Genomic DNA, 57,671 nt, shown 5'->3' on the forward strand with positions numbered 1-57,671 from the left:
AGGGGGATCTTCAACGATTTTGGTTTTATACAAAGATGTGTGTACACCGTAGCCAGCTTGGGAGAGGGACTTTGAATTTGGCTCCCCTTCTCCCAAAATTGGGAGAAGGGGTTGGGGGATGAGGGCGAATTTTGCATTTGTGCAAGAGGGCTATTAGTTAATCGTAAGTGCGCCCCTCATAACTGACAACATTTAAGTTGCATGTTGAAACAGAATTCACTAAGCCAGCATCTAGCAGGTTCCCGTATTCGGGACGTAGTTGCAAAATACAGTTGTTGGCTGTAAATAATATTGGCTGTTTGGTGGTACAATATTTTCGTATTCATGAAACCAAAGGCTGCTTGATTAACTTGCCGGGTTAAGTTGACAAGCGTAACAGCTAGTATCAGCCGCATTTGCCTCTAGTGAAACTAATCACTTAGTGGTTTTTCTTTGCGAGTCGCTAGAGCATCTACCGAGTGAATTTTGTTGTGTTCCCGATTGTCTGCCCGAAATTAACTTTAAATGTAGTTAAATTTCCGAAAAACTATTGCGTCTTCTAACTACTTCTGTAGTTTAGATAGCAATTTATAACTTTGGGTTGCTGATAGCAATATATTCTGAGTATGATGTATTATGCGTCCGCTTTCCCAGGTTTTTAATTAACGCCTCACGTTTACCATCATGAGGGTTTGCGCTGTTATATTTAGTGTGTAACCTAGCTTATTTGCTGTGTACTAGCGATCGCTAGTACGATCCCCGATAGCCTAGTTATCTAACTCTTGTTCGCCAGCGTCATTCCCCAAACTATATCCTAAATATTCCTTAACCAAGACTTATTTTTGGTGTGTTTGGGTATAGGAACATTATATATCGTGTAGTAATTACTGAGTTCTCAGCATATTTACTATACTCGCATATTTTCGCAAAAAAATATTCCGTACCTAATTAAGAAAAGGTGTAGACAATGATACTTAATTTTTGTAAACCTCTGCAAACTTTGAAGATATTATTTCGTCATTAGTTTTAGTTTCTTGTTATACATATAACTACCACCTGCCCCATTGCTGTTGATGTATTGCTTCTTACATAGCAATTGCCCCCTCTAGAGAGTCTACAAATGCTTAAACCCCTTTTGCTGTCAGGATGGTTCCGCACCCAACCATTTCTCAATTATGTTGTCGTTGCGATCCTAATTGCACCATTATTAGGAGCATCGGCTCACTCGATCCCAGTAAGATCCGAAGTACATAAACTAACTTCGATGCCTGGAGAATCTGACTCTGTATCAAAGGAAATAGCTGTAGTTGGGGAACCTGAGATAGCTGAAACATTAAAAACAGATCAAATCGAATCGATAACAGAAGAATTTGACTCTGCGCCAACACAAAGTACTGCTGTTCAGGAACCGCAAGTATTACCAGAAAATAAAATTGAGTCTTCAATTGAAGTAGATAATTATCTCTCAAGCAGCGATTTAGATTTAAGTGATGTAACTGTTCCCGATTCTTTGGCAGCAGTTGAACTCGCACCATCAACAGATGTTCCTGTTAGTCAACTTAATTTAGTACGCAAACTTAAAGCTGCTAATGTCAAGTCTTTGAGAGGACAAGAAAATTATCTCTCTAGAGAAAAGTCTTTTACTGAATCATTGACAGCAACTCAAGTAGCACCAGCTATTAGAGAATCTCAATCAACCACAACGACGGAAATACCTGTTGTGGAAACAGCTAATGAGTCCCAAGCAGAACAAATAGATCCCATCGGTAGTCCTCATCCGATTCCTTGGAAATGGATTACAGCAACTCAAGAAGCTGTTGCTGCTAATGGTGGTTCTGGAGTGCGTCACTATCGCAGCGTACCGGTGATTTCTCCAGATGGTAAATATGCTGTTTATAGCCGAGTGCAACTGGAGGTAAAACCCCAAATGTACAACAGCCGTGTCACCAGTGTGATGTTTGTCCAGGATATGCACACTAAGAAATTGTGGGTGATGGCTTCAACGACTCCAGTTAGCGATCCTTTATTAAAGGTAAAGGCTGTAAAGGGAGAGTCTTCAGAAGAAAATGATCCGAGTGGAAAGATTGGGGTATTAGTTCCAGTTAGCTGGTCAGAAAAAGGCGATCGCTTCTTAGCACGCAAGTTTGATGGTATATTTAACACGGGTGATTCTACAGATAGTGCAGTGATTTGGGATCGGCAAAAAAATCACGCTAACACAGTTGCTCCTGTGAGTGAGGAAGAACATGAGAAAATTGCCGTATTGTTAGGCTGGAGTAAAAGCCAACCAGATCGCGTGTTATTCCGTGCAGGGGAATTGGGCGAGGAAAACTGGCCATTAATGCAAGTTGCTAATGATGGCAAGACTATCACTACAACAGACAACGACCGACCGATTACTTTTGGTAAAAAGGTAACAGAAATTTGGGCAGGCCCACAAGTTGCCTACCGATAGATTATAAAAAACCCTAAATACTCCCGTTGTCAGCAGTGACGACAACGGGATTTTTTTATCCCTGTTTTCGGAGAGTAACAGAGGTTGGATATCTTGAATTTTTACTGTTTTGGTGAGACAAATTCATATTTTATAGAACTAGCCCTTTCAAGGTGAGTGAAAATTTTGCTCAAAAAATTCCTCTTTAATCTCTTAACTCTGTGTTCTCTGCGTCTCTGTGGTTAAATAAATTACTTTTAAACCGCAGAGACACAGAGAGCGCAGAGAGAAAAACAGAGATTTTACGAGTCACCTTGAAAGGGCTAGTCCTATTTTCAATCAGCAATATAATATCTGCCAAACCATCTATAAAAAGTAGTTTGTAGTGGGGACTTAAGTCCTGACTACGAACGAACAATTTAACTACATCATAAATAGAAATACTTAAAATTAAAGCTAGAGAGGCTTATCACCTCTTTCCCACTCAGGTATAGCACCCTTCACCCGGCGGATGGGCAAGTTGGCGATTAAAGCTGTGGTACGTTGGTTGCTTTCTAAGGAGAACTCCAAGCCCTCTGTCTCAATTTCTACATAGCGACAGACTACATCTAGGATTTCCTTCCGCATTTTTTCCAACGTTTGAGGATCTAAGTCAGCGCGATCGTGAGCAATCACCAATTGCAGGCGACGTTTAACTTGAGTTCGACTGCTATCAGGGCCGCGAAAAAAAAGTTTTTCTAGAAGTTCAATCATTACGAATAGGTCTGGGGCGGAGACTGGAAAGGTAAGTTAAACAATCTTTGTCCACAACAACCTTCGTAGGCGGGCGAAGATGCTGTCTTGGGACGAGTCGATCTCCAGAAATTCGACACTTTCCCCTTCTAATCTACGAGCAATGTTCTCAAAGGCTGTGGCAGCTAAAGAGGGATTTTCTGCTAACACTAAGGGTTCGCCGCGATTGGTAGATACAATAACACGCTCGTCGTCAGGGATTACCCCGATCAGGGGAATGGCGAGAAGTTCCTGAACATCTTGCACTGACATCATATCATTTGCCTGCACCATTGCGGGTCTGATGCGGTTAATTATTAAATGAACACGCTTGATACCTTGTGCTTCTAGTAACCCTACTACCCGATCGGCATCGCGAACTGAGGAAATTTCTGGTGTGCTGACAACTAGCGCTTCTTTGGCCGGGCCGATCGCATTTTTAAACCCATTTTCAATCCCGGCAGGGCTATCAATAATCACATACTGATATTTTTGTGCTAGTGCATTCACCAATAACTTCATCTGTTCGGGTGTGACTGCATCTTTAGAGCGATTTTGGGCTGCCGGCAGGAGTACGAGATTGGGTTGGCGTTTATCTTTCACCAAGGCTTGTTCTAATCGACACTCTCTGGCTAAAACTTCTACCGCAGTATAAACGATGCGGTTTTCCAGCCCTAAGAGCAAATCCAAATTTCTCAGACCAAAATCCGCATCAACCAAAGCAACTTGACGCCCCATTTTGGCTAAAGCCATACCCAAATTTGCTGAAACTGTGGTTTTACCCACTCCTCCTTTACCGGAGGTAATCACAATAATGCGAGTCATGATAGAAATGCGGTCAATGAGGGTTCAGGAAATATAAAACAGTAAATTGCAGTATAAAGTATGAAGTATCGTATCAAGTATGAAGAAATATCTGTTCTCCCTGATGAGGGTGAGGCATGAATATTTGTTTTATTTCATCTTTACTTATATACTTCATTCTTTAAGTAAATATTTATGGTTCTTGATTGCTCTTGGTGAATTGGTTTCTGGAAAAATCAGTCGCCCTAGCGATACGAATTCCTTGGGGCGTAATATGTGCCACCTCTGGAGAAAACTGCATTGGCGGTTTTTCTGGTGCTCTAGCTACAGCATCTGCAATCCGCAGTTGGGTTGGTTCCATTTGCAAGGCCATAATCAGACACTCACTATTGCCTCCAGCCCCAGCATGAGCGATTCCACGCAGACGACCCCAGATAATAATATCTCCATCTGCAATTACAATACCACCTGGATTTAAATCTCCCAAGAGAATTACTGTCCCAGGATGACGAATTTCTACTCCAGAGCGGACTGTCATTTCTAAATAGAGGGCATCTTCTTGGGGGATCGCTGTAGCTGTCGGCTCGGTACTCAGGGAAGTTACGGGCTGTAATTGTTCTACAGAATACCCTGAAGTTACAGCAGCGATCGCAGTTTGCCGCCGACTCGTCGAAACAGATATCAGTCGCAGTTGCACTTCACTCAAAGCCTCGGCGAGTTCTTGGAGTTGTCTGGTATCTACCAAACGGTCTTGTGCCATTAAATGCACAGGTGTATTAGATACCCGGAAGCGATCGCCTGCACTCAGGCGTTGCCTAATTTGTTGCCAAATATCAGACCAAGTAAGTTCTGAGGCAGATACTTGAGATTCTGAGGGCAAAATTAATAACAGTCGTCCCTCCTTACTTTTTAACTGGACTTGACTATTGTCATTTACACGATGCCCTGGTAATGCTAACTCATCAGGATTTAAGTCAGTCAGGATAAAATCCGATCCGGCATCAGGATTTGCCTCTACATCTGGGTCAGCAGGATTTGACTCTACATCTCCAAGAACAGTATTTGATTTTAGATAAAGGAGAACAGATTTTAACTCAGCATCCGGGAGGATAGAATCTGACTCTACATCAGAAACAGTAGGATTTACCTCTACCTCAGAAAGGATAGAGTTTGATTCTGCATTAGGAAGTGCAGAATTTGACTTTAGATTGGGAATCGCAGAATCAGAAGTCATGCAGTACTAGCCAAAAGACAACAGATTTTCAATTTTGGGTCGCACCTTTGGTGCGCTGACAGCGCAACTGGGATTTTGGATTTGTGTCACTCACAAGGGGTGTTGGCGTAGCGGGATATTAGTCCGACATTAACCAAAAGACTCTTTAATCTAAAATCGTTCGACTGAGCGTAGCCGTACCCCGCAGGAGTTGCAAGCTACGCGTAGCGTTCCGCAGGAAAGTCTAAAATCTCAAATTGGCATCGTCAACCTCTGATAAACTGTCCCCAAGGCATCAGCATCGCCGACATTACCTGGAAACAGCACCACAGGCAAATCAGGAAATTGGGGATGATCGGATGACGTTAACACCATTGAACAACCAGCTAAAATTTGACCGAGTAAACGGGCTGAAGTTAAAGCTAGTCCAGTACTCAAGACATCGTTTGAAGTAATGCCACCCTTGCTGATTAAGAATCCTATATCAGATGGTAAACCGCGCACAATATCCATTAATAAACTTGAAACTTTTTCCCCAAACTCCAATCGTGTCTTGACATCTTGAAAATTTAGTTCCTGACGGCTAGTATAAACCACTGGTGTTTTGCCAGCTTTGTGTGCCGCCCGTGTACTTTCTTGGATTTCAGTTAGTAATGTCGCAGATTGATTTGCATCATCAAGTAATCGCGCCACATTCACTTCGATGCCCACAGTTCCTTCTACTTGCAACAGCGCCTCTAATTGCTGGGTAGTCTTTTTCACATGAGAACCAACAATCACCGCACCTGGTTTGCCTTGGCGCACGTACTGCGCCATGTTTTCAGCAGCAATGGGTTGGGGTGGTAAAGCAGCTAAAGCCGTTAAAATACTTGCTGCACTGCGAAACAGAAAGCGTTTGCCTTGACTTGCAGCTGCTAATATATCTACTGCAAAGCGGTTGAGATCGGCTTGAGTTTCACCATCTACAACAGCGCACTGATTACCATTAAATTGTAACAATCGTTCCAAACTACCAGCGCGAATATCGGCCAGGAGAAACCTTTCTACAACTTCGGCACTAATTCGTCCTTGAGTCTTTTCTTCGACGTACTTGGGTAAGTAACTGTGATGGTAGCTGAAGACGGAATCACGGGCAAATTCGGTTTCATGTACTGGGGTGGTTACACCGTCAATAATTAAGTAATGCACGCTGTCGAGGGTGATGCGTCCCCCCTCAAAAAATGCTGGTACGAGAAAATGAGCATCAAAGGGGCCAAGTTCTTGTGTGATCGCATCTGTTTCAATGGGATAATGTCCCCGCAAAGTAGAATCAGAACGGCTGACAATTAGAAAATCGTCGATTCCTTCAGCCTTCAAAGCGATTTTGAGGTTATGGCAAACTTCTTTGATGACAAATGCAGCTGACTCTGGCGTTAGCGCTCTAGTATTAGTCAGCACAAAGAAAATCGGTGAATCATCCTGCAACCCACGGCGTAAAGTTTCCACATCCCAGTGCATTAGCAGCAAGCAGCTGTGGACTGTTTGAGAACCTGTAGGGTCATCATCCAGGACAATTATTTTGGGTTTGTTGCTCATTTAAGTCAACGGGGCGATTGTTTTCTGGGAAAGTGTTGGGCGACTAGAAGTCACTACTACATGAGTAAAGTCCACCTCCGTGAACTAATTCAAAATCAAGGGTTTTCTAACCTGTCGAGGCAGGTAAATTCTCGTGTAACCACTTTTACAAACATTCTCTTAGCCTTTCTGCAATTTTCTGATTTCTGCTTGCACATCGATCGCAATTTGCAATGATTGATTTAGCAATTGAGCATATTCGCCTGCTTGACTACTAACTTGTAAAGCTCGCAGGCTGGGTAAATTATTAACAAATAGCTCTTGATTATTTGCAAGCAATTTTTTATTATCTCGCAAAATTCGTTCCGTTTTCAGAGCGCGGACTAAATCTTCTCGAATCAGTTGCAAGGCGGAGGTTACTTTATCTCGGTCATGGATACTGCTTTCTACGTTTCCTGATGCTGCTAATTGGTCATTAATATCTATAGCAGCAACCAGATCGTGATATTTATCAACTTCGTCTAAAAGTATTGTCAGTCCTTCAGGACAGGTTAATTGTCGCCATAGCCATCGTCCCACTAATATCGGCATTGGCACTAAAATTAGTAAAAGAATTCCTAGTCGAACTGAAGAACCAATTGTTGGCAGAATAATAAACGCATAAACAAAGCCCACAATTATTGGCGTTAGCGCCAGCGTCACCAGCATTTCACCGATCAAAAACCCTAATCGCTTTTTGCCATCTCGCAAAACCGAGGGCCGAAAAACGTCTTCTGGATCGAACCCAGTCAAACGTCTCAGTTCCCCCTTACTAATTTCCAAGCCTATTAAGTCCGGCTGCACGTCTGCATACTCCTATGGAAACCCAAGTTGCGTATTCATTTTAATCGGGTTTACCGTGATGATTGTGGTTATATTCAGGAAACCAGTTTTCATCTAAGATTTGTTCTAAAGAGCCAATGGGTATAGCAGGAAATATGTCAATGGCAAGTTGAGAGCGATCGCTTGCTTCTTTCCTTGCGTTTTGATAACATTCATCAAATATTTCTAAGATGTAAGGCTTAAGACTAGGACTATCTTTAAGTTCATCCTTAATCTCTCTACGGAATGTCCTGATTTCACCTTTCCAATGCCCTTCATTTCGCTCCCGTTCCACATTCCAGTATGTGAGCTTAAGCAGATGTTCAAAAAGTCGAATTAACAAACTTTTCACCGTTCGCTTCTGGCCCCTGCCCATATCTTCCAACTCTTCAATTAAGTTATCTAAATCCACAGATGAAAACTGACTAGTGCGAAGTTGGTTGATGGTTGTCCTGAGCCAAAGGTAATAATCTTGGTCGTATAAAGTCTGAGTTATTGGTTGTATTTCGATCGCCATACACTTGTTAGACTCCGATAATTTGTATTAAATACAGTGTATTTTCTACACCAATTATGCTTCAGATTGTAAATATTCAGAATTGCCTCCAATTTCTCACAAAAATAAAAATACTCCCTGTTACACCATCATAATAAAGAGAGTTGAGTTGTTGGCTGATTGACTACATAAGTGACTGGTCTATTAATTTTTCTCACTGTACCTTCATTCACAGCCTTATTTAACCAATCCTGCATTTGAGATAGTCTAACATTCAAACATTCCGCCAAAGATTTTGCATCTTTTGGTTGCTGTAAATGATTCAAGATGATAGGTAAAACAGCTTGATAAATATCTTGTGGGTAAATATCCAAAACAGTCTCTTGAGGTCTTTTTTCTACAGTTTGTACTGGTTCAACCCAAGAAACCGCGGTTTTGCTGGAGTAACTCTTCAATAGCTTCCCACTGTCCAGGGCGAAAATCGGCTGTGGAGTTATCAAGCGCTTGACGCAGAAGCAATAATCCCTGTTCCTGAAGGTTAGTTGTCATAAATACTAAGTAAATAAGTGTCATTTCTGTTGTAACATCAAATACAAGCAGAACTTAGTTGTGTTCAAGACCTATATAACTAAAGGTTTCAGAGCTAATTTGTAACTTAAGTAAAGTACTTGTCTTGTAAGGGTTTTAGGAATTTAAGTTAATAAAGCACTTATTTGCTGAAACTCAGACTTAGTAACGAGTTGAGTATCCTTAAGATTTTCTTTACGAATCATCTCTCAGCGTCAGCTTTGGTGTTTCAACAAAAATCGAGAAAGTCTAGCTAAGGTGCAAGAGCAATTTAGTAGTCTACAGTGTGGGAATCTTCAACTGGTGTTCGAGGTTTGGGTTGTAGCCTTGGGCTATTAATGGTAAATACTCGGCATCCATCATGCTGAGGTTATGAATTTCAGTCAAGGTGCAATACCGAAAATATTCCTTAAGTCTAAATTAAAGCTTACTCAAAGAATGAGGTTTTCATTTCCCAAGTCATTGAGAATATACGAGTTCCCATTCATTAACCTCCAAATATCAGTCTGATAAATCGATTATTACTGAGGTAAAAATGGCTAAAACTAAAGCTAAATCAACAGACATTCTTTCATTAATTGAAGCAGAGCATCGCCAAGTTGAGAAACTTTTTGCAGAAGCAGAAAAAGTTAAGGGTGCAAAGTTGGTTGAGCAATTCAATCAAATCTATATAGAATTGATCTTACATGCAAGAACTGAAGAATTAATCTTCTATCCAGCTTTGCGAGAATACGAAGAAACTGAACAATATGTTGAAGAAGCTGAAGAAGAACATGAAGAAATTTCAGTTATTTTAGAAGAAATTAAGGCGCTTAAGCCTACTCAACCTGAGTTTAAAGAAAAAATGAGCGAATTAAAGGAAACACTTGAGCATCATGTAGAACAAGAAGAAAGCGAAATTTTTAATGCTGTGCGCGAATGTATGAGCGATCGAGAACTAACTGAATTGGGACAGGAGTTTCAAGAAACTAAATCTAAGTTGGTGTCAAATGTAGAAGCTGCATTAGCAATGTAGTAATGCACTTGGTTGTAAATGTTTGCATAAATAGTTCTCTAGATTTTACACGTAATTATGGCATTAAAATTACCAAAATATTCCTTCATCAAAGAGTAGAAAAATGACTGTTACAAATGGTAAGAACAAAATTCGTTACGCCGTTGTTGGTTTAGGTTGGTTTGCCCAACAAGCTGCCTTACCTTCCTTTGTTCACGCTGAAAACTCGGAATTAGTCGCACTGGTTTCAGATGACCCTACAAAAAGCGAAGAACTAAGCAAAAAGTACGGTATCAACCATACTTATTCTTACGAAGAGTATGAGGACTGTTTGGCAAGTGGCGAGGTTGATGCAGTTTATATTGCGCTACCTAATCACTTGCATTGTGATTACACTGTGCGGGCTGCTAATCAGGCAATTCATGTATTATGTGAAAAGCCAATGGCAGTTACAGAAGAAGAGTGTGAAATAATGATTCAAGCTGCCAATGACAATAATGTGAAGCTGATGATTGCCTATCGCTTACATTTAGAAGAAGCTAATTTACAAGCAGTCGAAATTTTGCGCTCAAAGCAAATTGGTGAACCACGGATTTTCAATTCGGTTTTTACCCAGGAAGTAGAAGAAGGCAATATTCGTTTACGAGATGTTACAGGTGGTGGCACGCTCTACGATATTGGCATCTACTGCATTAATGCTGCACGTTACCTCTTTCAAGATGAACCAATTGAAGTATTTGCTGTAGCTGCCAATAACGGAGAACAACGCTTCAGCGAAGTGGAAGAAATGGCTAGCGTTATATTACGTTTCCCGAATGAGCGATTGGCAACATTTACCTGTAGCTTTGGAGGGGCAAGTGTTTCAACCTATCAGATTGTAGGGACTCAAGGCGATTTACGTGTAGAACCTGCATATCCTTGGCAGGGAGAAATCAAGCATTATTTAACAATTAATGGTGAAACTCAAGAGCGTACCTTTGAGGGTCACGATCAACTAGCGGCTGAATTTACCTACTTCTCTGATTGTATTCTGCAAGATAAAGACCCAGAACCATCTGGGACGGAAGGATTGATTGATGTTAGTATCATTCAAGCGCTTTACCAGTCAATTGAAACTGGTCAACCTGTGCAGATCCAAACTCGCAATCGCCATCAACGTCCCACATCAGATCAAACTATTGAGCATCCTCCTAATGACGAGAAGCCAGACTTGATCCACGCTGCTGCACCTTCTGGCGAGTCGTAAGGTAGCTTTAAATATTTTTGACCAAATAATTCAGCTTGGTAAGACAAGTTGCTCTAAATAACTGGCCAAAGGTGGTGAGACTTGCGCCATCGTGTACTAGTCATGTTATAGCGATCGCTCAATAAAAAAAGGCAAATAGATCGCTGGCGGTTCAAGTAAAATTACTGCCGACAACGATCTATTCTGCCTCATGAACAACAAAACAAATTAAGGATAAAGACCTCTGTCAGTCAACGCTTGAGCCACTCTACCTACCCCCAGCGTGTAAGCTGCTAACCTCAAAGAAATTTGGCGCACCTCCGATTGATGAATCACCTTACGGTACGCTTGTACCATCAAATGCTCCATTTCGCGGTTGACGCGCTCCTCATCCCAAAATACGTAAGAAAGACCCTGCACCCACTCTAAATAACTGACTACTACACCGCCAGCATTCGCCAAGATGTCCGGTAGCACTGTCACACCCCGCGCCTCTAACGCCAAGTTAGCCTCAAGAGTAACCGGGCCGTTAGCTGCCTCTGCAACAATCTGCGCCTGTACCTGATTCACATTTTCTTCAGTGATTTGGTTCTCCAAAGCCGCTGGTATTAAGACATCGCAGGGTAAAGTTAATAAATCTGCATTGCTAATTGGTACAGATTGTGGGAAACCCGCAATACTCTTACGATTTTCAGCGGCGTAGACTTTTAACTTGGGAATATCAAGACCAACTTCAGAGAATATTCCCCCAGCACCAGTTGAAACAGCGATAATTTTCGCACCTGCTTCATATAGTAATTCCGCTGCGGCACAGCCGACGTTACCGAAACCCTGAATCGCTACTCGCACTCCTACCAAGGATTGACCTCGATCTGCTAACGCCTCACGGACAATAATCATCGTGCCACGTCCGGTTGCCATTTCCCGTCCCAGAGAACCACCAATAGAAAGGGGTTTCCCAGTTACAACTCCCGGTACAGCATGACCGACATTCACAGAGTAGGTGTCCATCATCCAAGCCATTTCACGCGCAGAAGTACCCATATCTGGCGCTGGAATATCTACGGAAGGCCCAATATCCTTAATCAACTCGCTGATATAACGGCGGCTGATTCGCTCTAATTCGCCAACACTGTAGCGTTTGGGATCTATAGCAATGCCACCCTTGCCACCACCGTAAGGAATACCTAACAAGGCACATTTCCAGGTCATCAACATTGCTAGAGCGGATACTTCGCGCAATGTCACAGCCGGATGGAAACGAATTCCACCCTTGTAAGGGCCTAAGACATCAGAGTGCTGTACCCGGTGTCCAGCGAGAACTTGTATTTCCCCATCATCTAGTTTCACGGGAATGGAAACCGTGACAACCTTACGCGGGTGGCTGAGAATTTCTAGCAAACCCTGATTTAAATTTAATTCTTTAGCTGCCGCTTCTAAGTAACTACAAGCTTGGTCAAAGGGGCATATATGCGCTGGAGAAGCAGGTTCTGACAGCAACGAGGATTTTGAAATCATAAATTTTCTCCTAATCACGGTATCTTTGCGAACCGGATCTCATCTGTACCTAAGCTTATCCTTTTTTTTTAGGAAAACAAGTTTTTTGTAGTTTTTGTTACAGTTTTATATTTTATATTCTGATATATGAAAATTATTCAAAAATCACCTTTCCTAAAGATGCGCAGCTGGGTGTGCCTTAATAAAAATTAATATATTATGTTGGTCAGATAGTTAAACCCACAAGTTTTTACCTTGCTAAGGCGATCGCAGCATTCTGCCCACCAAAGCCAAAACTTAAACATAATACCTGGCGAATTCTACTGAGACGTGCTGCCGTAACAATATCCAAATCAAACTCGGGTTGCTGCAATCCCACACAAGGCGGTAATATTTGATGCCTTAATGCCATGAGAGAAAAAGCTACACCTAAAGCTCCAGATGCCCCTAGTGTATGACCTGTACTTCCCTTAGTGGAACTAACTGCCACGCCTTGGGGAAACATACGCTGGATTACGATGCTCTCCATTTGGTCATTTAGCTGGGTAGCTGTGCCATGAGCATGAATGTAATCGATATCGGTTGGTAATAAACAACTACGTTCTAGACATTGTTTGATAGCTGCGATCGCACTTTTTCCTTCTGGTTCTGGTGAATTACTATGATATGCGTCGTTGGTTAAGCCAAAACCGAGAATTTCACCATACACTTTTGCTTGACGCTGCTTTGCAAACTCTGCTGATTCTAAGACAAACACAGCCGCGCCTTCACCCAACACTAAGCCTTCCCGATGCAAATCAAAGGGATAAGCCCCAGTTTTTGCCAAAGCACCCATCTGCTGAAACCCAGCTAAAGTCAAGGGTGTAATCGGTGCTTCCACTGCACCTGCGATCGCTTGTTGACATTGCCCAGTTTGGATAAGCATAGCTGCTTGGGCAATAGACCAAATTCCAGTCGCACAAGCTGCCATCGGTGCCAAAACTATCCCTGATGCACCGATTTGTCTTGCAGCTGCGATCGCGTTCATGTGAGGTAATATATCTAGCCAATTTCCAAAAGAGGAAACCGGGAAATTATTCGCGTTATACATTTGCCGCGCCAGCATTTCCCAAGACGCTTGATGAGAGCGACTCGATCCAATGACTACAGCACAATCAGCTAAAGGGGCAACTAACCCAGAATCTTGCAATGCAGAAGCTACAACCATCTGAGTTAACATTGTCAACTCAGATGGTTGTTGAGCAATCAAACCTAGAGGAATTGGTGCAAGTTGTGGAAATGGTTGATGTAACCGAATTCCAGATTTACCTGCGATTAAATTTTGCCAACTATTCTCTAAGCTTCCACCCAAAGCGGAAACTAGACCAATACCAGTAACAACAATTTTGACCAATTTAGGAGTTAGGAGTTAAAAGTGAGGAGTTAAGAGTTTTCCCTCGCCCCCCTGCTCCCCTGCCTTTTCCTACTACTGTCTTGGCGCTTTAAGATTTTCAGCACCTTGAGTGACTTTAGCGGAGTCAATGCGATCGCCTTGCTGAATTTTGTTCACGACATCAAAGCCTTGAGTGACATTGCCAAATACCGCGTAGTTACCATCCAAGAAGGCTAGATCCGCTAAAGCAAAGTAAAACTGGGCAGAAGCGGAGTCTGGTGATTGCGATCGCGCCATCGCTACTGCACCCTGTTTATGGGGCAATACGACAGCTTGAGCAGTAGCATCAAATGGTTTATTGTAAATCGGAGTATCTGAACCTTTAGCCTTAACTTCTAAAGGTATGTAACGAGCATTTCCCGTTTTTGGGTCAATATAGCTACCAGTTCCTAGTTGATCTGCTGGAACTTTTGGGTCTTTGCTTTTGGGATCGCCCCCTTGAACTACAAACGGTTGGGGTTCGCGTACAACTCGATGGAAAGCTAAACCATCGTAAACACCCTTTTGCACTAAATCTACGAAGTTGCCAGCTGTAATGGGGGCATCAGTGCCGTCTACTTCGATAGTAATCGGCGAACCTTTAACCGTCATTACCACAGTAGCCTTACCTTCGAGGCGCGGTAAATCTGTTATTCCAGGAATACTCTCACTAATAGTTTGAGATACAGAAGTTGCTTCAGTAGTTGCCTTGGTGCTTGCCTCGCTTGTAGTCGAGGTAGCAGTCGAGTTTGGAGAAGAGCTATTAGAAGCGACTTGCTGTGTTGAACATCCTCCCAACATCAAGGCACTGATAATCACAAGAGAAAGCAAAAATTGTGAAATTTTTAACCGCATTGCCTGTTACCGATTTAACCAGAGTATCTTATCGTTTTGAGGGGCATTGGGATTAGGGGAGAGGTAACAGGTAACAGGTGATAGGGAATAATCTGTACCCTGTACCCTGTACCCTGTACCCTGTAACCTCTACCCTGTACCCTGTAACCTCTACCCTAATCTCTTAAAGTCCTTCTAACGACACTCCCAAAAAGCGGGCTAACTTTGCGCCTTCTGTTTCCAACTCTGTTAAAGATAACGGTTGTCCAACCCGTGTTAAGGGTATATCTCGCCGTCCCTTAATGCGTAGATAGAGGGCGCGACGGGGGTTAAGACCTTCTTTTACGTCTATTAGTACAGATTGGACATCTTCTATGCGGCTATCAATCTGAATTTGGCGGTTTTTACCAGGAAACCCCCAGCGGAAGATTTTGATTGCGCCAGTTTCCCGATCGAATTCGTTGTAACCGCCTCCAACATCCAATACAATCACTAGCCACAGGTATGTGGCTAATAGCAAGCCAGCAGCACCATATAACCCCATCACTAATCCTTGGGGAACGAATACCAGTTGAGTGGGATCGGAAACTATGAGTAAATTAACTTTTAAATAACTGGATATTCCAGACAATAAAAAGCCGCTTGCTCCCAAGGTAACGATAGTTGCCCACCAGTAGTTACTGAACCGACGAGAACCGAGAACATTTTGGTGCAGGAGGCGATCGCCTTTGTTAATCGTTGTTGATGTCGTCATTGAACTACCATTGCCCGTGAGATACTCGCTGTAACATACTCGCACACTGAATGCTTTTGCATAGAGTGGTGGGTTCCTGTGCCAATCCGGCTATTGCTTAGGAGGCACCCAGAGCTATGTTTGAAGTCCACGGGAACCCTGCCGCAGACTATAAATTTTTCACTTTGCACCCTACAAATTTTACTGTCCCGGATAATGCTGGCTTACTTGTACTACGGGACAAACCACTTAGGCTATTTGTATTTAGTCAAGATGTGCCAACTTTCTTTCTCCTTGTCTAACGTTTCACATAGGTTTTCTAGAGGTGTATCAACGACCGTGGCGGCGAAGTGACTATCCGCATTTTACCAAACATCGTTGACAAAAACTCAACTGCGCCCTTCCATGTTCCTGCTACCGATATAATTTTTTAGGGAATGTTGTACTATTTTTTCACTCAATGGCCGATCAAAATTCTTTCTCCCTGCCCTTCTGACCCCCTTATTCCTTGCTACCCTCTCCCTGCCTCTTTTTGGCCTCTTGAAATTAGTTACCTACCTACGTCTATCTATATTAAATTTTTTCAGATTTCTGAGAAAAGTTGTGTCAAATTGTAAAATTTCTGATATTCATATTATTTATAAGGTTCGTGTTTCATGCCTAATTTGCTTCTGTCTATCAGGCAAAAACCCTGAGTAGTGTGATAAGTTAAGAATCATTAAGTTACCACAAGCTAGATTGCTAGCCGATGGTACGTGTAATGTCATAACCCTGAGAAATAATGACTTAACTAGTCAGTAAGCTCTCAGAATCTCAGTTACTTAAAAGCAGTTGAGATTGTCAAAAAAACGTTAATTCCTCATGGCAGTCGGTTACATTGGCTTTCCGTAATGCCTTAGAAACGTTGCAATTTTAGTAAAAAAAGAGGATTTTAGTCCGATGACCATCGCAGTTGGACGCGCCCCTAGTAGAGGGTGGTTTGACGTTCTAGACGACTGGCTCAAGCGCGATCGCTTCGTATTCGTAGGTTGGTCAGGGATACTACTATTCCCCTGCGCCTTCCTAGCACTAGGCGGTTGGCTGACCGGCACCACCTTCGTCACCTCTTGGTATACCCACGGATTAGCCTCCTCCTACTTAGAAGGTGCTAACTTCCTGACAGTGGCAGTATCCACCCCCGCCGACAGCATGGGACACTCCCTATTGCTGTTGTGGGGCCCAGAAGCCCAAGGCGACCTCACCCGTTGGTTCCAATTGGGTGGTTTGTGGCCATTCGTTGCCCTACACGGAGCCTTCGGTTTGATTGGCTTCATGTTGCGGCAATTTGAAATTGCGCGTCTAGTAGGGATACGTCCTTACAACGCTCTGGCTTTCTCCGCTCCCATTGCAGTGTTCGTCAGCGTATTTCTGATGTACCCTTTGGGACAATCTAGCTGGTTCTTTGCACCCAGCTTTGGGGTGGCTGCAATTTTCCGATTCCTGCTATTCCTGCAAGGGTTCCACAACTGGACACTCAACCCCTTCCACATGATGGGTGTTGCGGGTGTATTGGGTGGTGCTTTATTGTGCGCCATTCATGGTGCGACAGTCGAAAATACCTTGTTTGAAGACGGTGATGGTGCTAACACCTTCCGCGCCTTCAATCCCACCCAGTCGGAAGAAACCTACTCAATGGTGACGGCAAACCGTTTCTGGTCACAGATTTTCGGTATTGCTTTCTCTAACAAGCGCTGGTTGCACTTCTTTATGTTGTTCGTACCAGTCACAGGCTTGTGGATGAGCGCCGTCGGCATCGTCGGTTTAGCACTCAACCTGCGGGCTTATGATTTCGTCTCCCAAGAATTGCGGGCGGCGGAAGACCCTGAGTTTGAAACCTTCTATACCAAAAACATTTTGCTGAACGAGGGTATCCGCGCTTGGATGGCTCCTCAAGATCAACCCCACGAACAATTTGTATTCCCTGAGGAGGTATTACCACGTGGTAACGCTCTCTAATAGACCAAATATCTTAGGCGGTGCTGGACGCGACCAAGAATCCACTGGGTTTGCTTGGTGGTCTGGTAACGCACGTTTAATCAACCTATCTGGTAAACTGCTGGGTGCTCACGTTGCCCACGCTGGTTTGATTGTATTCTGGGCTGGAGCGATGACTTTGTTTGAAGTCGCTCACTTCATTCCTGAAAAGCCCATGTACGAACAAGGCTTGATCCTGTTACCTCACCTCGCCACTCAGGGTTGGGGTGTTGGTGCTGGTGGTGAAGTTATCGATACCTTCCCCTACTTTGTTGTTGGTGTACTCCACCTAATTTCCTCAGCCGTCCTTGGCTTTGGCGGTATCTATCATGCCGTTCGTGGCCCAGAAACCTTAGAAGAATATTCTTCTTTCTTTGGTTACGACTGGAAAGACAAGAACAAGATGACCAACATCATCGGGTTCCACCTGATTATTTTGGGATTCGGTGCATTGCTATTGGTAGCAAAGGCAATGTTCTTTGGTGGGTTGTATGACACCTGGGCACCAGGTGGTGGTGATGTTCGGATTATTACCAATCCGACACTGAACCCAGCAGTTATCTTCGGTTATGTAATCAAGTCTCCCTTTGGTGGCGAAGGCTGGATTATCAGCGTCGATAACTTGGAAGATGTGGTCGGTGGTCACATTTGGATTGCCTTTATCTTAATTTCTGGTGGTATTTTCCACATTCTTACTAAGCCTTTTGCTTGGTCGCGTCGTGCATCCATCTGGTCAGGTGAGGCTTATCTCTCCTACAGCTTGGGCGCTCTTTCTCTGATGGGCTTCATTGCCTCAATCTTTGTTTGGTTTAACAACACCGTTTATCCAAGCGAATTCTTCGGCCCTACTGGCCCAGAAGCTTCTCAAGCTCAGGCTTTGACCTTCTTGATTCGTGACCAACGTTTGGGTGCTAACGTCGGTTCTGCCCAAGGCCCTACTGGTCTAGGTAAATACCTGATGCGCTCTCCAACTGGTGAAATCATCTTTGGTGGTGAAACCATGCGTTTCTGGGATTTCCGCGGCCCTTGGTTGGAGCCTCTACGTGGTCCCAATGGTCTTGATTTGGAAAAAATCAAGAACGATATTCAGCCTTGGCAAGCTCGTCGCGCCGCTGAATATATGACCCATGCTCCTCTGGGTTCTCTGAACTCCGTGGGTGGTGTGGCTACCGAAATTAACTCGTTCAACTACGTATCTCCTCGCGCTTGGTTATCAACTTCTCACTTCGTACTAGGATTCTTTTTCCTAGTTGGTCACTTGTGGCACGCTGGTCGCGCACGGGCTGCGGCTGGTGGTTTTGAGAAAGGAATTAACCGCGATACTGAGCCAGTGATGTTTATGGACGACCTAGATTAGGTTGTAAAGTTTATTTCAATCACGGACTATTAATTTAAAGGCTCTTGCATAAAAGCAAGGGCTTTTTTTATAGGAAAATTAGTAATCTATTAATAAAAGTGAGCGATTTGCCAAGGTAACTAATCTATGAATGATGCCAATTTTATTGATGCTTTGCGATGGACATCCGAAGCTAAGGAAAAGTTACAAAATATTCCCTTTTTTGTCCGCTCTCAAGCTAAAGCCAGAATTGAACAGCTGGCTCGCGAAGCAGGACAAGATGTTGTGACTGCTGATTTAGTAGAAGAGGCTAGGCTTGAGTTTGGACAATAAAACATTCTGGAGGTCGTAACAATGACAGTCGCCAAAAATCGAGCAGACCGAGTAATGCTTTATGACATTAGCTGGGAACAGTTTGAAAATCTTCTAAAAGACTTGGGAGAGCATCGGGTAGCAAGGTTAGCTTACGATCGCACTACTTTGGAGATTATGACACCTTTACCTGAACGCGAACATTACAAAGAGGTAATTAGTGATTTAGTCAAAGAAATCGCTGATGTGCTGGATTTAGACTATGAAAGTTATGGCTCGACTACTTGGAAACGAGAAAGCCGAATGGCAGGGTTAGAGTCAGATAACTGCTTTTATTTCCAGAATGAAGCTACGGTTCGGGGTAGATTGGATCTGGACTTGAGACAAGATCCACCGCCTGATTTGGCACTGGAAATTGATGTTACCAGTAAGTCTTTAAATCGTTTTCCCATTTATGCCCGCCTGGGAGTACCAGAACTCTGGTGTTATGATTCCGGTGAACTAAAGATTTACCACCTGCAAGATGGGGAGTATGTCGAGTCAGAGAAGAGTCTAGTGTTTCCTACTTTAGAAATCCGTGATCTGCCGAAACTAATTGAGCAAAATCGGGCAGATGGCAGACGGGCAATTCGTCGGGCAGTGCGTAAGTGGGTAAAGATTGAACTACCCAATCAACGTAATTCATAATTACGAATTACGTTAGCGTAGCGGGGCGTAGCCCATTACGAATTACGAATTACGAATTACGATCGGCTTCCTCCCACATTCATCGCTGTTAAAAAAGCCTTTTGACTCACATCTCTGTAAACTGTATTTAAATACTTCATTACCACATCACTGGAAGTTGAATTTACTGCGCTTTCCTCTTCCTTTGCAAGGGGGATTGCTCCTAATACATCTAATACCGTCTCAGTCGTGGACGGCGCAATCACTACCAAGGATGACTCTAGTGGCTCATTATATTGCCAGAAAGAATCAATTTTTACCGAGTATTTATTATTAGGAATTGACTGTTGAATATCGGGCGTTTCTGTAGTGTTAGGTTGAATCTTGGCACTACGTAATTTACGCAAATCGCTGATAATTTGCTCTTTGGAACGTCCGCGTAATTGAAATAGTACAAAGGGGTCTTCACTGAAGCGATCGCCTAACTGATAGTATATAGCACCAATATGTTTACAGGGATTTGCTTTATCAGGACAAGAGCATTTACTCTGGACATCACCAAGGGTAAATGGAAATATCGAAAGACCATTCGCCGTGAAGACTTCTTCTATATTTTGTGGCATTTCTCCTGCTAGGAGCTTGGCAGCAAAAATTGCCCTTTGAGACATGGTTTCAATGACATAACCCCACTGTTCATCGGTAAAGGGTTCAAGGGAAAGGGAAACTTTATAAGGTTCTACTTCACTACCTTGCACCCTAGCTAATACTTTTGCACCTTTAAATTCGATGCTTAAAACGTTTCCTTGACGAGCATAGTTTCTCGCACGTTCTAAACGCTTTTTAAAGCGATAGGAATCTAGCAAATCTAGCCATTGTTGTGACCACCATTCTCGACTAGCTTGTAATGTGTCATTAGTCATAATAAATTTAAGACCTTAGTAGGTGCCACACTAATTTGGACGGTTTTGTAGTGAGCGCTTTAGCGCTAAAATCAAGGATTCAAGTCCTTATGACAAACTTATTCTGCATCATCGTCAATTACTGCACTGCGGTCGAGTAATAGTAAGTTGCGAAGTTGGTCTGTATCCATTTCAGTTAACCATTCTTCACCAGCACCTACAACTTGTTCTGCTAGTTGTTTCTTACTTTCAATCATGTCATGAATTTTTTCTTCTAAAGTGCCGGTGCAAACAAATTTATGTACTTGTACGTTGCGGGTTTGACCAATGCGAAATACTCTATCTGTGGCTTGATTTTCTACGGCTGGATTCCACCATCTATCAAAGTGGAATACATGATTTGCTCGTGTTAAATTCAGTCCTACTCCACCTGCTTTTAGAGAAAGAATCATAATTGGCGGCCCTTGAGGATCGTGTTGGAAACGGTCGATCATTTCCTCCCTTTGTTTTTTACTGGTGCTGCCATATAAAAAGAATATTTCTCGCCCTAGCTTTTTTTCTAAATAGGGTTTAAGTAATTTACCCCACTCAGCAAATTGTGTGAAGATTAAAGCGCGATCGCCTTCTGCTAAAACTTCTTCTAACATTTCTTCTAGCCGCAGCAGTTTGGCTGAATTATGTGGCTCTAATGTTGCTTGTTTCAAGTATTGGGCTGGATGATTGCAGATTTGTTTGAGTTTGATTAGTAAAGCCAAAATCATCCCTCGGCGTTGCAATCCTTCCGCAGATTCTATCTCTACTAAAGATTGTTCTACAATTTGTTGATAAAGTGCAGCTTGTTCCCCAGTTAAACCGCAAAATACGGTCATTTCTTGCTTATCTGGTAAATCTTGAATGATGTCGCGATCGCTTTTCAATCGCCGCAGTATAAATGGTTGCACTAATGAACGTAACTGAGTCAAAGAAGCTGTATCACCATACTTTTCAATTGGCATAGCAAACCGCCGCTGGAAAAATTGCTTATTGCCTAAATAGCCAGGATTGAGAAAATCTAAAATAGACCAGAGTTCTTGCAGTCTATTTTCTACTGGTGTCCCCGTCAACGCAATACGAAATGTCGCTTCTAATTCTCGCACTGCTTTTGACTGCTTCGCCTCTGGGTTTTTCACATTTTGAGCTTCGTCTAAAACAATTATCTGCCAAGAGACACTTTGCAATGATTTGATATCTCGATGAAGCAGTGAGTAGCTGGTAACGATTAAATCTTGCTTTTTCACGGCTTCTAAAAAGGCTTTCCCTTTTGGGCGTTTGTCACCGTGATATTGCAAAATTTTCAGACTTGGTGCAAATTTATTGACTTCCCTTTCCCAGTTACCTAAAACAGAAGTTGGGCAAACTAATAGAGTTGGATTTTCTAATGCATCTTGTTCTTTCAAGTGCAGCAGAAAAGCAATGAATTGGACGGTGTTATGGCAAATAATATTGTTAGCGACAAAATTATGATGTTCGCTAACTTCAAAGTCATAAACCCATCCATCATAATCTATGTCCTCTATTGATTCTATCCGGCAATAAAATACCTCTTGGTCGAGAAGACATTGTAAAGACTGTCTTGTTAAGCTTAACTGCTCTACATCTAGGTTGCTATATGCCGTCAGGGTTTGATTTGTCCACTTGGAAGGTTTTAGTAGCTGATATTGTTCTTGGGCTTCTCCACTAATCATACGGTTCATTCCAGCTATTACTCGCTGTAAGCTATCTCTAGAAAATTGCTGTGAACCATTAATGTAAACAGTGTTGTGCATCCCAAAATGCCGCAACGGAAGTCCCGTTGCTATGACTGTTTGGGCAACCATATCAGAAGCAGGAATTCCTTCAATATTTGTGTTGCTGACAAGTTGACAAATTTGTTCTAATTTACTCTGTTTTTCTGAGTTATTAAAACCAATTTCTTGGATAAATCTGCGGGCAGAATTTCCTCCAATTACACCAATATAGTAGGTGCGTAAAGTACGAGTTCCATTAGTGGCACACTTCAGTTTGGGTGATATTCGCAACCAAATGCCGAAACGACGCAGCAGTGCAGAAAGTTGCTGAATCAGTAAAGTTGAAGCTGTAGCAATTTCAATACTCCCCATACTCAAAACAACAGCAGATTCAGCATCAAAATAATTTTGTAAAAATATCCGCACACTATCTAAGTCTGCCTGCATAATGAAGGGCGGAATAGATTTTTCTGCCGATAGTTTACCCCAAACATAACCTTTAGCTTCTAAGAATTCCCGATAGGCTTGGCTATTAACTCGAAGAGAAGCAACTCTGTTAGGGAAGGTAGAGATATTAGGGCTGTTAATTTTGAGGTTATAGCGCTTTTGGATGCGTTGGCAAGTTTGGAGTAAATCCTCTAATACTTTGGTATCTTTTTGGGATATTGTGACTCTTCCCACATCGGGTAGTTCATGTCCTTCGGCAATCTGCCAAGCGAGAAACTTGACTAAATCAGGGTCTTGTGGTTGCCCATTCCAAAGGGTTTTACCTGGTACACAAACGTAATCACCTATCTGTAAGTTATTCGTCCAACCTTTACTTGTCAGCAGCTTGTGACGATGAGTAATAGTGATACTATTACCGTCTTCTAGGGTAATTTTTCGTAATTTTTCGCTAACTTGCTGCCGATACAACCGCCTGACATTAGCTGGGACAATTTTGCCAGTTTTTTCATCTATGGAATTAACTATTAATTCCTCTGTGGGGTTAGTCCAAAATCCTTCGCCGTCAAACTCTGTTTCTCTAGCGTGAGTTGTCCAGATTGTCTCGGCTGTGCGTAACAGTCCATTTACATTTATTAGAGTATCATTCGCTACGCATTTACCCAATCCCATATCGTCGGCGAGACACGCGCCTAAGCCCCAACGTTCCAAGAAGGACAGCCAAGCAGCACCACGTTCTTGATAAGGTCGCAACTGCCCTTTAAAGCCTGTTGGTGTGGGTAAAGGTGCGATCGCCTGATTATTGTTTAGCGCCCCAATCAACTCTTGCAATGCCCCAGAAGCATCAAAGCTAACCACTGGTAATTTTTCAATCGCCTGAGTATCCCCTGTACTCAGACGCAAGGCATCTTCCAGGGAAAGCGCCATTTGGTCTTTGCGAGTGGTAAAAAATGTTTGGGCTGTCTTGATATCTTGGGGCCGCAATTCTACCCACTCACCATTAATTTCCACTAGCGGACTATTTAAAGCCACCAGTTTATCAAACTCAGCTTTGGAAATAGTCTGTCCGCCAATTGCTAATTGCCATTGGAAATTTAGTAGACTCTGCAACCCTAAACGTCCTTGCTTTCCTTTTGGGGTTTCGGCAGTAATTTTTAAACCCAAACGATTTGCCCATCCTTCACGATTCGCTAAACTGGGAGGCAAAATAACTCCCAAACCACTGTCTTCCAACCTCCAAGCTACAGCTTTGATAAACTCATAAGCTTGAATGGGGGTAAGACGAGAAGATTGGGGATATTCGGTTTCTAAGCTGGGTGCGTAGGCGCTTTGCGCCTTGTCGCCAGACATCGCTGGATATAATCGGGAAGCTACCCCCAAACCTCGCAAAAATGTTTCCTGTGGTTGCTCAATTGTCCGATTTTCATAAACCAATCTTTCAACTGGATTGTTCCAAATAGTCGCCGCATCCACTAAAAACTCAGGATCGTCAGCCGCTTGCAGAAAATATGCCAATGTCCAATCTGTTTCGCCAGACTCTGGAGAACGCAGTTGAAAACAGGTACGAAATAGAGTTTTAAGAGTTAATTGGGATTGTAGCGGCATAGTCCAAGCCTTCAATGCCGCTTCCAGTCTTTCCACTTCAATAGCATCTGCATTGACTGTATGAGATGCACTAGTTAAGGCTTGCAACCACTGTCGCACCCCAGCTGGTAAAGATGCAGGTTGAGAATCTACCATTTCTCGCACTTGGGCATCTATTGTACTGTTAAGAAATCCCAAAAGTAATTCTTGAGGTTCGGTGGGGAAGTTTACATAGATTGGGCATGGGGCATTAGTTATTAATTCTTCTCCACCCAATCCCTCTTGATAAGTGCGACAAACCAACGGCATGGTTGCAGAAAATTTTTCTAGGCGGGTTCCATCTATTGCACTATCTACGAGTACTTGCCATTTGGCAACAAATGCACCATCTGATTCTCGGTCAATTGTTGGTAAAAACTTACAACGTGAGATTAAATCTAAACTCCATCGGGCAACTTGCGACCAAAAACGTAAATCTCCACCTAAAAAGGCATCTTCTCCTTTAGCAGCATTTAAGGGAACAGCAGCGAGAAATTTTACCGCTTCGCTGGGGTTGAGACAAAAACCCTCAACTCGCCACGGGTGCAAATATTGCGGGGAGTCTGTATTTTCCCCCAAGCTGGCAGAATGTAAAGGGAAAATCGCTGCTGTTCCTTCGCTATTAGCTTCTGGGATATAAGTTGGTAAGGCAATGATTTGAGAGTGCGTTGGCAAACCGATCTCATTGGTACTGGCTGCTTTGCGTGTTCGCCCAGTAGTAGCTATCGCAACTTGGGATTTTTGGATGAAGTTGGTAATTGCCATATTCTGCGATCGCAACCACTCACTCAACTCAACTGATGTCATTGCCAATGGATGTACTGGTATATCTCCAGATCCATTAGACTCGAAATTCACTCGTGGCGATCGCCAAGTTTCCCCCCAAATAAATAAACAACCATTTTGATTTTTTAGTAACCAATTACAGTGTAAAATAGCCATTTGCTAACTACTCAGATTTTCCCAAAACTCTAGAATTAAAATCGCAATTATTCTACTTTTTACATCTTCTCAAGAAGATTTATTGTCCAACATTCTCATATAATAAATATAAATATTTAAGTAATAATTCCACATCAACATTGTTAATAATGAATTTTCCCCTAATTAAAGTCTTAAAAAATGGGATGTTAGTGGAACTGGATTATATGCATCCTCAAGAACAAGAGGTTGTAAGAGCGTTACTCAATGTTGTAATTATTGAAGGTAAAACCTATCCCCAAAAGCAACCTCTATCTCCTACAGAATTTTCAGCTTACTGGTTAAGCAAGGATGCCTTTGTTGTCAGGACATCTGTTGTAGATCCTACACACAAGCCAAAAGAAATATTAGGGGCGTTTTATTTAAAGCCAAACTTTCCCGGTCGGTGTAGCCATATTTGCAACGCTGGTTTTATTGTACAACCTGAGTTACGCGGTCAAGGTTTAGGACGGTTCATGGGAGAGGCTATGCTTGCGATCGCAGCAAACCTGGGCTACGAAGCAGTAATGTTTAATTTGGTCTTTGAGACTAATATACCTTCAATTACACTTTGGCAGTCGTTAGGATTTAAGATTATTGGGCGAATTCCGGGCGCGGCGAAGCTAGAGAATGGGCAGGTAGTAGACGCGCTCATCTTGTATCACACTTTGCGTTAAACGACTTGTCTATCTTTGTATGTACTAGAAGTCAGCCATAGGGCATAAATGTTAGGATTGCCACAGAAAGAGAATAGCGAAAGAGAAGGAAAAAAAACTGAATGGCAGAAGTTGATAAGTCAATATCCTTCGATGGCAGGGATATTCGACTGAAAGTAGGCCTATTAGCTCCCCAGGCAGGTGGGTCGGTTTTGATAGAATCAGGGGATACATCCGTTTTAGTGACGGCTACGCGATCGCAAGCCAGAGAAGGCATTGATTTTCTTCCCCTTACTGTAGATTATGAAGAAAGGCTATATGCCGCAGGTAGGATTCCCGGCGGGATCATGCGGCGTGAAGGTCGTCCACCAGAAAAAACAATTCTCACCAGCCGTCTTATAGACCGTCCCATGCGTCCCTTGTTCCCTTCATGGTTACGGGATGACCTGCAAATTATTGCCTTAACGCTGTCGATGGACGAGTTAGTTCCACCCGATGTGTTAGCAGTTACAGGCGCTTCCATCGCTACCCTGATTGCCCAGATTCCTTTTAATGGGCCAATGGCAGCAGTGCGGGTTGGTTTAGTGGGAGATGATTTCATTATTAACCCCACTTATGCAGAAACCGAAGCTGGAGACTTGGATCTGGTAGTAGCAGGTTCACCACATGGCGTAATCATGGTGGAGGCGGGAGCCAATCAGTTGCCAGAGCGAGATATTCTCGAGGCGATTGACTTTGGTTATGAAGCAGTGCGGGACTTAATCAAAGCGCAGCAAGATTTAATTGCCGAATTGGGTCTAGTAATAGTGCAAGAAGCACCACCAGAAGTAGACCAAACGCTAGAAAATTATATCCGCGATCGCGCCAACGGTCAGATTAAGAAAATCCTGTCTCAATTTAGTTTCACCAAACCGGAACGCGATGCAGCTTTAGATGTCGTCAAGGATGAAATTGCCGCGACGATTAGCGAACTGCCAGAAGAAGACCCCATTCGAGTTGCTGCAACTGCCAATAAGAAGGCACTTGGTAATACTTTTAAAGATATTACCAAACACTTCATGCGGCGACAAATCATCGAAGATAACGTCCGCGTTGATGGTCGTAAACTCGATCAAGTGCGTCCGGTTTCGTGTTTAGTTGATGTTTTACCAAAGCGAGTCCACGGCAGCGGTTTATTTAACCGAGAACTAACTCAGGTATTATCCACTTGTACTCTGGGTACACCTGGGGATGCTCAAAACCTCAATGATGACATGCAGCTAGATCAGCACAAACGTTACCTGCATCATTACAACTTCCCGCCCTTCTCAGTCGGTGAAACCAAGCCAATGCGTGCCCCAGGAAGGCGCGAAATTGGTCACGGGGCATTGGCAGAACGAGCGCTAATACCTGTGTTACCGTCCAAAGAACAATTTCCCTACGTGATTCGCATCGTATCGGAAGTACTTTCTTCCAACGGTTCCACCTCAATGGGTTCAGTCTGCGGTTCTACCCTCGCCTTGATGGATGCTGGTGTACCAATTATCAAACCCGTTAGTGGCGCGGCAATGGGTCTGATTAAGGAAGGGGACGAAGTACGAGTCCTGACCGACATCCAAGGCATTGAAGACTTTTTGGGTGACATGGACTTCAAAGTTGCCGGGACGGATACCGGGATTACCGCCTTACAAATGGATATGAAAATCTCCGGTTTGTCGTTGGAGGTTATTGCCCAAGCCGTCCACCAAGCGAAAGCAGCCCGGTTGCACATTCTCGAGAAAATGCTCGCCTGCATTGACACACCACGGACTGAAACCTCACCTTATGCTCCACGTCTGTTAACAATCAAGATTGATTCAGACATGATTGGTTTGGTAATCGGGCCTGGAGGCAAGACTATTAAGGGAATCACAGAGGAAACTGGTGCAAAAATTGACATCGAAGATGATGGCACCGTGACAATTTCCGCTGTGGATGAGAATAAGGCTAAGAGAGCCAGAAATATCATCCAAGGCATGACCCGCAAGTTGCACGAAGGGGATGTCTATGCAGGACGCATTACTCGGATTATACCGATAGGTGCATTTGTGGAATTTTTGCCTGGAAAAGAAGGCATGATTCACATCTCACAACTAGCTGACTACCGCGTTGGCAAAGTTGAGGATGAAGTAGCGGTAGGCGATGAAGTGATTATCAAAGTGCGCGAAATTGATAACAAAGGTCGCATTAATCTCACTCGTTTGGGTATCCACCCAGATCAAGCAGCAGCAGCAAGAGAAGCAGCGGCGGTGAATCGGTAACTCGATTTGGGATTTTAGATTAGATTAAATCTAAAATCCGCGATGCCTATCGTGAAGGCATCGCCGTATGCTTCTCTAATTTGAAAAATTACGAATTATTTTAATGACTTTTCTAGTGTTTTTGGCTCTGGTAAAAGTTGACCGTCAGCCAAATATGATTCAATCAGCATTTCTAAAACTTCTTGAGCATTTTTGAAAGCTTCTTCGTAAGTATCTCCGTGAGTACGACAAAATCCCCATTCAGGAAGACTCACAACAAAACACTCATCTTCATCAGACCACTGAATAATTATCGTATATTTCATAATATTGGTTGATTTGTTGACGAACTTTTGTGTTGTTCATATTTTTGAAACTCTTTTACTTCTCTAATTCTGCCAACTTCTGTTGAGCAAACTTTCGCACTTGCTCATCTGGATCATTCTCTGCTTTGTCGCTTAACAGTGGTAAAGTCTGGGGATGTTGAGGATATTGCTTGATAATTATCTCCAGTGCAACGCGCCGAGGGTTGGTTTCATAGTTTTGCTCACGCTCAAAGGGGTCATTCACAGCACAGTTGTAGTAAATTTCAAACAACTCAGGCTGATATCTGAAGTCTTTGGCTAATGCTTGGATTGCTGCACTTCGCATATTCCATTGATTATCAGCAGTGGCGCGGTCTTTGAGAATCGAGCGAGTGTCCGGGTCATCTGGGAAATTACTGGCTAATGCTTCGATGGCTGCACGTCGCACATACCATTGATTATCAGCAGTGGTGAGTTCTTTGAGAAACGAGCGGGTTTCCGGGTCATCTTTGAAATTGCTAGCTAATGCTTCGATGGCTACATATCGCACATACCATTGATTATCAGCAGTGGCGCGGTCTTTGATAATCGAGTGGGTATCTGGGTCATCTTTGAAATTACTGGCTAATGCTTGGATGGCTGCACGTCGCATATAATCAGATTTATCAGCAGTGGCGCGGTCTTTGATAATCGAGCGGGTATCTGGGTCATCTGGGAAATTGCTGGCTAATGCTTTGATGGCTGCACGTCGCACATAATCAGATTTATCAGCAGTGGCGTAGTCTTTGATAATCGAGCGGGTGTCCGGGTCATCTGGGAAATTGCTGGCTAATTCTTCGATGACTGCACGTCGCACATACTCAGATTTATCAGCAGTGGCGTAGTCTTTGAGAAACGAGTGGGTGTCTGGGTCATCTTTGAAATTACTGACTAATGCTTCGATGGCTACACATCTGACATTCCATACATTATCAGCAGTGGCGCAGTCTTTGAGAAACGAGCAGATGTCCGGGTCATCTTTGAAATTGCTAGCTAATGCTTCGATGGCTGCACATCTGACACTCCATACATTATCAGCAGTAGCGCGGTCTTTGAGAAACGAGCAGGTGTCCGGGTCATCTTTGAAATTGCTGGCTAATGCTTCGATGGCTGCACCTCGCACATAACCTTGATTATCAGCAGTGGCGAGGTCTTTAAGAAACGAGTGGGTGTCCGGGTCATCTTTGAAATTGCTGACTAATGCTTTAATCGCTACACGCCGCACATTTTCATTATCAGCAGTGGTGAGGTCTTTGAGAAACGAGTGAGTGTCCGGGCGATCTTTAAAATTGTTGACTAATGCTTTAATCGCTGCACGCCGCACGTTTCCATCATCAGCAGTGGTGAGGTTTTTGAGGAATGAGTGGGTGTCCGGGTCATCTTTGAAATTGCTGGCTAATGCTTCGATGGCTGCACTTCTGACATAGTTTTTATTATCAGCAGTAGTGAGGTCTTTGAGAAACGAGCGGGTGTCTGGGTAATCTTTGAAATTGCTGACTAATGCTTCGATGGCTGCATCTCGCACATCCTGATGATTATCAACAGTGGCGCGGTCTTTAAGGCAGTGTAAGGCATCACGGTTATCTTTCCAAATTGCGGCGATTGTTACAACTGCTTGAATGCGAACTTTCTGAACTAGCTTAGTTTCTTCTGCATTGTCATAGGTGTAATAATACCAGAGGTCATATTTGGTTAAGTCTTTTACCTTGCCAAATAATTTATTAGCCACTGGCGCAATCACCGAGCGATTTCTCACTTCTGCAAGACACTTAGCCGCTAAAAACAAGTTGATAAAATTTTCTTCTTCGCCATCTTGTACCATTAAGTAATCAAGAATTTCACCAACAAATTTCGCATCAATCATTCCCGCAATTAGCTGTAATACCTCATGCCAAGTTTCATCTTGCCAGTGTTTGCCAAAAACTTCAGTTTTGAGATCCTCAATTGAAATACTGCCTTCCTTCTCAAACTGCCAGACAAACTCCCAAGCACAGAAATATTCTAAAAATTTTCGATGCAGAAAGGCATTGCTTGCTATCCAGCTAATAAACCATTCCAGCATAATACTCACGCCTGCTAAGTGCTTGACTACGAGTATATACACCAGTCTGAGAAATCTTTCTAGATTTCTGGGTTTTTAGGGAGTGCGAGTCTATTCATGCAAAACTTAAGATTATCTGAATTTATATGCTGCGATCGCACCTCTGTACTACCTGAAGATTTGTTAAAAATAACTAATATACTGTGCATGGATATTAGGAATAATTTTATGGTTCTACAAGTTAACCCCATCCAAAAAGAACCAATTGTTACTTGGGAAGCACTTCCAGCCGACTTCATTTTACCCGACGATCCAGTGGAAAATATTCAACAACCTGCGATCGCAGCTGCGCTTACCGATGCTTTGGGAAGCACAGCACGCATCCAACCTCAAATGCTGATTGGCTCTAACTTTGGACTTGTAGCCACAGTAAACAAAAAAATCGTTGTCAAAGCCCCAGACTGGTTTTACGTTCCTCAAGTGCAGTCTGTAGGAACAAATGTAGTTCGTCGTAGCTATACCCCAAATTTAGAAGGTGCTGCTGTAGCTGTGGTGATGGAATTTCTCTCAGACACAGAAGGTGGAGAATTATCAGTCCGCTCAACTCCACCCTACGGTAAACTTTATTATTACGAAAAGATTCTCCAAGTTCCAACCTACGTAACCTACGACCCTTACGAACCAAGTCTAGAAATACGCTGCTTGCAAAATGGACAATATACTTTGCAGCAAGCAGACGCTAATGGACGTTACTGGATTCCTGAGTTAGAGTTATTTCTCGGAATTTGGCAAGGTGAAAGATTATGCCAAACCATGAATTGGCTGCGCTGGTGGGATACAGAAGGAAATTTACTGTTGTGGAGCAGCGAACAAGCCCAACAAGAACGCCAACGCGCTGAACAAGAACGCCAACGCGCTGAACAAGAACGTCAATGTGCTGAACAGGAAAGCCAACGTGCTAAACAGGAACGCCAACGTGCCGAACAAGAGCGCCAACGTGCTGATATATTAGCAGCTAAGTTACGTGAGCTAGGTATTGACCCTGATGCGACACCGATAGCGTAGCGGTAGCGAGTCCGCGAGCGTCATAGCCCGTCGTAGACATCGCATAACCTAAACAAATGCTGGGAATAATAATTTTGGGACATCAGCACCAAAATTCTATGAAACAGCAAAAAAATCTGTTCAGCCATCTGACTGCGATCGAAAGAAATTATCTATCATTTCCGGGACAGTTTTTGTTAAATCAAAACCTTCTCCAAGGCAAAATACTAGACTTTGGTTGTGGTCTTGGTAATGATGTTAAAATATTGCGCCAAAAAGGCTGTGATATTACAGGCTATGACCCTTATTATTTTCCAGAATATCCTGATACTAAATTTGATACAATAATTTGCTTTTATGTTTTAAATGTTTTATTTACCGAAGAACAAACTAATGTTCTTATGGAAGTATCGCATTTATTAAAACCAGGAGGTAAAGCTTATTATGCTGTAAGAAGAGATATCAAAAAAGCAGGATTTAGAGAACATTATATTCACAAAAAACCTACTTATCAGTGTATTGTCAAACTGCCCTTTACTTCACTTTGTTTAGATGAGCATCGTGAATTATATGAGTACGTTCACTACAATCATCAGCGTAATTCATCTAATTATTGTATATTCTGTAATCCACATAAAAGTCTGAAACTATTAACTGAATCAGCAACTGCTTATGCTATTTTTGATGGCTATCCTATAAGTAAAGGACATATTTTGATTATTCCCAAACGTCATGTTGGCAGTTATTTTGAACTACCATTTAAAGAGCAATCTGCTTGCTGGTTTATGGTTAACAAAGTACAAGAAATTCTCAAAACAGAATTTGAACCTGATGGCTTTAATATAGGAATGAACATCAATCGAGCCGCAGGTCAAAATATTATGCACGCCAGTATTCATATTATCCCTCGTTACAAAGGTGATACTGTTGGCTCTAAAAGTGGAATCAGAAACGTTATTCCTAAAAAGCAATAGTTTTTTACTGATAGCTTCCAGTAGCAAATCTTAATTTATGTAAAATGCATAAATGTGAAAAACCTGATTTTCAGTCTTGTTGAAAATATTGCAAAATATTTCAGTTAATCCAGATTATCTGGATCTATTCCCAACGCTCTTAATTGTTCTGTCAATTGTTGCACCCGAAGTTCTGCTTGTTGAGCGCGTTGTGCTTCTTGTTGAGCGCGTTGTGTCTCTTGTTTTACTTGTTCTGCGGGTGTGAGATACCGTTGTCCTTGCTCATCATACCAATACATCCATTCTCGCGTTACACCGCAATAATTTCCCCTTTCGCAACCAATTCCTAAGCCAATTTCTGGTAGCCAAACGGGGTTTCCCTCTTGCAATTGATACTTACCATTAACTAACTTATGTACTTCCAGATGCGGTTTGCGGCGGCGACGAGAGGAATAAATTACGTAATAAAGTACACCCAAAGCCTCATATTCAGCCAATTTAGTAGTATACTCCTTGCGATAATTTTGGGAAACTACTTCTAGGACGAAAATCGGTACAACATTTTCATCCCACAGCACATAACTGGGACGCAGTTCCTCATCATAAAACCGCTCTACTCCTAAGCTCAAAAACCCATCTGGCACAATGGGCGGTTTATCTGGGTGATAATAAATACCCATATCTATGGCAAAGAGCCAATCCATGCGTTCTGCCCAAAGTATCAGCAGAATCGACTTCAGCAAGCCTGGTATTAATTCTTGCAGTTCATTATCCACAGGCGTTTCATCTGAGTCTGGTAGTTCCTCGGCTGAGGGCAAGTACCTTGGCAAGTTGTACTCTAACATGGCTGGTTTCCCCAAAACTCAAAGGATATTTGGCTCTATTTGGCTCACCAGAATTATAGCGATTTATCTGCTAGCGATGTCTTCGCAGAAATTCAGTCGTTAGTGCATATTTTTGTTCTAGAGACTTCCAAATAAAAAAATACTCAACTAATTCTTGTGGGGTGAGCAACATGAGCGCCGATGTACAATATACAAGGGCGGGCGAGACGCCCACCCCACAAGATTGGGTAATTTATTTGTTGGAAGTCCCCTACCTAATTTACTTGCACACGATAAATAACCATCTTGATCTTTTTGGTTATTTTATGGCCAAAGTTACAAGAGCGATTTGGATTCAAGTTGCGATCGCCCATTACCATGATGTACTAAGGCTGCCGTTCCATGTTCTGAAGCACGTAACTCTTTGTCAGAGATTTGTGGCTCCTTGCTATAGACCGAACTTAGTAAGATATTCAGAACTCCACTTGTTTCAGCTTGACTGACGGCGCGATGTGTAATCAATTCACCTACATTCAATATCACGTTGTCTTCTGGATCGAGAATGACACGGGTAACTGGACGACCCAATGCTTGTTCAATCCGTTGATTTTTCATTGCCCGTCTGCTACGTCTTTGTAACTTTTCTGCCTTCGCTTTCAAGGCTTGCCAGAAAGTGTTGAGATTCTCTTGAGCGATGCTTACTCGATCGTCCAGTTGAACTTTGTTTTCTAACCATCTGTCACTTGCAGTAGAACGGACTGCGGTTGCCAGATTCAGACCGACAGCGTTCAGCAATTCTGCTTCTTTAGCGTAAATCTGAGCGCGATCGAGGAGGGATTCCGTCACAATCTGTCCAGATGCCGCAATAATTAAGCCATCGTCAGTACGCACTGTTCGCAGGACTCTGCGTCCTCTTGCCTGCTGGATCGCTACATTTGCTGCCAAGGAATCAACTGAGTGACGCAGACTAGTAGCGCTGCTCTGAGTGACGCTCCCAATTCGATTGCCAACAGATTCTGTTGCTACTTGTAAATTGCGGCTGATGTTGGCAGTCAGACTGCCACCCGTGGCTCGATAGAGTTCATCAAGGATACCCAGGCGATCGCCCGCTTCTGCATTGACGAGGGTGACTTCTTGACCCTTTAGTAGCAGTACATTTCCATCTGGAGTCAGCACATCCCGCTCCACACACTTACCAATCACATATACCTTTTGTTCGGCAGGAGCGACCAAATTGTTTGTCAGGGAAGCAGTTGCATCTCGATTGAAGTCTTGTAGTTTGCTGCTAGTAGCATCAGTTGCGGCAAGGAATTGCTCGCCTGCATTCTGGCTTGCTGACTGTAGCCCGCGGTTTACTTTCTCTACCGAGCTTTGCAGTTGCTCGTTCACAGTTTGAGCTGCTGTTTGTAGTCTGCGGTTGGTAGTCTGGGCTGAGTCCTGCAATTTATCTCCAGTTGCCTGAACGGCTCCTCGGATACCACCAACCTGTTCTTCCATCAGTTGAGCAGTTTCTGGAGGTACAAAGGCAACATCATCACCAATTTTCAGTGCTTCGCTAGCAGGAACGAACGATCGCCCCGAATAAGCATCGGCAAATACACCGCCAGAAACTTCGTATCCTTCCACCATTCCACTATGCTCATCGAAGAACAAATCGACCAATCCACCGAGGTCGAGTCCTTCTGTAGTGAGAATTCTCTTTTTTCTCAACACGATATTCTGGTGCAGAATCTCTTTAATTACAGGGACACGATGTGCCTTCACAACAGATTCTTTCGAGTTAACTACGATCGCATCTGACCCGATGGCTTGTACCTCTTGTAGAGGAATCACTTTTGCGTCTCGAAACAATCCCTTCTCTGCAACTAGAAAACCCAAAAGTTGATTGCGTTCCCGATCAAAAATTAAATCTATAATTCGGACAATTTTCTTACCTGTGTCGTAGGTGACGACCACTTTATCGATAATATCACTACCTTTAAGCATTATATATATCCCTGGTATTTTTATTGATTTGGTTGTTGAATCATTTGTTCGTTAGTCGCCTGAAACTTCAGCTGAAAATATCGTCCCTCTCGTCCAAAACCGGGAACTATATCAATCACACCAAAGTATTCGGAAAGTACCCCAAATATTGCGAGCAGAATGATTAAGCTGGTGATATTTGCTCCAGTATTAGAGCGTTGTCCTACGAGTCTAGGCATTTGTTGTTGTTTGTTATTGCTAACCTTACTGAAAAAATCATACAAGATTATTGACATATCTTTATCTGCAATCTGCCTTGATTAAGTTGAATCTTTAGGAATAAAAAAATCAAAATAACTTTTTCCAAAGATAGATAATATCCTCCTTGCCTTCAAGCTTTTGGAAGTAAATATTTTTAGTTTTAGCTTCAATATTATTGAATGACTTAAAAGATGATTTTAGTTAATTGAGCTTTATTCATCTTCAAGAGAACATCAAACTTCCCAGAAAGCTTTCACGACTTACTTAGACTCTTGCACAAACATTTTATGGTAAGATGAGGAATTAACCAAAAAGCTAACTCTGGTAATATACGATACGAACAACTCAAAAGCCGATCGGTTGGTAAATTTAAACGCCTGTTTGGGATAAAAGTTGCAATATCTTGCTTTGACTAAGGGATACCACTTGTGGTATTTAGAAATAGCCAAGATTTGATAGATATAATAGTTACTCGCTCGTTTCGTGGTTGTCTATAGCATTGCCCGATCTAAAGTTGCAGCCCAGTCAAGAATACAGGCATTTTTACCCCATTCAGAAAGTTGCTTCAGCCGAGAAAATTTTGGTAACTCTTAACTATTAATAAATATATCGGTGCTTAGTGCTATTCATGCTTTATATTTAGCGACAGGATGATGCAAATAGCCACTCACCTTCAAATACTTAGGAGGCAGTATCCACTGGAAGCAACTAATGCTTTGATACCACCACCAGATAGTGTAAGTTAAGGTTAAGTCGATATTCAAACGAATAATTTTTGCTGAATTGCGACAGATAAAGACTAAACTAAAAAGTCTTGTGCAGCAAAACCTGTAGCTTTAAATGAAGTAATCATGTCTAAGGTTCTTGTCTCTGATTCGATTGACCAAGCTGGAATTGACATTCTTTCGCAAGTTGCAACCGTTGATGTCAAACTAGGTCTAAAACCAGCGGAACTGATCGCAATTATTGGTGAGTATGACGCGTTGATGATTCGCTCTGGTACGCGCGTCACTCAAGAAATCATTGATGCCGGCACCCAGCTAAAAATCATCGGTCGTGCGGGTGTGGGTGTGGATAATGTGGATGTTCCCGCTGCCACACGCCGGGGAATTGTGGTAGTCAATTCTCCAGAGGGAAATACAATTGCCGCCGCTGAACACGCGCTAGCAATGATTTTGGCTTTGTCTCGCCACATCCCCGATGCTAACGCCTCGGTGAAACGCGGTGCGTGGGATCGCAATAGCTTTGTTGGCGCGGAAGTCTACAAAAAAACTCTCGGCGTTGTCGGTTTGGGTAAAATTGGCTCCCATGTTGCGGCTGTAGCTAAGACAATGGGGATGAAACTCCTAGCTTATGACCCATTTATTTCTACCGAACGAGCGGAACAACTTGGCTGTCAGTTAGTGGAACTAGATTTACTCTTCCAGCAAGCAGACTATATCACCCTCCACATCCCGAAAACCCCAGAAACTACCCACTTAATCAATGCCACAACCTTGGCAAAGATGAAACCCACAGCTCGGATTATCAACTGCGCTCGTGGTGGAATCATTGATGAAGTAGCTTTAGCGGCAGCTCTGAAAGCGGGTAAAATTGGGGGTGCAGCCTTGGATGTGTTCGAGTCAGAACCACTGGGTGAATCGGAATTGCGATCGCTAGGTAAAGAAGTTATCCTCACTCCCCACTTAGGAGCCTCTACTACAGAAGCTCAAGTGAATGTGGCCATTGATGTTGCCGAACAAATTCGCGATGTCCTTTTAGGACTACCAGCACGTTCAGCCGTCAACATTCCTGGACTCGGCCCCGATGTGTTGGAAGAACTCAAACCCTATATGCAACTAGCAGAAACTCTCGGTAATCTGGTAGGACAGCTAGCTGGTGGAAGGGTGGAAGTACTCAATATTCGACTGCAAGGGGAACTCGCGACTAACAAAAGTCAGCCTTTAATAGTCGCTGCCCTCAAAGGACTACTTTACCAAGCTTTGCGGGAACGAGTAAATTACGTAAATGCCAGCATAGAAGCCAAAGAACGCGGAATTCGGGTAATTGAAACCCGCGATGCTTCGATTCGAGACTATGCCGGCACACTGCATCTAGAAGCCACGGGTACTTTAGGTACTCATTCTGTTACAGGTGCTTTGTTGGGTGAGCGGGAAATCCACCTCACCGACGTTGATGGTTTCCCGATTAACGTCCCACCCAGCAAATATATGTTGTTTACCCTGCACCGCGATATGCCGGGGATCATCGGCAAACTTGGTTCCCTACTCGGCAGTTTTAATGTGAATATTGCCAGTATGCAAGTAGGTCGTAAAATCGTCCGTGGTGATGCCGTCATGGCTCTGAGTATAGATGACCCTTTACCAGAGGGCATTTTGGATGAGATTATAAAAGTCCCTGGTATCCGAGACGCTTATACAGTAACACTATGAGTGCTGAGTGAAAAAAGTTAGGAGTGAATAGTGAGGAGTTAGAAGTTAAACAGGAGAACTCCTAACTCCTAACTCCTAACTCCTAACTCATAACTCTGTTAAACTCAGCACTCAAAAATGGCAAACACCTGGTGGGAACTGAATATTTTATGTGAGCCAGACCTAGAAGAATCGATCTTTTGGCGACTGGAAGATTTTGGCTGTCGTGGTACAGCTAGTGAAAATAAAGGAAATTCATCTTTAGTCAGGGCTTATCTGCCGACAATTCAAACGCAGCTGCTAGATTTGGCAGCGCTGTCGCTATGGCTGCGTCAAGATGCCCTCTGTGTAGGAGTTCCATCTCCTTCTTTGCAATGGCAGTTAATTGACGAGGAAGATTGGGCAACTAGCTGGAAACAATATTGGCATCCGCAGGAAATAGGCGATCGCTTCCTAATTAACCCCGCTTGGCTACCATTACCAGAAACAACGGAACGGTTAGTAATTCGCCTCGATCCTGGTGTAGCATTTGGTACAGGCAACCATGCCACCACTCAGCTATGTTTGGAATCCCTGGAAATGCGGCTAAGTGGAGTTTCGCAGTCGTTTGTGGGTAATAGTGGCAAACATGAACATCTGGTAATTGCGGATATTGGCTGTGGTTCTGGTATCCTTTCCATTGGGGCGCTGTTACTGGGTGCAGAGAAAGTCTATGCAGTAGATAATGACCCTTTGGCGGTGCAATCAACTATCAGTAATGGTGCGCTGAATGATATTAACCCAGAACGTTTACTACCTGCACTGGGAAGTGTAGACGTTTTGACAAAACTAATTGCAAGCCCAGTGGATGGTATTGTCTGCAATATTTTGGCTCATGTGATTATTGAATTGATTCCAGAAATGAGTGCGATCGCTAAACCTGAAACTTGGGCAATCTTCAGTGGTATTTTACTAGAACAATCTAAAGCTGTTGCTGACGCTTTAGAAGAAAATGGCTGGGTTGTTGCTACCCTGTGGAAACGCAAAGAATGGTGTTGCTTGAATGTACGGCGTTCTTAACCCAGTAGAAATTATCGCAATCCGCAGATCCCCGACTTCTTAAAGAAGTCGGGGATCTTTAAGTAAGTGACATAATATATAGATTACCCACTATTGACTTTTGAAACTAGCGATGAAAGAACGGCTACAAATCCACAAAAAAGCTGACTCATCCGCTTATTCGTCAGAGCAAAGTCAGTTGCGAGCGCATTTATTAACTAACCACTCTCAATTTGGCTCCAGCAAGCCTATAGTACAGGCAAAGGTAGAAAATCATAAATTTCAACAATATCAGTTTGAGGCAACGAAACTCCAAATACAAGCCAAGCATGGCACGATTACGCCAGAGGGACAAGAGCGACTCACTGTCTTGCAAACAAAGATGAGTGAGTCTTTGCAGCAAGGGAAGGAACACTCTTCGCAGTTTGGTCATAACCTGAGCAAAATGGCGATAAAACGTGCTGATAGCTTGTCAATAGGAGAAATACAGCCAAAACTGACTATTGGTCAATCAGGAGATCGATATGAGCAAGAGGCGGATAGTGTCGCTACTTCTGTAGTCAACCAAATTAATCGATCTCCTCTGCAAAATCAGGACGCACAACAGACGATACCAGCTAATAAGAACGAACAAGCAAAGTCTGAAGAAATATTAGCAGCAAATAACTCAGCAGATAAAAAACAAAAATTTCTACAAGAATATTCACTAGCCAAAACACTAGTCAATGGTATAGATGACAAATTACCACAAGATAAAATACTGGAACAACTTTTCAAAAACTTTGTAAATATCCAATTTCAATACACAATGGTGAGCAAGAGTCCAGAAACGCTCTTAAAAGGCTCTCCAGAAGGAGATTGTCAGACATTAGCTCGTACTTTTAAAAAAGTTGCAGAAGAATATTTTGGCATTGAAAAAGTAACAATTGAAAGTATCGCTAAACCTTTTTTGAGTGAAGCTGGACTAACCCCATACCAAGGGAAAAAGCCTAATTGTGATGATGGAAAACGATGGTTTTTCCAAAACCATTATTGGGCTAGCTGGAATGGGAAAATTTATGATGTTTTATTCCTCAGCAATAAACGAACCGAAGCTGATATGGCAAAACAGGTGCAACCACTCACATCAATGTTGATGCCTGAACAAGAATACTATCAAACAGAAAAAGGAAAAATTGTATATCCAATTGTTAATAAGTATTCCACTGTAGAGGTTTCGATATTTGAAAAACTGAAAAACTTTGTTAATAATCTCGGTCAGTTTTTCTCGAATAGTATGAGTGTGATAATCAATAAAATTCGGTCTTTATTTGCCCAAAGCGGAAACAATACCAGTGGTTTTGATTCTCTAATGAGAGAACTTGAACACGATAAAAATAATAGTGCGATCGCAAACAATCAAACTCAATAATTCCAACTCGATATTGTAGTGTGGAAATTGCTCAAAAATTTTGGCAGTAGGGGTACGACAAAGCTCAGGGCAACGCAAGCTCTGTTACCACCGCAGGCATCGCTATCTTTGGTTTCAGAAATAATGGTGGGAAATGATGCAGAATCAAGATATCCAGAATCAATCTTTCAGTGCCCCCATGACCACTATTAAGGAACAACTCATTGCTGCGATCGAAACCGCTCCAGAATCGATTCTAGAGGAAACTCTCGACTATCTTGAATATCTCAAAACCAGAAAAAATAGCTCTGGTATTAAACCAGCAAGTGCCATTATCCAAGACGGGGAACCAATACTGCGTGGCTCCAAAGCTAAAGATTTGCTGAAATTTGCTGGTACCTGGCAAGGTGATGACTTTGAAAAATGTCTCCAGTCTGTTTATGACACCCGCTCACAGGCTGAATTCTGATGTATCTGCTTGACACTAATCACTGTAGTCGCATCATTTTCGGTGAACCCAATCTCATGCAACAGCTACAAGCCCATAGCGAAACGGGCGTTGGCACCAGTGTCATTGTCTGTGGAGAACTACTTTATATGGCAGCCAAATCTGAACAAAAAGCCGCCAACCTCGAACGGATTAAGGCTTTTCTAAACACTATCGACCTTTACCCGATTAATCTACCAATCTCAGACATTTACGGCGATCTCAAAGGCACACTTGTCAACGCATTTGGCCCTAAAGAGAAAGCCGAGCGACGAAAATTCAACATACAGACTCTGGGCTTTGGGGATAACGACCTTTGGATAGCAGCTACTGCAATTCACTACAACCTCACAGTAGTCTCAACGGACAATGATTTCCAACGTATTTACCAGGTTCGCCCTTTCGCTTTAGAGTCTTGGGTTTGAACAGCAATATCCAGCTTACTAACTTGCCTTTCACCACTGCCCGGAATTATCTTCCTGTTGCAACCCAATTAACTGTCGCCGCTTCCAAGCATAATGAAGAATATTAATGCCTAATTCCTGAGCTGTCCGAATGGTCAATCTGGGTAAACTCAAATCTCTATCCAACCCCCAAGCAGTTGCTAAATCTCCAATTGCTAAAATAATTCCTCCACCAATTAACAGTTTTATCTGCTGTTGATTAACCATTGGCAAGGCCGCGAATAAGAAAGGTTTTGTTCTTAAAGGATGACTCCGTTGTAATTCTTCTAAAGGTCTTAAAGGACTCTCTAACTGTTGTGCCAAAGCTTGAGTACTCTCAATCAAAGGATTAGCATTTGTTGGTGCATCAACAAAAAGTACACCACCTAAATTTAAATAATTTCTGAGAGATTCAAATTCCAGACTATTTAAAGATATAGCCTGTCCACCTGTGAGATAAAGGATGTCATAATCTTGGATATTTTCTGCTAAAGAAACCTGACCTGGTTCATCAGCACCTCGCAAACTTGGATATAGGGGTTCTACTGCTTGTAATAAATATGAAAGGCTGAAAAAATTACGCGCACATTCTGGATCGCTATGAGTCGCCTGCGCCATACATACAAGTGCTTGAGGACGCATTTGTGCCTGACGACGATAGCGCAAATCAATATTATTATATCCAGGGAAAAAAGCATCCGCAGGTTGGGTAATGTCAGTATGTCCTGGTTGTAGGAGTATTCGACATATTTCTATTTCTGAACTGGCTGGTGTAGAGTTTATTTGGTCAATTCGATAAGTTTCTTGAACAATATCTCTTTGCTGTCCGCGTCGCAATTCATCGGGGTCTACATAGCTAACTACTAAGTAGATCGTGAGCGGTTCAGAACTTACTACTTCTATATCAATGGGAAAATCATAAGAAGTCGGTACAACAATTAGATTACCTGCTAAATCAATTGCAATCCCAGGTTGAATTTGCACCCAACGTCCATCTCGATATCTAGCTTCTACTTGGCTTGGGGCAGTTACATCTCGCACGCCCAAACCGCAGACAATTCCCGGTTGGTTTAAACTTTGATATTGAGCATTTTGCCGATTACGGTGATATTCATGGGCTGTGCGCCAACGTTCCGCATTGATTAGTAAGCCGTCTGCGGCTTGCAAGCGTTCAAAGGATTTAATTGGTGGTGGAGGGAAAGGATGAGACATAGCAATTTTGGATTTTAGATTTTGGATTTTAGATTAAAAGTCTGTTTAATTTTACTTAACTACGAATTACGAATTACGAACTACGAATTATTTAATTAGAGGGATTTTCGATAGATAATTCATAGGTGCAAAAAGCAGGTTTTTCTTGTTCTATGATTCTTTGAATAAGTTCTTCGTTGATGATGCCACTAGAAATATTTGAACGTAAACGCACTATAAAATGATATGGTTGTCCACCTGCTAAAACTGCATTTCCTAATTGTGCATCTCCGATAATGAAACTTGGGCCAAAAGGTTCGGTAATACTAATATGTTTATCAGCTTCATTTGGTAAATGTTCGTCTAGCGGTAAACCAGTATAAAGATGCAAGTAAAGACGCAATCCTTTACGAGTTCCTCGCCAGCGATAAAGTTCTACGGCTCGGCGAATTAAACGGCGTTGTTGCTGGAGATCCCAAACAGAATCTACTTGCCAAGCAACCCAATGAGCCATAAATGGTAGTAGTGCCTGCGGTGCTGTCAAGGGATCGAGGTTTGCCCACATGACATTGTAACTATTAACTATTGGTTGAAAAGCTTGCTCAAATATTTTCATGAAGCGACCAATAAAGTCCACTTCTCGATACAAAATTGGCAAGAATTCCATGTAGGCAGTGTAGGGACGGATATATAAATCGAAATACTCGCTTCTCTCGATTTGTTCGTTGTCCGTGCCTGGATCTATATGTAGGGTAATTAGGCTGCGAAAATTGAGTGTTAGTTTGTCTTGTTTTCCAGGGAAAATTGCCTCCTGATCTTCAAAAAATGTGTCGGGAATTGAGAAGTAGAGAACAGCATCCATTTGTCCACGAGGCGGTATTTCACTTCCTTCTGTGCCAATCTGACACCATTCAGTTGGGAAGTTTCCTTCAACGCTTAAGTTTACCCGCAAAGGACGTTGTTCTAAGTTTTGCACTTGCACAATCATCTCGCTGGGATGTCCAGGATGCAAGAGTAAACTACGTCCAGCCACATCGATGTTTTCTGCATTTGCAAATGCTAAACCTGCCACAGGTAAAGCTTCGGGAATTTGCATTGGCGTTAATTGAATGCTTACAGCTGGACTAGAGCGACTTTGAACCATAGGATTGGGGATTGGGGGTAAGAAGAGGCAGGGGGAAGAATAACTACTGACAAATGAAATCAGCGATTAATGATTTGAATGTCATGATTTGAACGCAGATTTGTATCAGCCCAAGAACATATCAAACCTTCTGATCCTGGGTCAATCAATTGTTCTGGGGATGGTTGTCGTCTCCAAACTTCCCCTTGCTTGCGGATGGGAAACAGTAGAACGGGGCCTAAATGACGCACGCCTGGGGTTTGTTGCAGTAATACCACAATATCTGATGTATAAACTGGTCGTCCAAAAGGCCAACCTTTGCCGTCAATTCCTCCAGTTAAGGGATTTAGATATTTATATAGCGATCGCCTTAAATTCCGGCGAACTTCCTCGCTGGCAAAAGGGTTGTTGTATGCTGGCTCTAAAGCAACTTCTGTTTGTACAGAAACACCTACATAATTCGGCTCTTGTAATTCTATTTGTACCCCTAATAAGCGTCTTTCATCTAAATAACTCAAAATTTGCTCTTGCAGGGCATTACTGAGGGCAAATTCTTCTGGTGTCATGCCATCACCTTGAGCGATCGCATCTGTGTTTGCATAAGGAACTACCAGTAAACTAACTATACCAGCTTGTCTACGAGAATTCGCTGACAAACACCGGACGCGTGCGATCGCACCAGCACCCGCCTGTTGAGTTAAAACTTCAAAATCTTCGGCAGTGACGGCGCGATCGCGTGTGCGGAGGATGCGGGGAGCCTTGATCACAGCTTGTTCCAGCGATTCGGCATCTGCCCCATTGATTGCTGGTACACGGTTGACCACACTAGCAATATAAGGATACGCAGACTTCAAAAACTGGATTGCCCCAGTTTGCACATTGCCTTCTCTACCGCCGCCTGTACGATAAGTAACCATTCTAATTTCTGAGCCACGGGGAGGAATCGCCCCATATTGGTGTTCAGATTGGTTATTATCCAGAACTTGTACAGATGTGTCATCTAGTGATGGTTGCTGAATTCGCGTCCTTACCTGTGTTTGTTGTTTAAGTTGGCTAGGTTCCCGAATCAGCGGCCCAAATTGGATTGTACCAGTGATGGAATCGATGGTGTAATGGAAGTTATGCGGGCCAGAATCAGCAAAATCTCTCACCTCAGTCCACTTTTGCGGCAAACCACCAGCGGGAGTAACTAAAATATACTCATTTTCTCGGCGTTCTAAAATTGGTGCTGTTTGTAACTGGAAACTCTGACCGGGTGTACCATCACTAATTCCCAATCGCTCATCTTGAATCAGCGTACTGTGACTAGCCCTAACAGTACCGCCAATTGACTGCACTGCTAAACCAATAATCCTTGGTGGACGATTGTAACCAGTTTCATTTGCTTCTGTCGAAACAAAGCTACAGCGCAACCAGCGACCTCGGTAAGAGGTAAAATTAGCCACAGGCCAAATCTGCGGTAGATGCAAACGTACCTCTGCACCTTGAGACGGGTTTCCACCCTGTTGAGCAATTTCATAAAAACTGAAACCGCGAGTTTTATCATCTGACTCTTGTAATAAAACCGGCTGCCAATTTTCCCCATCCCAGGCTGACCACTTGCGGGGTGGTTGATTGGGGTTAATCCCAGCAGGAGTAGCCGCAGCCCCTTGGAAAATAATTTCTAAAACATTAGCATCTAGTGGATCGTCAGAATTAATCGCTAAATAAAAGCAGTTACCAGGCTGAGGTTCTTCTTCAAAAATCGGTTGTTCATTACCTGTCCAGTAACCGTTAGATTGACGAGTCCAGGAAGTTGTGACTCTTTCGCGCAGAGATTGGGGAATATCTTCGGTAGTTTGGGCAGTTAAGAAATGTTGGATGCGGGGTTTGCCGATAATTAGAGGAGAATCTGTGCTGAAGGTAATCGCTTCTGTAGTTTCAGTGCGGATAGTTGAAGCTTCTAATCCTGCGGGAATCGTGTAGGCTTCAGGTAGTGCAGCGCTTAAATAAAAAGTTAATTCCGTGCGGGCTGGTGCGGGAGGCTGGAGACGAATACCCAGTAATTCTAAGAAAGCGACATAATTTTTTCGGGGTACTTGGTTAAATCTGAGCAACATCTGGTCAGTTAACCAAGCAAATAACTCAATTAGCGTAATTCCTGGGTCGCTGAGGTTGTGGTCAGTCCATTCTGGACAGTAGCGAGGAATACGCATAATACATTCTTCCACCAAATCATCGAAGGCGCGATCGTCTAAATTGGAAGAAGGTAATTTCGGTAAAAAGTCAAAGTTCATACCAATTTTAAAAAAGAATGTGACAGATACAAGCCTAGAAACCCAGATAAAATTTAGATTCTCAATTTTTAATTTTTAATTCTTAATTTTTAATTGGTATCACGATTCCTCCCCAGCTGAAACCAAATAATAAGGATAAACAAAACTATAAATATCGGGACTGTCTTTGAGTCGATAATTGATGATGATGTCTACTCTGCCACGCACAGGGTCAGGATCGGTGACAACTTCATCAATGGTAATGCGTGGTTCCCAAACTTCTAAAGCTTCCAAAACATAAAGACGGATTCGCAGTAGGGTATCGCTATTCAAAGGTGCAAACGCCAGTTCCGACAAGCGCGAACCAAAGGTAGGTCGATAAACCCGCTCACCTACTCCCGTGCGGAGGATAATCCAAATAGATTCTTTAACTTTTTGATCTTCACGGCTAAGTTGTATCCCACCTTGCACACTTAAATGCAGTGGATAAGCCCAACCTGTTCCCAAATAGGCTCGTTGACGACCGTAAACCATATCTGGCACTTAGACAGCTGTTACATGGATATCTTCAAAGATATCGGCACAAAGTGTTTAAGCCTATTCGCCAAAGGTCGAGGTTGAGGAGGCAGGAGGCAGGGGGCAGGGGGCAAGGGGCAAGGGGCAAGGGGCAAGGGGCAAGGGGCAGGGAGATGATGGATAATTAGCGTTTTATGAGCCAGGGGGATAGATTGTTAATTATGATTACTAGAATGCCTAAAACTCGGTTGTAATTTCCATAAAGTTCTCTACCTGTATCAACATCTAAATAACTACACTTGACAGCAAATTTTAACCAAGTCTGAGTCTCTGCTGCCTCTGCTTCCGAATCATTTAACTTAGCTACAAAAGCAGCTTCATATCGACGTTTTCTCCATGCTTCCGCTAGATTTGCACATACAGAACGTGACGATCTACGAATTTGGTCGGTCAACGAATATCTCTCTTCTACAGGAAACTTCTTGGATAGTTCAAATATTTTCATGGCTGTATCAAATGCCATTTTGTATACTTCCAAGTCTTCATGACTTTTAATTGGTTCTTTTTCCATTCCCCCTGCTCCCTGCCCCCTGCTCCCTGCCTCTCCAATCAGCCGCCAATCAAAACAGTGGGATTACCTTTGATAATTTTATTCGGCGGGCCTAATGCTTCTAAAACAGTATCGCCCATGCGAGAGGCAGGCAGATTGTTAATCAGCACTGTCTGACTACCGTCAATCACAACCCCAGGGCCGTGAGGAGGGACGGGTAAAGGTGTGGCGCAATTATGAATATCAGCACCAGCAGCAGCGGCGGTAATTGCACTACCCATAGTAGCAGCTGATGTTGCCTTTGTAGTTTGTTCGGCAGCTAAGGCAGCAGGTGCCCCTGGCGTACCAGCCGCCGCTAAAGTAGCAGCCTCAGCCGCTTTGATAGCTGCATCAGAAGATGTTTTGGCGGACTGCAAACCTGGTACTGCGGCAGCAAGCACACCCCGCCACGCAGGTAAAGACCCAATCAAGACATTGGGACTACCCGGCCCTCCTGTCAAAACTGGGGGCAAGGGATGCGCCACATTGTCAGTAATTCTTGCTGCTGGTCTACCCATCACAACCTCCTATAGTGTCTTTAATCTCTTGCCTCTGTGTTCTCTGCGTCTCTGTGGTTAGATAAATTACTTTTAAACCACAGAGGCACAGAGAGCGCTGAGAAAAAACATAGAAAATTAATTAAGGCGAATCATCGCACCTTTAACTGTAATCACGCCGTTGGCTGAAATATCGATATTGCCGGCAGCATCTAATGACATATTACCTGTTGATTTCACTGAAACAGATTTCCCCATATCGTCCATTTTGATTCTATGACCGCCTTTGGTTTCAATCTCTATACACCTTTGACTGTCATTAAGATATATTTTGTGACCGTATTCAGTTTCTACACGAATACCTTTTTTGCTAGTTCCTTTATCTTCTTCAACAAACTGTAGAGTATGACCTACACGAGTTTTAATGGTGCGTAATCTTACACCACTTGTAACCGAGTCAGTCACCTTTTCCGGTGGTGCGTCCTTACCATTCCATACCCCACCAATTACATAAGGACGGTGGATATCGCCATGTTCAAAACCTACTAAAACTTCATCGTTTACCTCTGGTAAACAGTCGAAACCTCTATTTTGACCTGCTCCCACAGCTACAACTCTCGCCCAGTCACTTGTATGTTCTTCTGTGAGAGTGGGAAACTTAACCTTCACCCTACCCCATGCCTGTGGGTCTTTATTATCAGTCACAATTCCGACTAATAAAGTCTCAGATGGCTGGAGACGTTTTTCTGGAGATAGAGTTGTGAATAAGCTACCAGAACGTAGTCCCCGCACACTGAAATAAGTTTCATAAACGCGCTGACTGAAGAAATGGCGGGTTTCTGTAACATAATACTTACCACTATAGCGATCGCCCATACCCTGAAGATTAATAACCCGTCCCGGACGAATCTCAGGATTCCCTTCTGCTTTGGCATCTGCATAAACAAATTCTCCCCCTAGTTCATCACACAAAGCCTGAGCCATCGTCTCTGCTTGTTTTTTGCTGGCAACAGGTTTATCTACAACAATCATTTTGGGAGATTTAAGATTAGAAAATGCATTACTAGTACTACTTCCTAGCTGATTACCTGTCTCGGTGATTGACTTCTCTTTCTTGGCTGTTCCACTAATCAATTGTTTCTGGGTATAATCCCAGGCGCGTACTTCTACAGAACTTATCTGTTCAGCACTGGTAACACGAGTACTAAATTTATTAATATCAACTAGCCATTTTAGTGATAAAGCTCCCTGAGTTTTTGGTTTGCAAAAATTGAGCTTTTCCTCTGTAATAAATAATTCAAAACCAATGCGAGCAGCCCTTTCTCGCAAAAACTCCATATTAGTTTGATTTTCTTGAAAGACATACTTATGAACTTCACCAGTTGCCTCTATATTGCCAGGGTTGATGCCTACTTCTTTAACTATTTGCTTGACTATATCGCTATCAGTTTTATTTAAAAAAGAGCGATTATAACGACCTCTGTGCAGACGATGAGAAATGTCATAACCGCGAACAATAATATCAGCTTCAGATTTTTCATTGAAGTGAACTTCCATCGCTGTAATTTCGCCTTCAATAAGGAATTCTCCTACCTCCTCTTGAAAGTTATTATCTAGAGTAGTACTCGAAGTAAAACCCAATTTCACTTTTTTCCCAATCTTAAATAAAGGCTCATGTCGCCAAGCCTTGTTTTCTGGTCGGTCAGATGCGGGAATATAGCTGTTATGGATTACTAGCGTAAACATTGCTGGTAAATGAAGGCTTTCTTCGATTGTGATTTGCAACAAATCCTTCATTAATTCAGGAGAAGCCTGTTTTCCATCTATCTGTATTTTAGGTTCGCTTAAATAAAGGCTTTTTTTAGGAGGCATAATTATGACTTTATAACTTATGAAATGTTCAGAGCAGCTTTTAATGAGAAAGTAAATACTAATTTGTCACTTTATACCTATTCAATTAATAATTGCAACACATCCTTGGCTAAAGACGCGATGAATCGCATCTCTACAAATGGTCTATTTGTCGTATTCTTTTTTCCAATTGGTATTACTTATTTTGTCTTACTCAGTGTTTGTCCCTTTTGATCTCCCGCACGAGCATTACCTGTAGAAGCAGATTCACGTCCTCCAGGAAGGTTATTCTTATCTACTTCTTGCAAGGCTATATCTACCAGTGCCCTTACTGGTGTACCATCACTCAAAAACATATTTAAAGTGTAGGTCAAACTCGTAATTACACAATAAAAATACTCATTTCCCCATGTAAATATGTAAACAGGTGGTCGCTTATCAGTTGCTTTACTGATAGTTTCTACACCTTTTTTAATATTATCTATATATTTTTTCATCACCGACTCTTTGGTTTCATAAGTATCATAAAGTAACTGTTTAAGTGTAAATTTGTAAGGTTCAACGCCAGAAAAGTTTACTTTCGGAAGTAGAGTAGTTCCTCTATTACCATCCTTACTTTCCCACTTAACAGTCCGAGCGAAAGTAATATCTGTAGGATTAAACATTAATTCAATATCTGGCGCTTCACCGTTATAAGCTACAAGTTTGGCTTTCTCAAGTTGCGGTTGACGTTTTTGAATAACAATAATTGCTGGACTTGCCATTTGAATATTCTCCTAAAATTAATTATTGAATACAAATTTACCAAGGTAATCTACCAGAGGAACCACCATGTCGTTCTCGCTCAATTTCTATCCGTTGTCGTAATCTGCTATAAACTTCACGAGCTAGAGCTTCAAGATCGGCTGTATCATCTTTATTATCTTCTTGAGAAAATGAGGATGCGCTCTCTATCGTTTCAGTTACTGGTGCTATTTCTCTAGATATGTCGGGTGGAGTGACTTCTCCACCATTAGCAAAGCCTCTCGGTGAAGGAAGGTGTTTAGCAAAAACTTGTGGTGATTCTGAAACGTGAGAAAATTCATAACTTTGGCTATTAGATTCTCCATCATTAAAATTAAAGCTAGTAAATTCATCATCATTTCCATTTAGTAAATCTTCCACACTTGACCATTGAGAAGGTGTATTTGACCATTGGGAAGATGTATTCGTGGTAGAATTTGCTTTTCGGAAAATTAGGGGAGGCGATGAGTATTGGGGTGAAGATTCACCTACATCAATTGTTTCATTATGAAGGGTATGAATCTCTGGAGAATTGAGAATAGAAAGTTTCTGTTTACTAATATTCAATCCCAAGGAAGAAGGAATTAAAGAATTGGATATCTCAGGTGAATCAGTCTCAGCGCTTTTTAGTTGTAATGAAGTGTCTGAAAAAGAATCGACTTTAGTCGGAGTCTCTGGAGAAGTTTCTTCTTCTGGTTCTGTGGGATTGGGTGTCTGTAAACTTGGAAGGATAATATCGTGCGGTGTTCCACCAGTGTTGATGTGATGCAGTAGAGGTAAATTCTTCTGTGCATCTCTAGTATTAATCACAAACTCCCCAGGTGTAAGCATTGCGGGTACTGTATCTGAGGGTGCTATCTGCTGACGATTTTCAACGCGGGAATCTGTTACGTGACCACCAGTAGCATAACCTTTAGGTGCTGGCAAATTTTCTGCGATCGCATTTTGCTCAACTTGAGGTAATGTATTTACCTCATTTTGTGCGGAGGTGGGATTATCTGAGGTATCAACAAAGGTTGATATTTCAGGATTTTCTTCTTTTGTTACCCCAGAGGTAAATTCTGATTCTACTATTTGTTCATTGTCAATAATTTTCCTGAAAATACTCGCAGTTTCACCTATCTCTGATGATGTAGGAGTAATTATTGGTGTTTCAGAAATCTCAGATGATGTGGCGCTAATTGGTGCGATCGCAGTTTCGCCAATCTCAGGTGGTGTTGCGCTAACTACTGGTGCTTCACCAATCTCAGGTGATGTAGCCGTAAATGGTGCGATCGCAGTTTCATTAATCTCTGATGATGTGGTGGTAATGATTGGTGTTTCAACAATCTCAGATGATGTAGCGGTAAGTGGTGCGATCGCAGTTTCAAAATTCTCAGGTAATGTAGGAGTAATTGTTGGTATTTCAACAATCTCAGATGATGTGGCGCTAATTGGTGCGATCGCAGTTTCACCAATCTCAGGCGATATGGCGCTAACTACTGGTGTTTCAGCAATTTCAGGTGATGTGGCGGAAAGTGGGGCGATCGCAGTTTCACCTATCTCAGGTGATATAGCGGTAATTGTTGGTATTTCAACAATCTCAGATGATGTGGCGCTAATTGGTGCGATCGCAGTTTCACCAATTTCAGGCGATATGGCGCTAACTACTGGTGTTTCAGCAATTTCAGGTGATGTAGCCGTAAATGGTGCGATCGCAGTTTCACCAATTTCAGGTGATGTGGCGCTAATTGCTGGTATTTCAACAATCTCAGGTGATGTGGCGCTAATTGCTGGTATTTCAACAATCTCAGGTGGTGTGGCGCTAATTATTGGTGTTTCAAAAATCTCAGATGATGTGACGGAAAGTGGTGCGATCGCAGTTTCAGCAATCTCAGGCGATATGGCGGTAATTATTGGTGTTTCAGGAATCTCAGATGATGTGACGGAAAATGGTGCGATCGCAGTTTCAAAAATCTCAGGTGGTGTGGCGCTAATTATTGGTGTTTCAGAAATCTCAGGTGATGTGACGGAAAGTGGTGCGATCGCGGTTTCACCTATCTCTGATGATGTAGCGGTAATTATTGGTATTTCAACAATTTCAGGTGGTACTAAAATGGGCTGACTTTCTGTAAACTCGCTATTAGTACTCTCAAGATAGCTGTCACGTTGTAGTGAAGTCAGATTTGCTGAGACATCTGAGACATTAACCACCATAGCAGACTGTGACTCTGAAATTACTAACGCTTCATTATTATCAGAGTTTCTGAATAAATTAGGTGTGTCATCAATATCGGCTGAGGTAGGTGTTAACTGAATAGGTATATTAGCTAGAGTCTCACTTGAAACATTGGAATCAATTTCTTGTTGTATTGCAATAGGATTTTTTGCAATGTAAGACTCAGAATTAGGTACAGCAATATACTCTCCTACAGTATTTTCATCATTCGCAAAAGGATGGAGTAAAGTAGGTGTATCATCAAGATCGGGTGAGGTAAGCGCTGACGGCAAAGCTAGAGAATTATCAACAACAGCATTATCCAGTTGCAATGTTGGTATTTCCAAATTAGCCTCAACAGACAGAGCTTCATTTGAGGCTAATAAGCTATCTTCTTGACCATTAATAGTAACATTGCTTTGAATAATATTCTTAGCCACAGATGATTTCACTGCTTTTTTAGATTTGGATTTAGATTTTTTCTCAAGTGGCTTTTGAGATTTATTTATTTTTTTTGATTTAGATTTACTTTTAATATTTAGTTGTTGCGAGGTATCATCACTCGTTTTTTTATCAATCCGATTTGGCAGTATCTCTGGAATACTATCTTTTACTAGCTCACTATTATTAACATGACTAGTTTCGGATAGAGCTATTGAATCAAAAAAATCAGATTCAAGTAATGGCAAATCACTATTTATATCTTGATTATCCCAACCTATTAATGGTTGTATCGATGGTTCATGTTCACGAGATAAGAAAAATTTAGACGATGTAACTAATGGTAGTTTCGTTTGTATAGGACTAAGAAAATTACTTCGTGAATGCAGAGAAGGAGACTGTTTTCTCAATACCATTCTCTCAGGATTTGATAAAGATGATATTACCCCAAGGGGATGAATATTGTTTCCTAGTGGAGATTGAATAATTTGCATAGTTATCGTTGAAAAATAGCCAATTAGCTAGAAACGAAATATCCACTTTTTTGATTCCGTTGTACAGAAGTGCCTCCTCCTGTAGACCTTGCAACTTGTAAGCCTTCATAAGCTAAAGTTAATTCTTCAATGGCAACAGCCTTACCATCGGCTTGGAGTGCAGGTGTTTTCCAGGTTATAGGAATAGCACCAATTAAAGTCCAACTCATCATCGTTTCACCGGCTTGATTGAAAATCAAAATATTGACATTGCGTCGAGATGTTTTCTTTTGTTCATCAAAAACTGCATTCATCCAGTTCCAAAAACCTGGATGGTCGGTAACTCCACGTTTAAGAGTTATGTCTGCAAATTCTGTATGACCTAAATAAATTCTTTGTTGGTCGTTGACACCACCTTCCTGAAAAACATTTTTCTTAATTTGAATACTTAATCCTGTACATTCCGCAAAAGATGCAGCAATAGAACTGTCTATTTCTACATAGAAACGATTAGTAGTGACATAATTTAATTCGTGAGTAATGTTGCCGTTATTAGCGCCTGTAGCCATCACAACCACCTTTGAGAATTATAATTACCTAGCCTTTCACGCTGCGATCGCAAATCTTCTAGTAAAAGTTTATATACGCGCTCTGTGAGTTCGTTCAGCAGCCGCGAGTCGTTGAGGTATTTACCCGCAGCATTCGCCGCCTTGCTAGCATCAGAAGTCACAGAAACCCCGGCGTATCCAGCAGCACCGCCAACATCTCCATCGAACGTGAAAAAATTTTGTTGCTGATTTGAGTCCATAAATTCAAAAACTCTCCCTAAATCCAGGCTAAAGGTACTGCATCAGAATCAAAAGTAGCCAAAAGTCGAACTTAAGTTTTTACCTAAATTTAGACTTTCGACAAATTGTGTTGTGAGTGCGATCGCAGTACTCTAAATTGTGAGTAACAGCAAAATATTCATCTAGCTACTGCTTGGGCAACCAGGAAAAGAAAATGAGAGAACACATCAGCCGAGAGAAAAAAACTACTACAGGCTTCTCAATTCCATCCCTGAAACACCCGACACACGGTTTTGGTTTGGAGTCGTCGGCAATTTCACGCCAAGCGGTTCCAAAAATACAACCACTCCATAAACCACTGACTCACGATATCAGTCGCATACCACTTCATACCCAAGCAAAACTCTCAATTAGCCAGCCTGGAGACATTTACGAACAGGAAGCCGATAGCGTCGCACAGCAGATGAAATCTCTGGACATACAACGACAACAAGCGCCAGAGAATGAAGAAGAGTTACAGATGAAGCCGATGGTGCAGCGATCGCCGATGTTAATGATAGGTAGCGAAAAAAGAGAACCTATAATCCAGCGAGATATCGAAAATGCTACCTATGACAAATCCGATCCAACAAGCGCCGAGGCATCTAGGGCTTTCTTCACAGCCTATAATGAAACTGTTCAAAAGGCATATAACTATGCAATCACCGTACCTAGTTTAGGAGCTTATGGGGAATTGAACGGTTATACCAAACTTTGGGTTCAAAAGTGGAATGAACATTTATCGCAAAAGCGCCCAAAGTTGATGGCAGCAGCCTTTGGATATGTAATCGAATCATTGGTAAGTGACTCAAACTCGGAGTTTCACCCCAAAATCTCTGGAGAGTATTCAGTGGATACACAGGTAACGGTGGGTGGAACCCGTCCTGATTTAGTTTTGCGGTTAAAAAAAGGAAGCAACTATATTGCATGGCTAGACCTAACAGCCTCAGATAGTGTTGACCATATTTACACGAAGGATAATTGGTCTTTAAAAGTTAGCAATTTTGCAGAAGTTACTTATCCTTCTCTCGATCTTGGCACTTTAGCCTTCATGCAACAAAATAAAGACAATAAGGGCGGAATAAGCGAAGCGGATCTCAAAACAAGATTGGCTGCTGCTCAGGCAGAGTATGGAAAACGTAAAGAGCAATGGAAGGAGCTTGGTCAAAAGTTTGCTTTCAATCAGATTTGGAAAGAAATGAAGAAGAGTCGGGAGACCTTAAGTATGATGCCAGAATATCCACGACAATTTATCTTGGAGAAACTAAAGAACGAATTCCAGGTTGCTGAATTAGATGAAAAGCTAGTGCCAAGTATCTTAATTGCTATGGGCGTATCGGCAGTACCTTGGGGCTATACAACGGGATATAGCAGCAGTGAAAAAGCAGGTGAGGCATGGCTGATAGATAATGCGCCTGCTGAAGCTTCAACTTGAATACGTGCGATCGCCCGATACTATAAAAATTGGGTTGGCGAAAATTTAGACTTCAGGTGAATTGTATTAAAAGTGCGATCGCTGTACTCTAATTAAAGATATCAACTAGCATAGATATTTATCCACCGACTGATCGGGCATCAGGAGAAGTACATGAGAGAACGCGTAAGTCAGCCCAAAAAAGCAACCACTGCTTCCTTCTCAATACCTGCACTCAAACAACCGACACGTGGTTTTGGTTTAGACTCCCCTGGTGCTTTATCGCAAGCAGCTCCATTAGTGCAACCTCTCAACAAACCGCTAATGCACGACATTAGTCGCATATCATTACGTCCCCAAACAAAACTCACTGTTAACCAGCCAGGAGATGTTTACGAGCAGGAAGCTGATAAAGTAGCACAGCAGGTGATGCAGACGATGAGTGAGCCTGTTAGTAAACAGTCTGTGCAACGGGAAGCATTACCAGAGGAAGAAGAAGAATTACAAATGAAATCTCTGGCGGATGCCAATATTTCGCTGCAACGGGAAGCATTGCCAGAGGAAGAAGAAGAATTACAAATGAAATCTCTGGCGGATACCAATATTTCGCTGCAACGGGAAGCATTACCAGAGGAAGAAGAAGAATTACAAATGAAATCTCTGGCAGATACCAATATTTCGCTGCAACGTCAGGGTGGTGGAGTTGCAGCCACATCTAACCTGGAAACTTCAATCCAACAGGAACGGGGAAGCGGACAGCCACTCTCAGACGATATCCGGCAACCAATGGAGCAAGCTTTTGGAACTGACTTCAGCGCTGTCAAAATCCACACAGATAACCGCTCTGACCAACTCAATCAATCCATCCAAGCTCGCGCCTTCACTACAGGACAGGATATCTTTTTCCGTCAAGGAGAATATGCTCCAGAGAGTCATGGAGGAAAGGAATTACTGGCTCATGAGTTAACTCACGTTGTTCAACAAAATGGCAGATGACGAAGGCGATCGCTGCTGGTCAATTTGCAGTGGAATATTTTCCCGCACGAGTTGCCAAAAGTGCTTAATTGGGGGAATTTGCAGACGGTCTTGAGTTGTCACCATAACTACCCGACGAGTCAAACTGGAACCATCTGCTAAACCACTAGTGTTATTGCTAGCTAAAGAACGAATCGCCAGGGTGGGGTCAAGACGAGCTTCCAGTAATGCTGATTGAGGTAGCAAAGCTATCAATTTCCCTTGGCGCACGACTCCCCGGAAGGCATCTAGGGTATTTACCTCTAAAGCCGACTGGAGTGTAGCTTCCATTCGCTCAAATCTATCTTGGATTAAGCGTTGCATCCCATAACCATCTTTAAAAACCACTTGGGGATAACGAATTAGCTCCGACCAAGGGATGAATTCATATTGTGCGAGGGGATGATCAACTGCGGTTAAAACTTCTATAGGTTCATCATAGAGTACTTCTACCACCATTTCTCTACTAGTGGTTAAAAAGCGATTATTCATCACAATTGCTAAATCTACCAACCCATCTTTGAGGACTTTGAGGGCGCGATCGCTCCCCAATGAAGTCACTCGCAATTGCACATCTGGATAATCATGACAAAATTTTTGCAACACTGGTGGTAAGTAAGATCCACATAAGGAGTGAATCACGGCAATGCAAAGTTCTGGTTGCTTTCCGGCAATTAAATCGGCTAATTCTTCTGTAGCAGTTTGCCACTCTTGGCAAATTTTGCGGACGCGGGGTAACAAACGTTCACCTCCTAGCGTTAGCTTGGCATGAGTGCTTCTGTGAAACAGTTCTATCCCCAAATCTGCTTCTAATGCTTGGATTTGGCGACTAATCGTCGATTGGGTAACACCAGATGTTCGCGCTGCTTGTTGAAAGCTGCCAGTTTGGGCGATCGCTAGAAAGGCTTGCAACTGCTCTAGGCGCATTTTTATGTAGCCTGAATTACATTTATCAGTTTTATTAAGTTAACGGATTTTTATCCACAATTTAGT

Annotated in this window: 49 protein-coding genes; 18 read left to right on the forward strand and 31 right to left on the reverse strand. The window is 42.6% G+C overall.

The annotated features are described in order from the left end of the window. The first annotated feature begins 1,099 nt into the window (after nucleotides 1-1,099). Complete coding sequence (locus ACM0OX_RS16900) at nucleotides 1,100-2,434, forward strand: hypothetical protein (RefSeq protein WP_414516270.1); 1,335 nt, start codon at nucleotides 1,100-1,102, stop codon at nucleotides 2,432-2,434. A gap of 435 nt (nucleotides 2,435-2,869) precedes the next feature. On the opposite strand, the gene minE is transcribed toward ACM0OX_RS16900, so the two are convergent. The 8 genes from minE to ACM0OX_RS16940 form a co-directional block, all read right to left on the reverse strand. Beyond that, nucleotides 2,870-3,166: a cell division topological specificity factor MinE gene (gene minE / locus ACM0OX_RS16905; RefSeq protein ID WP_094350996.1), complete on the reverse strand. Its 297-nt coding sequence runs from the start codon at nucleotides 3,164-3,166 to the stop codon at nucleotides 2,870-2,872. 36 nt (nucleotides 3,167-3,202) lie between these two features. After that, a complete protein-coding gene (minD, locus tag ACM0OX_RS16910; protein WP_012410009.1) occupies nucleotides 3,203-4,009 on the reverse strand; it encodes a septum site-determining protein MinD in 807 nt (268 codons plus the stop codon). A gap of 172 nt (nucleotides 4,010-4,181) precedes the next feature. After that, nucleotides 4,182-5,222 (reverse strand): septum site-determining protein MinC, encoded by a 1,041-nt coding sequence (minC, locus tag ACM0OX_RS16915; protein WP_414516271.1) that lies wholly within the window; start codon nucleotides 5,220-5,222, stop codon nucleotides 4,182-4,184. A gap of 231 nt (nucleotides 5,223-5,453) precedes the next feature. After that, nucleotides 5,454-6,776, reverse strand: coding sequence for a four-carbon acid sugar kinase family protein (locus tag ACM0OX_RS16920; protein WP_414516272.1), 1,323 nt, complete (start codon nucleotides 6,774-6,776; stop codon nucleotides 5,454-5,456). 159 nt (nucleotides 6,777-6,935) lie between these two features. Then, nucleotides 6,936-7,598: a hypothetical protein gene (locus ACM0OX_RS16925; protein ID WP_414516273.1), complete on the reverse strand. Its 663-nt coding sequence runs from the start codon at nucleotides 7,596-7,598 to the stop codon at nucleotides 6,936-6,938. 40 nt (nucleotides 7,599-7,638) lie between these two features. Continuing rightward, nucleotides 7,639-8,133: a DUF29 domain-containing protein gene (locus tag ACM0OX_RS16930; RefSeq protein WP_414516274.1), complete on the reverse strand. Its 495-nt coding sequence runs from the start codon at nucleotides 8,131-8,133 to the stop codon at nucleotides 7,639-7,641. Nucleotides 8,134-8,261: 128 nt separating this feature from the next. Beyond that, the gene (locus ACM0OX_RS16935) at nucleotides 8,262-8,486 is read right to left on the reverse strand and encodes a hypothetical protein (protein WP_414516275.1); all 225 of its coding nucleotides are present in this window, start codon (nucleotides 8,484-8,486) and stop codon (nucleotides 8,262-8,264) included. A gap of 40 nt (nucleotides 8,487-8,526) precedes the next feature. Beyond that, nucleotides 8,527-8,661, reverse strand: a complete 135-nt coding sequence (locus ACM0OX_RS16940) for a hypothetical protein (protein WP_414516276.1) — start codon at nucleotides 8,659-8,661, stop codon at nucleotides 8,527-8,529. 553 nt (nucleotides 8,662-9,214) lie between these two features. Between ACM0OX_RS16940 and ACM0OX_RS16945 the strand changes: the two genes are divergently transcribed. Continuing rightward, the gene (locus ACM0OX_RS16945) at nucleotides 9,215-9,694 is read left to right on the forward strand and encodes a hemerythrin domain-containing protein (protein WP_414516277.1); all 480 of its coding nucleotides are present in this window, start codon (nucleotides 9,215-9,217) and stop codon (nucleotides 9,692-9,694) included. 103 nt (nucleotides 9,695-9,797) lie between these two features. Further along, nucleotides 9,798-10,919 carry a Gfo/Idh/MocA family oxidoreductase gene (locus ACM0OX_RS16950; protein ID WP_414516278.1) on the forward strand — a complete coding sequence of 374 codons (1,122 nt, stop codon included), beginning with the start codon at nucleotides 9,798-9,800 and terminating at the stop codon, nucleotides 10,917-10,919. A 207-nt stretch (nucleotides 10,920-11,126) separates the two neighbouring features. Here ACM0OX_RS16950 and ACM0OX_RS16955 read toward each other — a convergent pair whose 3' ends face one another. The 4 genes from ACM0OX_RS16955 to ACM0OX_RS16970 form a co-directional block, all read right to left on the reverse strand. Beyond that, nucleotides 11,127-12,416 (reverse strand): Glu/Leu/Phe/Val family dehydrogenase, encoded by a 1,290-nt coding sequence (locus ACM0OX_RS16955; RefSeq protein ID WP_414516279.1) that lies wholly within the window; start codon nucleotides 12,414-12,416, stop codon nucleotides 11,127-11,129. 229 nt (nucleotides 12,417-12,645) lie between these two features. Continuing rightward, nucleotides 12,646-13,788: a beta-ketoacyl-ACP synthase gene (locus ACM0OX_RS16960; protein ID WP_414516280.1), complete on the reverse strand. Its 1,143-nt coding sequence runs from the start codon at nucleotides 13,786-13,788 to the stop codon at nucleotides 12,646-12,648. 72 nt (nucleotides 13,789-13,860) lie between these two features. Beyond that, entirely contained in the window at nucleotides 13,861-14,661 is an 801-nt protein-coding gene (locus ACM0OX_RS16965) for a peptidylprolyl isomerase (RefSeq protein ID WP_414516281.1), read from the reverse strand. Between the two features lie 163 nt (nucleotides 14,662-14,824). Beyond that, a complete protein-coding gene (locus tag ACM0OX_RS16970) occupies nucleotides 14,825-15,394 on the reverse strand; it encodes a photosystem I assembly protein Ycf4 (RefSeq protein ID WP_414516282.1) in 570 nt (189 codons plus the stop codon). A 918-nt stretch (nucleotides 15,395-16,312) separates the two neighbouring features. On the opposite strand from ACM0OX_RS16970, the gene psbD reads away from it, so the two are divergent. The 4 genes from psbD to ACM0OX_RS16990 all read left to right on the forward strand — a co-directional run bounded on the left by psbD (nucleotide 16,313) and on the right by ACM0OX_RS16990 (nucleotide 19,721). Continuing rightward, nucleotides 16,313-17,368 carry a photosystem II D2 protein (photosystem q(a) protein) gene (gene psbD / locus ACM0OX_RS16975; RefSeq protein ID WP_012409998.1) on the forward strand — a complete coding sequence of 352 codons (1,056 nt, stop codon included), beginning with the start codon at nucleotides 16,313-16,315 and terminating at the stop codon, nucleotides 17,366-17,368. Further along, complete coding sequence (psbC, locus tag ACM0OX_RS16980) at nucleotides 17,352-18,743, forward strand: photosystem II reaction center protein CP43 (protein WP_335183407.1); 1,392 nt, start codon at nucleotides 17,352-17,354, stop codon at nucleotides 18,741-18,743. The genes psbD and psbC overlap by 17 nt, the downstream gene beginning before the upstream one ends. A gap of 126 nt (nucleotides 18,744-18,869) precedes the next feature. Continuing rightward, a complete protein-coding gene (locus ACM0OX_RS16985) occupies nucleotides 18,870-19,055 on the forward strand; it encodes a PCP reductase family protein (protein WP_334720569.1) in 186 nt (61 codons plus the stop codon). A 21-nt stretch (nucleotides 19,056-19,076) separates the two neighbouring features. Continuing rightward, nucleotides 19,077-19,721, forward strand: coding sequence for a Uma2 family endonuclease (locus ACM0OX_RS16990; RefSeq protein WP_414516283.1), 645 nt, complete (start codon nucleotides 19,077-19,079; stop codon nucleotides 19,719-19,721). Between the two features lie 56 nt (nucleotides 19,722-19,777). On the opposite strand, the gene ACM0OX_RS16995 is transcribed toward ACM0OX_RS16990, so the two are convergent. Both ACM0OX_RS16995 and ACM0OX_RS17000 read right to left on the reverse strand, forming a co-directional pair. Then, nucleotides 19,778-20,620: an SWIM zinc finger family protein gene (locus ACM0OX_RS16995; RefSeq protein WP_414516284.1), complete on the reverse strand. Its 843-nt coding sequence runs from the start codon at nucleotides 20,618-20,620 to the stop codon at nucleotides 19,778-19,780. Between the two features lie 98 nt (nucleotides 20,621-20,718). Further along, nucleotides 20,719-25,374, reverse strand: coding sequence for an SNF2-related protein (locus ACM0OX_RS17000; protein WP_414516285.1), 4,656 nt, complete (start codon nucleotides 25,372-25,374; stop codon nucleotides 20,719-20,721). Nucleotides 25,375-25,523: 149 nt separating this feature from the next. Here ACM0OX_RS17000 and ACM0OX_RS17005 point away from each other — a divergent pair, with 149 nt between their 5' ends. Both ACM0OX_RS17005 and ACM0OX_RS17010 read left to right on the forward strand, forming a co-directional pair. Beyond that, nucleotides 25,524-26,069, forward strand: a complete 546-nt coding sequence (locus ACM0OX_RS17005) for an N-acetyltransferase family protein (RefSeq protein WP_414516286.1) — start codon at nucleotides 25,524-25,526, stop codon at nucleotides 26,067-26,069. A 101-nt stretch (nucleotides 26,070-26,170) separates the two neighbouring features. Continuing rightward, nucleotides 26,171-28,327, forward strand: coding sequence for a polyribonucleotide nucleotidyltransferase (locus ACM0OX_RS17010; RefSeq protein WP_414516287.1), 2,157 nt, complete (start codon nucleotides 26,171-26,173; stop codon nucleotides 28,325-28,327). 95 nt (nucleotides 28,328-28,422) lie between these two features. Here the strand turns inward: ACM0OX_RS17010 and ACM0OX_RS17015 are convergent, their stop codons facing one another. Together ACM0OX_RS17015 and ACM0OX_RS17020 are read right to left on the reverse strand one after the other, a co-directional pair. Next, the gene (locus ACM0OX_RS17015) at nucleotides 28,423-28,632 is read right to left on the reverse strand and encodes a type II toxin-antitoxin system HicB family antitoxin (RefSeq protein ID WP_414516288.1); all 210 of its coding nucleotides are present in this window, start codon (nucleotides 28,630-28,632) and stop codon (nucleotides 28,423-28,425) included. A gap of 55 nt (nucleotides 28,633-28,687) precedes the next feature. Next, the gene (locus ACM0OX_RS17020) at nucleotides 28,688-30,754 is read right to left on the reverse strand and encodes a HEAT repeat domain-containing protein (RefSeq protein WP_414516289.1); all 2,067 of its coding nucleotides are present in this window, start codon (nucleotides 30,752-30,754) and stop codon (nucleotides 28,688-28,690) included. A gap of 165 nt (nucleotides 30,755-30,919) precedes the next feature. Here ACM0OX_RS17020 and ACM0OX_RS17025 point away from each other — a divergent pair, with 165 nt between their 5' ends. Beyond that, nucleotides 30,920-31,756 carry a Uma2 family endonuclease gene (locus ACM0OX_RS17025; protein ID WP_414516312.1) on the forward strand — a complete coding sequence of 279 codons (837 nt, stop codon included), beginning with the start codon at nucleotides 30,920-30,922 and terminating at the stop codon, nucleotides 31,754-31,756. Between the two features lie 98 nt (nucleotides 31,757-31,854). Then, nucleotides 31,855-32,709 (forward strand): bifunctional class I SAM-dependent methyltransferase/HIT family protein, encoded by an 855-nt coding sequence (locus tag ACM0OX_RS17030; RefSeq protein ID WP_414516290.1) that lies wholly within the window; start codon nucleotides 31,855-31,857, stop codon nucleotides 32,707-32,709. A 104-nt stretch (nucleotides 32,710-32,813) separates the two neighbouring features. On the opposite strand, the gene ACM0OX_RS17035 is transcribed toward ACM0OX_RS17030, so the two are convergent. The 3 genes from ACM0OX_RS17035 to ACM0OX_RS17045 all read right to left on the reverse strand — a co-directional run bounded on the left by ACM0OX_RS17035 (nucleotide 32,814) and on the right by ACM0OX_RS17045 (nucleotide 35,716). Continuing rightward, a complete protein-coding gene (locus ACM0OX_RS17035; protein WP_414516291.1) occupies nucleotides 32,814-33,533 on the reverse strand; it encodes a Uma2 family endonuclease in 720 nt (239 codons plus the stop codon). 315 nt (nucleotides 33,534-33,848) lie between these two features. Beyond that, on the reverse strand, nucleotides 33,849-35,498 hold the full coding sequence (locus ACM0OX_RS17040) for a PRC-barrel domain-containing protein (RefSeq protein ID WP_414516292.1): 1,650 nt from the start codon (nucleotides 35,496-35,498) through the stop codon (nucleotides 33,849-33,851). A gap of 20 nt (nucleotides 35,499-35,518) precedes the next feature. Next, a complete protein-coding gene (locus ACM0OX_RS17045) occupies nucleotides 35,519-35,716 on the reverse strand; it encodes a hypothetical protein (protein WP_094350974.1) in 198 nt (65 codons plus the stop codon). A gap of 873 nt (nucleotides 35,717-36,589) precedes the next feature. Here ACM0OX_RS17045 and serA point away from each other — a divergent pair. The 5 genes from serA to ACM0OX_RS17070 all read left to right on the forward strand — a co-directional run bounded on the left by serA (nucleotide 36,590) and on the right by ACM0OX_RS17070 (nucleotide 41,489). Further along, nucleotides 36,590-38,170, forward strand: a complete 1,581-nt coding sequence (gene serA / locus ACM0OX_RS17050) for a phosphoglycerate dehydrogenase (RefSeq protein WP_335044611.1) — start codon at nucleotides 36,590-36,592, stop codon at nucleotides 38,168-38,170. Nucleotides 38,171-38,287: 117 nt separating this feature from the next. Next, nucleotides 38,288-39,208 (forward strand): 50S ribosomal protein L11 methyltransferase, encoded by a 921-nt coding sequence (gene prmA, locus ACM0OX_RS17055; protein WP_414516293.1) that lies wholly within the window; start codon nucleotides 38,288-38,290, stop codon nucleotides 39,206-39,208. Nucleotides 39,209-39,320: 112 nt separating this feature from the next. Then, nucleotides 39,321-40,598 carry a hypothetical protein gene (locus ACM0OX_RS17060; protein WP_414516294.1) on the forward strand — a complete coding sequence of 426 codons (1,278 nt, stop codon included), beginning with the start codon at nucleotides 39,321-39,323 and terminating at the stop codon, nucleotides 40,596-40,598. Nucleotides 40,599-40,776: 178 nt separating this feature from the next. Then, nucleotides 40,777-41,046, forward strand: coding sequence for a hypothetical protein (locus ACM0OX_RS17065; protein ID WP_414516313.1), 270 nt, complete (start codon nucleotides 40,777-40,779; stop codon nucleotides 41,044-41,046). Then, entirely contained in the window at nucleotides 41,046-41,489 is a 444-nt protein-coding gene (locus tag ACM0OX_RS17070; RefSeq protein ID WP_414516295.1) for a type II toxin-antitoxin system VapC family toxin, read from the forward strand. The genes ACM0OX_RS17065 and ACM0OX_RS17070 overlap by 1 nt, the downstream gene beginning before the upstream one ends. 30 nt (nucleotides 41,490-41,519) lie before the next feature. Here the strand turns inward: ACM0OX_RS17070 and ACM0OX_RS17075 are convergent, their stop codons facing one another. From ACM0OX_RS17075 to ACM0OX_RS17125, 11 genes are all read right to left on the reverse strand, one after another. Then, the gene (locus tag ACM0OX_RS17075; RefSeq protein WP_414516296.1) at nucleotides 41,520-42,719 is read right to left on the reverse strand and encodes a DUF4159 domain-containing protein; all 1,200 of its coding nucleotides are present in this window, start codon (nucleotides 42,717-42,719) and stop codon (nucleotides 41,520-41,522) included. A 91-nt stretch (nucleotides 42,720-42,810) separates the two neighbouring features. Beyond that, nucleotides 42,811-43,842, reverse strand: a complete 1,032-nt coding sequence (locus ACM0OX_RS17080; protein WP_414516297.1) for a phage tail protein — start codon at nucleotides 43,840-43,842, stop codon at nucleotides 42,811-42,813. A 59-nt stretch (nucleotides 43,843-43,901) separates the two neighbouring features. Then, on the reverse strand, nucleotides 43,902-46,097 hold the full coding sequence (locus ACM0OX_RS17085) for a putative baseplate assembly protein (RefSeq protein ID WP_414516298.1): 2,196 nt from the start codon (nucleotides 46,095-46,097) through the stop codon (nucleotides 43,902-43,904). A 99-nt stretch (nucleotides 46,098-46,196) separates the two neighbouring features. Next, nucleotides 46,197-46,610, reverse strand: coding sequence for a GPW/gp25 family protein (locus ACM0OX_RS17090; RefSeq protein WP_414516299.1), 414 nt, complete (start codon nucleotides 46,608-46,610; stop codon nucleotides 46,197-46,199). A 166-nt stretch (nucleotides 46,611-46,776) separates the two neighbouring features. Further along, nucleotides 46,777-47,163 carry a four helix bundle protein gene (locus ACM0OX_RS17095; RefSeq protein ID WP_414516300.1) on the reverse strand — a complete coding sequence of 129 codons (387 nt, stop codon included), beginning with the start codon at nucleotides 47,161-47,163 and terminating at the stop codon, nucleotides 46,777-46,779. Between the two features lie 38 nt (nucleotides 47,164-47,201). Next, a complete protein-coding gene (locus ACM0OX_RS17100; RefSeq protein ID WP_414516301.1) occupies nucleotides 47,202-47,699 on the reverse strand; it encodes a PAAR domain-containing protein in 498 nt (165 codons plus the stop codon). Nucleotides 47,700-47,816: 117 nt separating this feature from the next. Next, on the reverse strand, nucleotides 47,817-49,550 hold the full coding sequence (locus ACM0OX_RS17105) for a VgrG-related protein (protein ID WP_414516302.1): 1,734 nt from the start codon (nucleotides 49,548-49,550) through the stop codon (nucleotides 47,817-47,819). 179 nt (nucleotides 49,551-49,729) lie between these two features. Beyond that, entirely contained in the window at nucleotides 49,730-50,293 is a 564-nt protein-coding gene (locus ACM0OX_RS17110) for a hypothetical protein (protein WP_414516303.1), read from the reverse strand. Between the two features lie 37 nt (nucleotides 50,294-50,330). Continuing rightward, nucleotides 50,331-53,444, reverse strand: a complete 3,114-nt coding sequence (locus ACM0OX_RS17115; protein ID WP_414516304.1) for a hypothetical protein — start codon at nucleotides 53,442-53,444, stop codon at nucleotides 50,331-50,333. Between the two features lie 23 nt (nucleotides 53,445-53,467). Continuing rightward, on the reverse strand, nucleotides 53,468-53,992 hold the full coding sequence (locus tag ACM0OX_RS17120) for a phage tail protein (protein ID WP_094350961.1): 525 nt from the start codon (nucleotides 53,990-53,992) through the stop codon (nucleotides 53,468-53,470). Continuing rightward, entirely contained in the window at nucleotides 53,992-54,231 is a 240-nt protein-coding gene (locus ACM0OX_RS17125; RefSeq protein ID WP_414516305.1) for a hypothetical protein, read from the reverse strand. The genes ACM0OX_RS17120 and ACM0OX_RS17125 overlap by 1 nt, the downstream gene beginning before the upstream one ends. A gap of 194 nt (nucleotides 54,232-54,425) precedes the next feature. On the opposite strand from ACM0OX_RS17125, the gene ACM0OX_RS17130 reads away from it, so the two are divergent. Together ACM0OX_RS17130 and ACM0OX_RS17135 are read left to right on the forward strand one after the other, a co-directional pair. Continuing rightward, a complete protein-coding gene (locus ACM0OX_RS17130; RefSeq protein WP_414516306.1) occupies nucleotides 54,426-55,685 on the forward strand; it encodes a hypothetical protein in 1,260 nt (419 codons plus the stop codon). Between the two features lie 153 nt (nucleotides 55,686-55,838). After that, a complete protein-coding gene (locus ACM0OX_RS17135; protein ID WP_414516307.1) occupies nucleotides 55,839-56,660 on the forward strand; it encodes a DUF4157 domain-containing protein in 822 nt (273 codons plus the stop codon). Here ACM0OX_RS17135 and ACM0OX_RS17140 read toward each other — a convergent pair. Continuing rightward, nucleotides 56,628-57,605: a LysR family transcriptional regulator gene (locus tag ACM0OX_RS17140; RefSeq protein ID WP_414516308.1), complete on the reverse strand. Its 978-nt coding sequence runs from the start codon at nucleotides 57,603-57,605 to the stop codon at nucleotides 56,628-56,630. The two genes, ACM0OX_RS17135 and ACM0OX_RS17140, sit on opposite strands and share 33 nt — an antisense overlap. Nucleotides 57,606-57,671 lie beyond the last annotated feature (66 nt).

This window comes from Nostoc sp. PCC 9305, assembly GCF_963920915.1.
GTDB lineage: Bacteria > Cyanobacteriota > Cyanobacteriia > Cyanobacteriales > Nostocaceae > Nostoc.

Coding starts and splice junctions, on each gene's coding strand:
- ACM0OX_RS17095 (WP_414516300.1), bottom strand. CDS start 47,163: ATGGAAAAAGAACCAATTAAAAGTCATGAAGACTTGGAAGTATACAAA.
- ACM0OX_RS17135 (WP_414516307.1), top strand. CDS start 55,839: ATGAGAGAACGCGTAAGTCAGCCCAAAAAAGCAACCACTGCTTCCTTC.
- ACM0OX_RS17030 (WP_414516290.1), top strand. CDS start 31,855: ATGAAACAGCAAAAAAATCTGTTCAGCCATCTGACTGCGATCGAAAGA.
- ACM0OX_RS17140 (WP_414516308.1), bottom strand. CDS start 57,605: ATGCGCCTAGAGCAGTTGCAAGCCTTTCTAGCGATCGCCCAAACTGGC.
- prmA (WP_414516293.1), top strand. CDS start 38,288: ATGGCAAACACCTGGTGGGAACTGAATATTTTATGTGAGCCAGACCTA.
- ACM0OX_RS17015 (WP_414516288.1), bottom strand. CDS start 28,632: ATGAAATATACGATAATTATTCAGTGGTCTGATGAAGATGAGTGTTTT.
- ACM0OX_RS17000 (WP_414516285.1), bottom strand. CDS start 25,374: ATGGCTATTTTACACTGTAATTGGTTACTAAAAAATCAAAATGGTTGT.
- ACM0OX_RS16985 (WP_334720569.1), top strand. CDS start 18,870: ATGAATGATGCCAATTTTATTGATGCTTTGCGATGGACATCCGAAGCT.
- ACM0OX_RS17120 (WP_094350961.1), bottom strand. CDS start 53,992: ATGGCTACAGGCGCTAATAACGGCAACATTACTCACGAATTAAATTAT.
- ACM0OX_RS17075 (WP_414516296.1), bottom strand. CDS start 42,719: ATGTCTCATCCTTTCCCTCCACCACCAATTAAATCCTTTGAACGCTTG.
- ACM0OX_RS16955 (WP_414516279.1), bottom strand. CDS start 12,416: ATGATTTCAAAATCCTCGTTGCTGTCAGAACCTGCTTCTCCAGCGCAT.
- ACM0OX_RS16950 (WP_414516278.1), top strand. CDS start 9,798: ATGACTGTTACAAATGGTAAGAACAAAATTCGTTACGCCGTTGTTGGT.
- ACM0OX_RS16930 (WP_414516274.1), bottom strand. CDS start 8,133: ATGGCGATCGAAATACAACCAATAACTCAGACTTTATACGACCAAGAT.
- ACM0OX_RS17110 (WP_414516303.1), bottom strand. CDS start 50,293: ATGGCAAGTCCAGCAATTATTGTTATTCAAAAACGTCAACCGCAACTT.
- ACM0OX_RS16945 (WP_414516277.1), top strand. CDS start 9,215: ATGGCTAAAACTAAAGCTAAATCAACAGACATTCTTTCATTAATTGAA.
- ACM0OX_RS17005 (WP_414516286.1), top strand. CDS start 25,524: ATGAATTTTCCCCTAATTAAAGTCTTAAAAAATGGGATGTTAGTGGAA.
- serA (WP_335044611.1), top strand. CDS start 36,590: ATGTCTAAGGTTCTTGTCTCTGATTCGATTGACCAAGCTGGAATTGAC.
- ACM0OX_RS17025 (WP_414516312.1), top strand. CDS start 30,920: ATGGTTCTACAAGTTAACCCCATCCAAAAAGAACCAATTGTTACTTGG.
- ACM0OX_RS17040 (WP_414516292.1), bottom strand. CDS start 35,498: ATGCTTAAAGGTAGTGATATTATCGATAAAGTGGTCGTCACCTACGAC.
- ACM0OX_RS17010 (WP_414516287.1), top strand. CDS start 26,171: ATGGCAGAAGTTGATAAGTCAATATCCTTCGATGGCAGGGATATTCGA.
- minD (WP_012410009.1), bottom strand. CDS start 4,009: ATGACTCGCATTATTGTGATTACCTCCGGTAAAGGAGGAGTGGGTAAA.
- psbD (WP_012409998.1), top strand. CDS start 16,313: ATGACCATCGCAGTTGGACGCGCCCCTAGTAGAGGGTGGTTTGACGTT.
- ACM0OX_RS16920 (WP_414516272.1), bottom strand. CDS start 6,776: ATGAGCAACAAACCCAAAATAATTGTCCTGGATGATGACCCTACAGGT.
- ACM0OX_RS16990 (WP_414516283.1), top strand. CDS start 19,077: ATGACAGTCGCCAAAAATCGAGCAGACCGAGTAATGCTTTATGACATT.
- ACM0OX_RS17130 (WP_414516306.1), top strand. CDS start 54,426: ATGAGAGAACACATCAGCCGAGAGAAAAAAACTACTACAGGCTTCTCA.
- ACM0OX_RS16995 (WP_414516284.1), bottom strand. CDS start 20,620: ATGACTAATGACACATTACAAGCTAGTCGAGAATGGTGGTCACAACAA.
- minC (WP_414516271.1), bottom strand. CDS start 5,222: ATGACTTCTGATTCTGCGATTCCCAATCTAAAGTCAAATTCTGCACTT.
- ACM0OX_RS17080 (WP_414516297.1), bottom strand. CDS start 43,842: ATGGTTCAAAGTCGCTCTAGTCCAGCTGTAAGCATTCAATTAACGCCA.
- ACM0OX_RS17125 (WP_414516305.1), bottom strand. CDS start 54,231: ATGGACTCAAATCAGCAACAAAATTTTTTCACGTTCGATGGAGATGTT.
- ACM0OX_RS16900 (WP_414516270.1), top strand. CDS start 1,100: ATGCTTAAACCCCTTTTGCTGTCAGGATGGTTCCGCACCCAACCATTT.
- ACM0OX_RS16970 (WP_414516282.1), bottom strand. CDS start 15,394: ATGACGACATCAACAACGATTAACAAAGGCGATCGCCTCCTGCACCAA.
- ACM0OX_RS16965 (WP_414516281.1), bottom strand. CDS start 14,661: ATGCGGTTAAAAATTTCACAATTTTTGCTTTCTCTTGTGATTATCAGT.
- ACM0OX_RS17070 (WP_414516295.1), top strand. CDS start 41,046: ATGTATCTGCTTGACACTAATCACTGTAGTCGCATCATTTTCGGTGAA.
- ACM0OX_RS17115 (WP_414516304.1), bottom strand. CDS start 53,444: ATGCAAATTATTCAATCTCCACTAGGAAACAATATTCATCCCCTTGGG.
- ACM0OX_RS17045 (WP_094350974.1), bottom strand. CDS start 35,716: ATGCCTAGACTCGTAGGACAACGCTCTAATACTGGAGCAAATATCACC.
- ACM0OX_RS17090 (WP_414516299.1), bottom strand. CDS start 46,610: ATGGTTTACGGTCGTCAACGAGCCTATTTGGGAACAGGTTGGGCTTAT.
- ACM0OX_RS17035 (WP_414516291.1), bottom strand. CDS start 33,533: ATGTTAGAGTACAACTTGCCAAGGTACTTGCCCTCAGCCGAGGAACTA.
- ACM0OX_RS16940 (WP_414516276.1), bottom strand. CDS start 8,661: ATGACAACTAACCTTCAGGAACAGGGATTATTGCTTCTGCGTCAAGCG.
- minE (WP_094350996.1), bottom strand. CDS start 3,166: ATGATTGAACTTCTAGAAAAACTTTTTTTTCGCGGCCCTGATAGCAGT.
- ACM0OX_RS17105 (WP_414516302.1), bottom strand. CDS start 49,550: ATGCCTCCTAAAAAAAGCCTTTATTTAAGCGAACCTAAAATACAGATA.
- ACM0OX_RS17085 (WP_414516298.1), bottom strand. CDS start 46,097: ATGAACTTTGACTTTTTACCGAAATTACCTTCTTCCAATTTAGACGAT.
- ACM0OX_RS17065 (WP_414516313.1), top strand. CDS start 40,777: ATGACCACTATTAAGGAACAACTCATTGCTGCGATCGAAACCGCTCCA.
- ACM0OX_RS17060 (WP_414516294.1), top strand. CDS start 39,321: ATGAAAGAACGGCTACAAATCCACAAAAAAGCTGACTCATCCGCTTAT.
- ACM0OX_RS17100 (WP_414516301.1), bottom strand. CDS start 47,699: ATGGGTAGACCAGCAGCAAGAATTACTGACAATGTGGCGCATCCCTTG.